Below are 57671 nucleotides of genomic sequence, written 5' to 3' on the forward strand. Positions count from 1 at the left end.
TTGAACACGACGTTGGAGAAGAACGACGTGACGGCGCGGCAGACGCTTCAGCGGGCGAAGGCCGCGGTCGACAACATCGGCTGAGCAAGCGGCTGGTGTGGGTCGGTCGGTGGGTAGTACGGGGGTTGGTTGATGACGGCGTGGGACATCAAGCCGCAGGGTGTGCAGGGCCAGTTGAAGACGGTCGGTACGAATGCCGGCGAGCTGGAGACGGCGTTGAACGCGCTGCTGACGGCGATGTCGGAGGCGGCCCAGGCCGCGGGGACGGCGGTGCCGGGTTCGCAGGCGGAGACGAAGCTGGCCGGTCCGGTGCCGGTGGGGCAGCCGCAGCTGAGCCAGAAGGCGATGGGTCCGGTGGCGGCCGCCTTGGGTGAGTACCTGACGGCGCGGAAGCCGGAGTTCAAGTCGATGGCGGAGCGGATCGAGGCGTGCATCCTCGGTGCGGTGAAGGCGACCAACGAGTACCTGGAAGGCGACCTGGACCAGGCCAAGGCCGCCCAGGACGCCGCCAAGGCCGTCAACCTCGACGTACTGCGTGAGAAGCCGGGAGGCAGCAAGTGAGCGGGAACGCGCCGGTCGACCCGGCCGAGATACCGGTCTTCACGGGCAACCTCGCGACGCTCGACGAGAAGGTCAAGCTGATCTCCTCGGGCGGTGCGGCGGTCGCGACGAAGACCTCGGACGTCCACACGAGCTTCGGCGGCATCCAGGCCTTCTACCAGGCCCCGGAAGCCGACCAGCTGTTCGCGACCACGAAGCCCGTCTCCGACCTCGGGCTGAAGCTCAGCTCCGACATGTGCACGATCGCCGGCGCGCTGGGCACGTACTCGCGCGATGCCGCTCCGGTCATCAAGAAGCTGGAAAGCCTGAAGGCGGAGGCACAGGCCTTCCGCGAAAAGACGGACAAGGACGAGAAGTGGCGTGAGGACGGCGACCTGATCGACGAGAACCTCGATCGCCGCAACAAGATCGCCGAGGTGTGGGCCGAGTTCCAGGAAGTGGAACGGGCCGCCCACGCGAAGATCGTCGCCCTCGTCGGGGGCAAGCCGCTGAAGGTCAACGACGGCTCCAACGCCAAGGACATGTACGGCTACGACGCCGAGGCGATGAAGCAGTCCAAGTCCCTGCCCTGGGGCGACGCGGTCGAGGAGTCCATCCCCGCCTGGCAGGTGTGGGAGCACGCCTGGGAGTTCGGCAAGGGCATCGTCGTCGACGGTGTCTGGGGCACCCTCAAGGGCCTCGGCGGCCTGGTCGGACTCCAGGGCTGGGACGTCTTCAAACAGTCCTGGACCGGCCTGGCCAAACTGGGCACCGGCCTCGCGATCATGTCCATACCCGGCGCCGGCCCCCTCTTCCTCGCCGCCCCCGACGACAAGCTCCCCTCCTGGCTCCGCGACTCGCGCACCGCCATGAAGGAGACCGGCAAGGCGCTGCTGGCCTGGGACCAGTGGGGCTCCAACCCGTCCCGTGCCGCCGGCGCGGTCACCTTCAACGTCCTCACCACGGTCTTCACCGGTGGCGCGGGCGGCGCGGTCGCGGGCGCGGGCAAGGCCGGCGCGGTCGCCAAGACCCTGTCCTTCGCGGGCAAGGCCGGCCGGGCGATCGACCCGATGACGTACATGTTCAAGGGAGCCGGAGCGGGCTTCTCCAAGATCGGCGATGTGATGGCCGGTCTCAAGGGCATGGGCAAACTCGAGGTCCCGAACATCAACCTGGACGGCGCGGTAGCCCTCCCCGACGGCGCGGTCAAGCTGCCGGACGGCGCGATCCACCTCCCCTCCGGCGCGACGATCCCCGAAGGCGCGGCCAGGCTCCCGGACGGCAACATCAAACTCCCCGAGGGCACCGCCACCCTCCCGCCCGGCACGGTCAAGCTGCCCTTCGACGGGCCGGCGAAGTACCTCGACGGCGACGGCAACTACTACAAGGCAGACGGCAGCCTCTACCAGCACATCGACGAAGCCCCGATCGAAAAGACCCCGGACACGGACCCCACAAAGCCGGACACGAACGCCCCCCTGCACGCCACCCCGGCCAAGATCGAGCCCCCGATCAAGGTCGAGGCCCCGGACCGCGTGCTGGCGAGCGTCGGCGGCCGCGGCGACGACGGCTTCCACCTAGGCAGCAACATCTCCGAACCGGTCCACGCGCTGGACAACGGCGCGCACGGCCCGCGCGGCTTCGACAACACCCCCGGCGGGCACGCCCCGGACAACATGCCGCGCAACGACCTGAACCAGCCCTCGCGCGGCGGCGACACCCCGTCCCCGACCGGCCACCCGGACACCCCGTCCACGGCCGGCACCCACACGGACGGCCCGGGCTCCGGAGCCACCCACCCGGACGGCCCCGGCGGAAGCGGCACCCACAACCCGCTGGGCGGCCACGGCCACGGCGGCTTCGACGACATCCCGGGTATCGGTGACGACGCGGCCCGGGCGGGCGGCGGTCACGACGGCCAGCCGACGCCCCCCGCTTCCGGTCAGCAGCTGACACCCGAGCAGGTCAAGGCCAAGCAGGACGAGTTCATACAGAAGGCGAACGATTCCGACAAGTCCTGGTTCAACCAGTACTACCGGTCGGACGGGCACCGTCACAGCATCCACACCAAGATCGACGACGTCGAGCTGCCCATCCTGGCGAAGGACAGCGACGGGGCCTGGATCTCCAAGAACAGTCTTCCGCCCGCCGGCTCCGAGACCAGGTTTGGCAAGGAGGAACTGGGCCGCGACAAGAACCTTCCCGCGATCGATCACCTCGACGACGTCGCCAAGGACCGCAAGGCCTCGGTGGAACTCGCCAACGCCGAGCGTGCGCACAAGGCCGGGCCCACCGCCGACACGCTGGAGAAGCTGACGAAGGCGCAGAAGGCGTTCGACGATCGCATGACCCCGCGGTGGGGCGAGAACACCTCCAACAACACCTCGTTCTCGGAACGCCTGGGCGAGGACGCGGCGCGACTGCACGTGGTTCCGGAGAGATTCCCCGGCTCGGTGGAGCAGCCGCTGCCGAAGACACCCAACGGCGCCAACATGTTCGACCAGCTGTACCGCCGTCCTGACGGCAAGCTGATGGTCATCGAGGCCAAGGCGCCCTCTTCCGGCCTCCTCTGGCGCAAGGGCGTCGGTCCTGGGGCGGAAGGCTTCATGGTGAAACAGGGCACCGAACCGTACCTGCGGACCATCATCGCCGAGATGTACCGTCGGCCGAAGCTGAAAGTGACCGATGCATCCGGCAAGGTGTGGACGAACCAGGAGCTTGCCACGGAACTCAAGGCGGCCCTGGACAGTCGCAACCTTGAGTACGCGATGGTGAAGGCCACGGACGGCGGCTCTAAGTACGCTGGGGCCGTCCTCGAATTCTTCAAGATCTGACAAAGGAGACAGTGTCCGTGATCGTGCCGCGCCAGGACTATGAGAAGGACGAGTGGGCGGCGGTGGTTCCCTCCATGGAGGGGTCGCTGTCCTATTCGCTGGAGGGGATCGAGACCTCGCACAACTCCAGGTCGGACGTGGTCATGGAGTCGCTGAACGTCGCCCTCGTCCGCTGTGTCGCGGACCCCACGGCCGGCATGCTGGAAACCTGGGAGTCCTGGCTGCTAGCCATGCAGGTGCACTCGGCCGTCTTCGCCGCCGCAGATCCCGACCAGGAAACGGTCACCTGCAAGATCCGCCAGGAGGAGCGCCACCTCGCCACCACCGGACGGCAGACCTACCTCAACGCGAACACCTGGCTCGACGCCTTCTACCTCGCGGTCATCTGCCGTGAAGCAGCCCGCCTCGACATGCTGGCCCGGATCCCGGTGTCCCTGCTGCGCGACTTCGGCGGCGCCCTGGACGAGTACACCTACGCCTGGGTGGAGACCCTCCAGAGCTTCTGGCTCCGCCGCGACGACCTGCGCACACACCTGGTGCGCGCCGTGGACCTGAGCGCTCCCGAGCACGCCCGCGTCCTCGACGCGGAGACGATGACCAAACTCAAATACCCGCCGATCATGATGCTCTACCGCTACCTCCGCAACGACCCCGCAGGCTTCAACGAGGCCCTGGCCGACGCCATCCGCTGGCACAAGGAGTACTGGACCGCCGACGAGGACCGCACCGAGAACACCCTCGGGATCGTGGCCCTCGCCCCGCTGGCGATCGCCTGCCTGGCGAAGGCCAACGGCATCCCGGTCGAGGTCGAATCCGACTACCTCCCCGAAGCCCTCCTCGACTTCCTCTGGCGCGGCGAATTCGACGCGTAACCCCGCAAGCCGCCAGCTGCACACATCGGATGCCACAACCCACGTAAAGGCACGCAATGACCACCGCCGTCCCACGCCACGCGTTCCACCCGGACAACGCGGCCGTGACCACGGCACCGGTCGTCGCGGCCGCGCAGGAAACCGTCGAGGGGATGGAGACCTCCGAGGACGCCCACTCCGACGCACTGACCTACACACTCTCCGCCGCGAAGTGGCGCCGTCTCCAGGACCCCACGTCGGACAAGCTCGAGACCTGGGAGTCATGGGTCCTGGCGATACAGGTGGGCTCCGCCCTCTTCGCCGCGGGTACCGCACAGGAGGACCCGGTCCCGCTGCGGGTCGGGACCCTGGACGAGGTGCGCAGGCTCCCCACCACCGGTCCGCAGGACTACCTGCACGCCGGGAACTGCTCACCGCCTTCTACCTGGCGCTGATCTGCCGCGAGAACGACCGGCTGAAGCAGCTCGCCCAGGTGCCGGTGGAGTTCCTGCGGGCGTCCGGCGCGGACTTCGATGAGTACGTCTACGCCTGGATCGAGACGCTCCAGAACTTCTGGTTCGGCCGCCAGGAAACCTGGAACACCCTTCTCACCGCGGTCCAGGGCACCGCCCCCGAGCAGACCCGGATCGCCGACACCGACCTGATGCTGAAGATCCTCTACCCGCCGCTCAAGCTGTTCCAGCTCTACCTGCGCCGCGAGGACCAGGCCTTCACCGATTCCCTCGTCCAGGCCCTGACCTGGCACCAGGAGTACTGGACCGCCAACGAGGCCCGCTCCCTGAGCAGCGACGGCCTCGTCGCCCTGGCCCCCCTCGCCCTCGCATGCCTGGCGTACGACGCGGACATGACGATCGGAGTCGAGTCCGACTACTTGCCCAAGCACCTGATCAAGCGCTCATGGGTCGGCGAGTTCACCACGTGACGCGCTCGATCTGATCGACGCACCAAGATCGTCGCCCTGGTCGGTGGCAAGCGGCTCACAAAGGACGATGGCTCTCACGACGCGGGCACCTACGGCTACGACGCCGAGGCCATGAAGCAGGTCAGGTACCTGCCGTAGGGCGACGCGGTCGACGAGTCGATCCCCGCCTGGCAGATCTGGGAGCATGCCCGGGAATTCACCAAGGGCTTCTTCGTCGACAGGTTCTGGGGCACCCGCAAGGGCCTGGGCGGCCGCGTCGGACTCCACGGCTGGGACACCTTCATGCAGTCGACCCCATGGCCTACGCCTTCACAACCAAGGTAACGGTCGGTCAGCAAGCCAATCTGTTGATCACTCTTCGCGGTGGTCTGCCTTTCGGGCCAGAACCCCAGGACCGACAAGGTAGTTCCGTTCTGCGCAGCCACTCCACCAGAACGGAACACAGATGAACCGACCCTCCCCATCCCGCACCCTCGCCGGCATCGCAGCAACGGCTGCGCTGGTCGCCTTACCCCCGGCCGAGGCGCACGCCGGCGCCATCGGCTCGACGCCCGTGGCCACCTTCGACTACCAAGTCGGAGGCGTCACGATGAAGGTCCCCACGGGCTGCATGTTCACCCACATCATCCGCGGCGACGGCAAGAACATCACCTACCAGAACGCCGGCGTCGACTGCGGCTTCGTCGGAGCCCTCAACGCCGGCTTCTGCAACTGGCGCATCGACTTCACCTACGCGGACACCGACAACAAGACCTACCGCACCTCCCGCGGCAAGACCCACACCGAGTGCAAGATCAACCCGATGCGCGACAACGCACCCCAGAAGCTCCCCCGCTACGGCAAGGCATGCGCCCACCTCAACATCAACGGCGTGCGCCGGGTCAGCCAGTGCCACCACATCACGAAGTGAGCCGCACATGAGCCCCCAGCCCACCCCCGAAGACCCGCCCCGGGAAGACCCCGCCCGGGAAGCCGAACACCGCCGCGCCGGCATCGTCGCGTTCCTCGTCGGTGTCGCCGCGGCCTTCGGATTCTTCGCGTTCTTTCCCGGCCTGCCCCACGTCATCGACTGGGGCGCCATCATCGCCGCCGCCGCCGTCGGCGGACTCGTCCGCTGGGCCTGGCTCGCGCACCTCGCCAAGCGGGAGCCCCGTTCCCGGGAATAGCAAAAGCCCCAGGTCACGGCGAGTGAGTCCTGGGGCTTCTACAGAGCCGCCTTCGGGATTCGAACCCGAGACCTACGCATTACGAGGCCCCACAAGATCATCCCGACTGGTGCCGGGCCGTGCCACTGAATCCTGTTTCCCCAGGTCAGTAAGGTGCGGCCCGGCAGCCACGTGCCGCCGAATCCACCCCGTGCCACCCCGTCCGCTCACGCAGCGCTCACGCACGCCGGCCCCTTCACTGCCGCCAGGGGACGGACTCCGGCCGCTCGCTGCGCTCCCGCCAGGAGAGTCGAGGTTCGGGCTTCTTGGTTCACATGCGTGGGTCTCGCTCCCCGACAGGGCCAAGATTCACCAGAACGGCTCCTGCGGCCCGAACGTCAGGCGCTGGCACCTCGGCACCACGAACCATGGCCCGCACACGTCTCGGAAGCCTACTCATCGGGCGCTCCGCCATTTCTCTCAGCTGTCGGTTCAAAGCACGTTCCGCCGGGCTGGGCCTTGCAGCATCAGGCGTGCTCATCTCACCGTCGTCTCGCCTAAGATCGTCCTTACTGATGCGCTGACGGCGACCCTCTGGGCCCGGCTCCGTCGGCAAAGCCGACCAGGTCGGAAGTCTGGCTACTGATGTAGAGGTGCCCGCGCGCCCCGGATCCTCCTCAAGCTCCGCAAGAGCTGCCCGATGCAGGAGCTGCACCCGCATGAAGGAAGTGTCCAGGCTCGGCACCTCCGACGCGCTGCCGTCGCACAGAATGCGGTTCCAAGGGCGACTGCGATCCTTCACATAACGCGAACTCGCACGCGCGCCGAGCAAGGTCCGCTTGACAACCAGGGCTGACGCTATGGTGCAGCCCAACTGCCCCTCAACGAAGGGGCCATGTTCACAGCCGACCCACGGCTTTCCATGTCGGAGCTGCAGCCAGTTGAGGTGGTTGTAGAAGACATAGGCGGGAAGGCAGCCTGCCGCCACAGCATCCTCAATCAGAAGATCATTCTGGTACTTTTCGCCATCTGGTCGGTACCTCAGGTCGTAGCCACCGTTCCGGTTGGCACGCTTCGCTTGGATACGCATGCCGAATCCCGTCTCGCCAGAGTGAAACCACCACTCCCAGTCCGCACCGTTCAGGCGTTCCTCGTCACTCGTGAACGGCCGGATCGCTACCCGGTCCCCGTGAGTCTGGTCGATGGCCCGCAGGTTCTCCTCGGTATGCGTTACCTCGCTCGACGGCCAGCCTTTCCGGTGTTCGGCAGCCAATGCCTGAAACGTCAATTCGGCGCGGCGACTGAGGGTTCTACACAGTGAACCGACCATAGAGGTGCGTATGCCGCATCCACGACAAAAAGCGTCATTCGCTTCGATCTGCTGACCACAAGTGCAGAGCGTCAACTCACCTTCACCTTTCAACAAGCCCTATGGGAACGCGACGATGCGTCCTGCGATCGCGCCGCCGACGGCGTTCTCCCGCGGTCTCCCAGAAGCCTCTGAGCCCGGACTTCTCCGACAATCGCCGTGGAATCCAGCCTCCTGATCGACAGGTCCACCTACGTCCTCCGGGACGCCTTCAGGGCTGTTCCCCTTCGCCTATTCGCGTGCTCCAGCCATTGCCTCGTCTGTGCAGCCTCAGCCTGGAGCCGCTTCTTCTCTTTGCCGTTTGCCGCCTGGGAGAGCCCCGCCGGCACTTGGACCAATAGCCTTGTGGCCCGCTGCCGGTGACCCTCCTTGCGAGCTGCTCGGAGGGAGATCACAAGGTGCTCGACGAGGAGCTGCGCCGACCGTGATTTGCTCGGCTTCTTCGGCGCGATGCCCGGAAGTGACTCCCGATGGACCGGCCCTGCAGCCACGTGGACGATGGTGCGCAGCGGCTCAAGCACGGCAGCCGACAGTACGGTTCCATCCAAGGGCAGACGCTCTGGGGGCTTCCGCGGAGGGGTTCCGTGGACTGCGTAGGCACGGTCGACCTCTCGCTGGGCCCAGCGCTTGAGTACCCACTCAGATGCCGGTTTGCCCAGTCCGATGGCCTTAGCAATCTCACCTAGGTGCGGCAGCGGCCCGCCGTCGTGCGCGCGCACCAACGCTGACAGAACGGGACGGTTCTCCCGAAGTGCGGACTCTTCCACGCTGATCAGAAGAGCCACACAGTCGCGAACCGTTAGGAGCGACGTGTCCAGGGCCGCTGCGCGGCACAACGTCTGCCAGGTAGGACGCGTACGCAGACGTGCACATGTCTCCAGTGCTTCTCGCAGTGCTTCCACGGTCTGCTCGCGGGAGCGCGGCGCCTGCGGCGACGTCTCGGCGGCAGTGGCTTCCTGCTGTCGGCGGTATACGTGGGGCCTCGGCTGCGGTCTCACACCTGGAATTCGGAGCCCGTCCGCCGACATTTGGCAGGATTCGAGGTGCACCCAATCGATGCTGCGACCGGGCATCTCCGCCCCGATCCTCAGGCGCCTGGCCGCACCGTCGGTGTAACAGTGGAACCTGAGCAGGTGGCCGAGCTCGCCGTACAGCTCCTCCACAATCCCTGGGTGTGCCGCGCGCAGCCCAAAGATCCAGTCCATTCCCACGCCAGCATCCTGCTGCTCCGCCTGCGCCTGCTTCCACGCGCTGTACTCGAGGCGACTGAACTGGAAACGCAGTCGGCGACCGGCACCCCGTACGGTGAACTCGACCGCGTCTCCCGGGCCGGTTCCTAGGTTCCGCAGCCGGGTCTGGGCGCGTACCGCGCCACGTTGCGCCCAGCGTGTCAGGTCCTGCTTGACGAACAGATGGTCAGCGCTGCTCACGCCGTTCGCGGTCCGATGACACGATGTATTCCGCCCGTGGGCAAAGTGACAGACCTTGTCGCGGTACAACCGGTCGGAGAGCCGGTTGCCGCATCCCCCGAGGTCTATGCCACACCAGTAGGTGTACTTCGGATGCCGACGCCGCCAAGTCAGCAAATCGTCCGCGTCAAGGGGCAACATCACCGGGACATCCGAACCCGGGCTGCCGATCACCGCCGTTTGAACTAGCCGTACGTCGCCGCTCACCAGGACTCCCCCGCCGCGCTGCCGCCTCGTCAAGCAGGCCGATAGCCGTGTTCGCTCTCAGGACCAACCTTCGCTGCCACGGTCAGCTGCCTGCAAGAGACGAGGGCGCTGAATATCTGCATCACAATGCATCCGGAGGCCCCACAAGATCATCCCAGCTACTGCCGGGCGCTACCACACAATCCTGTTCCCCTGGTCGGCAAGGTGCTGTCCGACGCTCGCCTACCGCCCGATCCACCACGCGTCATCCCGTCCGCTCACGCAGACCGTGTACCTGTACAACACCAATGGCACACTCCACATCAGCATCGTCGCGTACGCAGGCAGCGATAGGAGCGAGGAAAACAACACGCTCGGGCAAGGCGCCGGTGCCATCCTGTACTGGTGGACACACCCCTGCCCGAACAACTGGGCACAGTCGAACGAGAGTCCTGTTCCGCAGCGCCAGCGGTGATCCGAAAGTTGAATCTCTCCGCGCCTCCTGCACACATCACGGGGCAGCAGGACGTGGCCTTTGTTCCGGTGACCCGCGCGCAATGGAAGTCAGTGTTGAGGGACGCCGACCTACCCGGGCTTCAGCGGGAGACCGACGAGACGGTCGCGCAGATCCTGCGACTGCGGACCGCTTCCGGCCGGATCGTAGGGAAGGAGCTTCCGGAGCTGTTGCGGCGTCTCCGCGCTTCGGTGGTCGCCCTTGGCACTGTCGCGGAAGAGGTCTCCCGCTTCAGCCCGTCCCGCACAACTACGGCGGAGCAGCGGTTAGCGACTGACCTGGCGAATGCGAATCGGGGCGAGGCGCGAGCGCTGTTCGCCTGCCTGGAACAGGGATGGGCAGGTTTCGCTTGGTCTGAGGTACGGAGGCATGCTCTCGCGGCCCAAGTAACTGGACGAACTCTGGAGGCTTCCTCCAAGGCTGATCACGCCAGCCTTCCCGACGAGGACGTCTATCAGCGAACGCTCGGGATGCCGGCCGAGCAACTGCGTCCCGGATCGGGTGTGGCGTCACGGGCCCGCTTGCTGGCCGCTTGGGCGAAGGCGCCAAGGGCACTCGATCGTCGGCTGCGACGGAGCATGAGGCACCTGGTCGATGACTCGCTACCGCTGACGGTGAAACTGCTCCATCACCTTGCCGCCCTCGCGCTGTCCGATCGCCCCTTGCTGGCGCATCGCGCCGCATTCATGGCGCGTGATCTAGTGACGTCCCATCTGAAGGCCGAACCGGAACTGACGTGTTCGGTGATTGCACGACACGTCGATCGTGAGCCGGAGATGCTGTCCTCCCATCGCGGGCAGGTCGCCTACCGCGACGCCTACAACCGCGAGGAACACCAAGAGGAAAAGGCGCGTGCGGCCATGGACCTGCACAGGGCCGTGCTGGAAGGTGACGTTAAGCGCACGGCAGCTGTGGTCATGGAACTGCTGGGCAGGGCGATTCCGCAAGGCGCCTCGCTCTCGACCGTACGGGACCTGCTGGCAGTTGAAGACGGTGAACCGCTGTGCAAGTTTCTGGCTTCGACGATCCGTACTGAGTGGCGCAACGCGAACGCACACGAGGACTTCCGCTGGGACCCCGTCAACAGCACGCTCCTCCTGGGCGGACAACCCACGGATCTGGATCAGGTACTGGACGCAGCGATCCGCGCTCGTGCCATCTGCCACGGGTTCGAGCACGGAGTTGCCTTGGCTTACGCGCAGAACGCAGCGCTGATCACCTGGGGCTCCGGACATCCGAACTACGTCAGCCGAGACCTCTCCGTACTTCAGGCAGCCGGAGAAGCCAGATACCCGGTGCTGGACATCCGACGCTACGGCAGCCTCGTACGGTTGGACGTGCCTGACATCTCCATTGAGACTCTGAGCGAGGCGTGCCGGGCGCTCCTCAGGGCCGCCTTGGCGGACCCCAGCGTCGAGCGCTGGGAACTACGTCAGACCTCTCCCGGCCGGCCTCCTCTGTGCGTGGACCGTAGGGGAACACATGCCGGACTCCAAGTTGCGGCACCCCTCTGGGAGCTCGCCGACCCCTTCCCTTTCGCCGTTCTCCCTCTACTGGCGAATGCCATGACCAATGCCGGAGAACCCGCCGAGGCGGCAGCTTCAACGGTTCTCTGTTTGGCCGCTGCCCATGTGGTCGGAGAACGAGACCGCTTGTTGCCTGCCCTTGCACAAGGCGATTCAGCCGCCAAGGAGGAGTTGATCAGCACCACGAAGCTGATCAGCGACGGCGCCAAGGCGGCAGCTCAGCTGCTTGAGGGCCCAGCCCGACGCAAGTTGCTTGCCTTCGCAGCAATCCTTGCTGGCGACTGCTACCGGCTGCGGAGCGCTCGCGCCTTCGAGCTCGTCCACGAGTTTGTGCCGGCGGATCGGGTCCTACGGAGGCATGCGCCAGCTCGCCTGCCGTGGGTCACAGCACTCGGCGACTCTGCCGTCTGAGGTCCCCGACGCAGCTCAGATCAAGCTTCAGATGCCAGTACGTGCGGTGGGCCAGCAGACGCGGTGGTTACGGCGCCTATGAAGGGAGGCGCAGCCCTGTGATCGAACGTGTCTTCTGGTGCAGGGTTTCGTTGAGGCAGGTGACGTTCGCGGATGCGCCGCCGCGAAACAAGACAGTCGTGGGGAGAGGCCTAGAGGGGTCCTTTAACATGGGGTGTCTCATGAGGAGAGCGCTACTTTAAGCGACCACCTTCGCACGATGAGTGGGCGTTGGCGTTCGCCGGGCAGGCCACCTGCGTGGCAGTCGGGGCTTTACGGGGGGCGCGGACCAACCGGAAGCCTTGCCTCCGCAGCCTCGTGCGTGATCTCCTGGAGCTCGTTCAGGTCGGCAAGTACGGAGGATTGGGTCGTGGCGAAGGAGAAGGGGGCGAAGAATACGTACGGCGTGCCCCTGGAGCGGAGCGACTACCTCAAGCTGGACAAGCACAAGTACCACTGTGAGCCGGAAAAGTTCGAGGAATGGGTCCGGTCTGGTTACGGGAAAGGCAAGCGTCTCGCCGTTGACCTTTTCTCGGGCGCCGGCGGTCTGAGCCTCGGCCTTGAACGAGCCGGATGGACCACCGCTGCGGCCGTGGATTTCGACGAGCGGGCACGCGAGACTCATGCGGCGAATTTCCCCGGGATGAGCCTTTGTGTCGACCTCGGGGACGACGGACAGCGAGGCGCGTTCGTCCAGCGAATTCTTGACTCCGGAGCCGAGATCGACATCGTGGCAGGAGGCCCTCCCTGTCAGCCCTTTAGTCGTGCCGGGCGTAGCAAGATTCGACACTTGGTCGACAACCACAACCGCGACCCGCACGATCTCCGCAAGGAACTGTGGCGCGCCTATGTCGACGTGGTGGAGCAGCTCCTTCCTCGTACCGTCCTCATGGAGAACGTCCCCGATATGGGCCTCGGCGACGATTTCAGTGTGATCCGCATCATCGAGGCAAAGCTGGAGAGCCTTGGGTATGCGACCCAGGTTCGTCTCGTCGATGCGTGGAACTATCGCGTGCCGCAGCACAGGAAGCGCCTGATCCTGCTCGCGCGGAGAGACGGTGGCGGCTTCACGTGGGATAAGCCGAAGAAGCAGACCACCCTTCGGGATGCCATTGGTGACCTTCCTGCGATCAACCCGAAGCCTTTGGACCCGGTGGGCTCCCGACTTCTCGACTACGACGAGAAGCAGGAGCCGAAACCTTCGCCATTCGCCAAGGAGATGCGCAAGAAGGCGGATAAGGGTGTAATCCATGACCACATGACGCGGCGGGTTCGCGCCGACGACTTCAAGATCTTCACCATCATGGATTCCAAGACCCTCTACTCCGAGCTGGAGGAGAAGCTGGGAGACGACGAGAAGGAATTCCAGAGGTACGACGCGGAGCAGTTCACGGACAAGTACAAGAAGCTCGACTGGAACGAGTTGAGCCGTACAATCACTGCGCACATTGCCAAGGATGGTTACTGGTACATCCATCCTGAAGAGCCGCGAACGCTGACCGTACGTGAAGCTGCGAGGATCCAGACCTTCCCGGACCGCTTTCGGTTCGCAGGCACGCGAAGCGACGCCTTCCGGCAGATTGGCAACGCGGTTCCCCCGCTGTTGGGTGAAGCTGCAGCCCGGGTTCTCCTGCCGCAAGATGCACCCGTCGGACACGAGGCCACGGACAAGTGGCCGAAGGTACGTGAGGAGCTGACTCGCTGGGCCAAGGAGCAGCGCGCTGGTAAGCAGTGGTACCAGTTCCCCAACGGCCGGAAGATGAAGCCGCTCGGGGCTCTCGTCATGGCGGTGCTCTCGGGAGGCAAGCTGCATCCGAGTCAGCTCGCCAACGTGATGAACGGTGTTGCTGGACACAAGGAACTGACACGGGACGTTTACCTTGCCCTCGTGAACGCGGCACCGACAGCAGCAGCCCGCCAGCGTTTGGAAGACCGACTCGGTCCGGTTGTCGACAAGCCCGAGGTCTGGGTAGACGCGGATTCGATCCTTGATCACAGCAAGATGATGGGGCTCAAGCCAGCTGAGCTCGCGATGTTCAGGCTGCTGGCCGGCGACGACATCATGCTGGTCAACCAGGGTGCGTTGCGGGTGGCTGCGAGGTTGCAGCAGAACCAATCACACCTGACCAACCGACTGACCGAGGGGCGGCTTAACCTCATAAAGCTTCTCGGTGCCGGCCGTGATGCACCCGTGCGCATGGCCGCCATCAGGTTCGTCGGCGAGAACCTGTGCCGGGACAAGCAGCCCGTTTGTGGAAGCTGCCCGCTGAGTGACTACTGCCCAACCCGTCCACAGGAGAACGAGGGAGCCGCAGCCACCTTCGATACGGTGCTAACCGCAGACTGACAGGTCCTTCCCCCGTCAGAACAGGGCGCTGAGGCGTGTGGCGTCGGCGATGTGCGGGTGGCTCGCTCGGCGTCAGCCTTGACTTCCAGACGACTGCTGGGCGAGGAAACCCTGCAGCGGCAGCCCCAACTGTTCCGGGACTGCCGCCGCTCACGCCGTCTCGTGGTCAAGGTCGGCTGGAACAGGGTGGAACCCCTGCCGCAGGGCATCTTCGTAGACCTCTATCGCCTGCCTGGCCTGGGCCCCGACGACCCGTCGCCCCTGGGATAGACGCTGCGCGACGCGGTCAGCAAGCTGCCTGTCCACGGAGCGCAGGACCCGGCCCTCGCGGGCCCAATCCGCGAGAGCCTGCCACTCCTCGCTGGGGATGTCGTCGACGGCGGCTTCTGCCTCGTCCGACTCGGTGCTCTCGGGCGAGGCGATCTCGAAGGGATCAGCCGTGAGCTCAGTGGCAAGCGTGGCGGGGAGCGTCCACGGGATGCGCGACACCTCGTCCCAGCAGTCGGGCTTCTTCGCCCATTCCGACACGTGCCGGTCGCCGGAGATCACCGTTTCCATGATCAAGGGACAGAGTTCATCGAGGGCGCTGTTCAGGGCGTCTGTAGTGCCCTGTTCGTTCCAGATCCTGTCGAGGTCGATCCGCTTCTTGGCCTCAAGCGAGAGCCGGGCGACCGTGTAGGTCGTGATCAGCCGTTTGTGGCTACCAGCCGAGTGTGCACGGGCGATCCGGTCGGCAGCCTGGAAAAGGAGGGAGGTGGCGATGGCGCGCTTGCAATACTGCACGTCCACAACGGGATCGGACTTCTCGATCCGCTCCATGAAGTGGGCGAAGTTCTTCTGGGCGCCGCGACTCACCCAGTGCGGGAGCTGTTCCCAGGAGTGCACGAAGGTGGCCAGGTCGGACTTGCTGAATCTCTGTCGCGTCGGCGTGATCAGCTTGAACTTGCGCTGGGCGGCGCGCGTCTCGTACTCGGCGGACTTGTCGGTGTACTGGCCCCGTGCCCGCTCGTAGAACCATCGCGTCTCCTGGCCGCTGCCGTCGGTTGCGGGGGCCCACAGGCTGCGGGAGACACGTTCGAAGGCGACGTGGAACTCGTGGTTCGAGCTGAAGTCGACCAACGTCACCTTGTTCTGGGTGTTGGAGTACTGGGAGATCCTCGGAACGATCTCGGAAAGGTGGGCGGGATCGACGATCGTGAGCTTCATCTGCACGTGGACCCCATCCAAGTCCCGCTTGTCACGGGTCAGGACGTGATGCAGCGAGGCGGTGGTCTGGCCGCCATTGACGATTTGGAGGCCGGTCATGCTCCTGATGGCGATGGGACGGCCGGCCTCGTCGGTCTCGAAGTCCACGTCCGAGGCGGTGGCGGTCACACCGTTGTTGTAGGCGAGGAACTGGCCAGGGGCTTTCAGCAGGGTGTCGCGGATGCCCTTGTTTACAGTGCCGCGGGTCTGCAGGAAGGACCGGACGTTGAGTTCGAGCAGACGGGTCCTGTGCTCCTTGTACAGCTCGGCCAGCTGCCGACCGGGAATCACGGCCAAGACGACCGAGTAGTTCGGCTCGTCGCTGTGAGCTGCCAGGCAGGGAAGGGGACGCTCGAAAGCCACCTTGATGGGCTCGCCGATGCTCCCGGATGTCTCGTGCCTGTGGAGCCGCGCGAGATCCCAGAGCTCGTAGGTGACAGGGATCCCCTCGAACTCCGAGGGCTCCGGGGCGCTCGTCGTACTGACCCGGTTACTGAGGAGGAAGAGGCGGATCTTCGGAACGCTCGACAACGCCTTCTCCACACCGATGCACATGTCGTGCACGTCGGTGTTGTCCTCCTGGTTGGGGCGGATTGACCCGTGCTTTCCCAGGAACGCGAACAGCCTGCGGAAGAGTCTGTCGGACTCGGCCTTGGTCAGCTTGCTGCTCGACGGCGTCAGGTTGAAGTCCGTCGTGTAGAGGTCGAGGCTGGAGCCGTCCTCAGGCATGCCGTAGCCGTAGATCTCCAGTCCCCGAGAGGAGTGGTAGGCGAGTGCTGCGTCGGTGACGACACCGGCTTCCTCAAGGATCTCGAGTACGTGCTGGGTGAACGTGTTCGGAATCGAGCCGCCCTCGGCGTCCGCCAGCGCCTGGATGTCGGTGACCAGCGCGCGGGAGTACTCGTGGACGTCGTGCTCAGCCATGGGTTCCTCGGATCAGGTCGACCAGTGTCTCGGCGGTCACGCTGTGGGTGGCCAGGGCCGACACGTCAATGGTGTAAGTGCAGTTGCCGATCCCGGGCGGCAGCGCGGCCTCGACGATCCGGGGGAAACCCTCCCCGACCGTCCAGAACTCGCTGCGACGCAGGGTGTAGCGATCGTGGTCGTAGAGGTCCCGTTGGTTCGGCAGATAGCCAGCCTGTACCAGCAGGCTCTCGAAGCGCTGTGAGGCGGACGGTGAGGTCAGACGGGCCCGTATCTCGTCCACCAGGCCGTTCAGGCTCGTGCCGAGCCCCCGCTGCCGGTCGTCGAGGACGACATGGGCCAGTGCGAGGGGCGTCGAGTCGGCCGTGTCCAGCTGCCGCTCGCTCGCGATCTGCACCGTCCGGGGAGAGCGGACCGTCGTCGACTTCACCTCGACCGCAGCGCCAGGCAGCTGGAAGTCCTGGTTCGTCTGCCGAGGTCCAGTCCAAGAGCTGATAGCTGTGTGCTGGTCAACAGCCGGCAGCACGTACTCGAGGAGAAAGTGGAGTTCGCCGAAGAGGCCGCACCGAGCCTGTCGGGACAGGCCCTCGCGCGACACAGAGCGCAGCAGCTGCTGCCACCCGACGTAGCGACGAACCGCAGCCTCCGCCGCCGTCTCGGTGGTCGGTGAGTCTCGCACCACCTCTGCGATGTCGGAGACGAGCGGGGTGAACACCTCCGTGAGTTCGTCGTCGGTGAGCATGACCTGGAGCTCGTACTGGTTGCCGGACACCGACGACAGGTTCAGCTGGAGGCCACGCGTGGCCGACAGCTGTTGGATCTCCTGACGTACGGTGTCAGCGGTCCTGGCGTCAGTGCCGAGCAGCAGCATCCGCCGGAGGGCGGGGTGCGTCACCGACACCTGGATGTCGTGTGGGGAGTCGGGGTAGAGGCGCCGAGTGGACCTACCCGGGGTCTGCTGGTGAGCTTCCAGCTCCTGCCACACACTCTCGTCGATCACTCTTCGTCCTCGAAGTCGTCGAACTCCATGTCCTGCTTGAACCAGATGTCGTTCACCACGTACTCAGTCTTCAACTGGTGGCGAGAGAACGGGAAGCTGATTGCGAACCCGACCAGCGGAGCGACCGGCTCGGGGTTTCCCGACGACTTGGCCACCTCGGCAGGGCTGAGGGGATAGAGCAGAAGCAACGGCTGGTCAGGGCGGCGCTGGTGACGCAAAGGCCGACCGCGGGGGGTGTCCGGATCGAGCGGTTCCCCCTTCCTGTTGAGCTTCCCCTTCGCGGCTTCCTGCGTGGCTTCCAGGGCACGCTTGAGCTGTTCCGGGGTCAGGTCGCGGAGCTCGTCGGCAGGGCTGAGCACACGCTTGATCGTGTAGCGGCCGGAAACGACGTCCGAGGACCTGGAGTGGCTGCGCGTGATGAGGCCGACGGAATGGCCTGCGATCTCGGCCGGAGCTCCCTCGGGCAGCCGGCTCGCCAGACGGATCGTCCAGTTGCCCAGCTCACCCTGTTTGGCGCACTGGCGTACGTACTCCGCGATGAATGCCGGCCGCACCCGCTGGGCCTGTCGGTCGGTGAGGTAGGAGTCGAGGAAACCTTCGGTGACGTCGGAGGATGCGACGCCGCTCCAGACAATGGTCCCGCTCCGCTCGTCCACGTCCCTGGCGGAGTGCGCATCGAGGCGTGCGACAAACGACTCCAGCAGCTCGTGGTTGCTACGGACCACCTTCTCCGAGAGGTCGAAGATGGTCGTCTCGGGAAGCTCACCGGAGTAACTGAGGCGGACACGTGTGCCCTGCCTCATCTTGTTGGACGCCGTGATGCCGAGGCCTAGCGACGAGGTTCTGACCTTGAGACCGTACTCGCGGGGGGTGAGTCCAACCGCGGACATCTCCTCGACGTCTCGCCGGAGTTCGTCTGTGGCGGCAGTGATCTCCGCGTACTGGCGCTGCAGCGTACGTGTCGTGTACAGCCGACACAGGTCTTCGTAGCGAGGGCGGTAGCCGAACCAACGTCCCATCTGCAACAAGGTGTCGTACGTCTTGGAGGCACGCAGGTAGTAGCTGACCGACAGCCCTTCGAGGGTCAGACCGCGGGAGAGCTTCTCGCCGCCTACGGCGATGACTGACAAGCCGGTCTCCCGGCGCTCGTAGTACTGGAGAGCGTCCTTCGCCGCACCGTTGACGGCCATGACGGTGATCTTCGCGAGGGCGGCGTGGAGATGAGCTTCGACTTCCTCCCAGTCGAGCCTGTCACCGGTCATGTCCTCGGTGCAGGGGACGAAGTCCTCCTCCCAGAGCTGCCGCAGCTCTTCCTCGAGTTCTTCACGTTGGCTGCTGAACCGGTCCTGGAGAACGTCGAAGAGCAGGCGTACATGGGCGTCGATCTGGTCGCGGACCTGCTGTTGCACAGCGGTGAAGCGAGTCACGTGCACCAACATGGAGTTGTGCACTGCGACCTGCCCGCGCGCTCGGCGTGCCGCACAGGTCAGGACGAAGGACCGGATGGCGCGCTGGAGCGACTCCGGAAGGAAGTCGGGAACCTGGAGGTGGGACTTGTGCTTGTCCGGCACCCAGAGGTCCGTGTCCTTGATGTGCCTTATTAGCGGCAGGGGCTCGATGTCCTCCTCGTCGCCGTCGGTCTGCAGACCGAAGAGACGCTCGGGACCGAGGTAGTTTGACGGCGCCCGCAGGGTACGGATGAAACTCTCCGGGAAGAGGTCGGGGCCCAGTTCGGCATCGTCTGTGTCGGGGTTGATGTAGATATTCGCGAAGGGAGTCGCGGTGTAGCCGACGTAGGACGCCTTTGTGAAGCTGTTGACCAGCCGCCTGATGGCCTTGTTGATCGCCGACGGGTTGGTGTCCGGGTCCTTGGAAGTGTTCACCCCGGCGTTGTCGGCTTCGTCGTCGATCACGAACAAGGGAAGGTCGGGAACGACCATCCGGCCGGTCTTCGGGTCCTCCACGCCGTGGTTGTCGATGACCCAGTCGCGCAGGTTGTCGATGATCCGACGGTTCTTTTTGACCACGAGGACCACTGGGACACTGCCCACCGGCACGTTCGCGGAGACCGCCGTCTTCCGGGCGAAGTCCCCCTTCTCGTGACTGGTGGTGAGCGACGCGGCCTTCAGCCGCTTGCCGTGATGCGACATAGCGCCAACACCGATATGACGATGCGCGTCGTCGTCCGAGCGGAACTGGTACTGGGTGTCGAACCCGAGAAGTCCCTCGTCGATACGGAGCTGGGTCTGGCTGCGCAGGTCGTTGTGGATCCCTGCGAACACCACGATGAGCCGGTAGCCAGCGTCGGCTGCCTTCGCGGCGAGCCCGATGAACTGCCCCGTCTTACCGGACTGTACCTGTCCGATCACGAGCCCGGTCCTGCGCCAGATGCCTTCTCGCTGAGGGTCTTCCAGCTCACCGAGAACGTCGTCGGTGCTCTGGTCAAGGCGGCGCACGACCTGCGTCGGGAGCTTGGACACACTCAGGAGGTAGCGCCGGTAGCGGTCCCAGAAGTCCCACTCCCGGTCTGCCTTCGCGTCCGCGAGCCAGGCCACGTGGCCCTCGTCGTTCGTCATGGCGGAGGAATCAGCCTGGAACACGGAAGCTCGGGCCTCGAGCACCTTTCGCACCTGGTCCCGCTCCACGGTGATCCCCTGGGCAGCAAGGATGCTGACCGCGGTGTTCACGGCGAAGTCCACCTCGGCCGGCGTTGCCTGGCGGTCACCCGGCAGGAGCAGCAACGCGGTCTGTTCGGCCTTCTCGAGACTGTCTTCGGGGGTGGTGCTCACAGCGACCTCCAGCGGCCGGGTCGGTTGGGAGTGGGGCTACCAGGTGGGTCAGGAGTTCCAGAAGCCTTGTTGCTCGTCGAAGGGAGGCATGGAGCCGAGTACTCCCCGGGCGTCCTCAGGGGAGCGGCCCTGCTCCAAGAGCGCCTCGTACACCCGGCGAGCGATGTCGACGGTCTCGGGAGCGGCTGGCCCTGGACCGCCGAAGGGTTCGGGGTCGTCGACCGTGTCGGTCTCGTGGAGCATGCGGAGCGCCGTGACCGGGACCGTCTCCTCAAGGAGGCGGAGCATCGAGCGGACGACTTCCGGATTGCCCCCTTGGTCATCCATCGCTGCCTTCACCAAGGGGTGTTTTCTGTTGATACGCAGAGTGATCCGGCCGTCGTGACGCTTCACATTCCAGGCAAACCTCAGGGGGTCACCGTGCGCCCGCGACACCACCTGACCACGCTGTCGTGCGGAACGGGAGGCCGCCTCGCGGGTGTACCTGGCGATCCTCTCCAGGTGACGGCGCAAGGAGACGGGGGGAACCACGCTCGCTTTGCGTACGTCCACGCCCCAGTCCGCGTCGGCCTCCGCAGGGATGTCCACGGCGATCCGCGCGAGGTTGTACTTCTCTTCGCGCTTCAGGCCGCGGATCCCCAGCCAGTCACCGGCCAGAATCAGGCGGTCACGGCGGTAGACGTAGAACCCCTGTTGCCCCAGCCATCCCCTCTGCCCCGCAGCCGACTCGTATTCGGCCTCCGAGAGACGCTGTGCCGTGGGGAGGATGAAGGGCTCCACGCGCACCGACTGCGATCCCAACGGCAAAGGCTCCCAGGGGATCCGCTGTACCGACGGGTGCGTGGACAGAAACGGGTCCCACGGGGAGAGGTCGGAGCCGCGCACCCGGATCCGGCACCGGACCGGACGCTTCAGGAAACGCGCGAAGACCATCGAGAGGTGGGCTTCGGTACGCTCCACCTCCGCATAGAACTGGGCCTGCGTCTTTTCGTCGTCGCCGGCCACGGCGGTGTTGTGGTAGCCGGAGAGCTGCTCCCACAGGACGACAGTCCCGTGCTGCATGCTTCCCGCGATTCGACGCAGGAGGGCCCTGGTTGTGTCGCCGGGGTCACGGAGTAGCCGCCACTCCTTGTAGTGCTCCACGACACCGAGGTCCCACGTCCGAACGTGCCAGATCCCGTCCTTGGCTGTGGCTACGGTGAGCTTGCGGCACTGGGAGAACGAGGCGGACTTCAACCCCACACCGAAACGACCGAGATCCATGGCACTCCGCTCGGCGGATGGGCCGCGGGCCGCCACCGTCATGGCGGTCACCAGCTCGGGCTCCGTCATCCCCTTGCCGTCGTCCGTCACTGAGATCCAGGAGCCCTGTCCGTCCCACGTGAAGTCGACGTCGATGTTCTTGGCCTCTGCGGAGACGCTGTTGTCCACAAGATCTGCGACGGCGGCGGGAAGCGAGTAGCCGAGCGAACTGAGCGACGCCACCATGCCGGCAGGGTCAGGCGCGGCAACGTCGAAGTCCATCTTCACGCTCCGTACCCGGTGCACCCGGTCAGTCCTGTGTGGTCGGTTCGTCTGTGTGCTCCGCGAAGCGACACATGACAGGACTGCTCGGGTTTGTGCGGTGAGTGCGCTGCACTCATCCCACGTCAGCCGAAATCCCCCGTTCGGAGCATGCTACCGAAAGGGGCTGGTCGGGCGTGAGTGATCTTTAAGAAGAGTTGTCCACTGGAGGCCTGCTCAGTCCAGGTCCCGTTCGTAATAGCGTCGTTGGTGACACGGGCTGTCATGGGTGATGGTCGCGCTGAGGGGACTGGCCTGGCCCCCTGTTGGGCATGGAGCAGGCCATGGGTGAACGACAGGGCCTTGGCCAAGCTGGGTGGCCGAGCCGGAGCTCAGAGATGCGCTTCCCCGGCGGTGGGCACATTCTCAGGGAGTGGCAGCGCGTGCCGCCGGGCTCGGTCCGGCGCTGGCAGGGAACGCCGAGCTGCTGCGGCGGGCTGCATGAAGTGGTCTACGCGCCCCGGCTGGCGGAGACGGGTTTCCTGCACGCGTGTGGTCAGGCCCCTGTTTCCGGCGCCTGTCCGTGTTCCAAGTAGGCAGTCAGACCGTTCGCTCGGGCCTGGATGCCTGCGGCGATTCGGCGCGCGAGGCGGGGGATGGTGAGGTCTGGCACCTGCTCGGCGACGTGGAAGTCGTAGCCGCGGAGCTCGTCCGCTTGGAGTGCGATCTGTTGGCGGTGGTCTGCGCTTAGGCGGCCGCCGTCGAAGAGGTAGAGGACCTTGTCTCCCTCTCCCGGGTTCGGCGCCCAGTCGACGACGAGGAGGCGGCCGATGTGGGGCTTGATGCCCAGTTCCTCGTGGACTTCGCGCACACAGGCCTGTCGGGGCGACTCACCCTGTTCGACGTATCCGCCGGGGAGGTCTCGGTAGTCCTTGTACGACGGCTCGACGAGGAGGACTCGATCAGCTTCGTCGAAGAAGAGAGCGCCGGCCGCCATGCGGGGGTGGGCCATCTTCGCTTCATGCTCGTTCTCGCTCACGGATTCGACTCTAGCCGCCAGCGACAATGCGGAGCCTGCGCGCCAGGTCGGCAACGGGATGGGAGGGCCGGCCTCGGGTACCGCGTATCCAGCCGATGACCAACTCTCGGCTCATGTAGTGGTGACGGACCTGTTCGGGGGCGGCCTGTTCGGCTTCCAGGAGGACGGCCAGGGCTTCGTCGGTCCGGTTCCAGGCACTCAGCGCCCTGGCAACTTCGAGGCTGTGCCGCACGCGCCGTTCCACTGGCATTCCACTGGTGTCGATGCGTGCGCCGAGGTCCGCGGCGATCTGGATGTCGCCGAGTTCGCCGGCGGTGGCTACGCAGTGGATCGCGACGTTCGTCGGACCGAAGGCTGTCCACATGTGGTTGGCATCGGCGCCGAGTCGCTGCGCGGTCTCGTCGGCCTCTCGGAGGAAGGTCTGCGTAGCTGCCCGGTCCTCTGCTCGTGCGGCGGCCATCGCCCCGGTGAGGAACAGCGTGCCGTACACCGAGAGGTACTCGTCGTTTGCAGTGCCCAGTTCCGGCTGCATGACGGCTGCCGCGTCGTTCACGAGCTGGACCGCTGCCGTGAAGCGTCCGGTGGCCAGGAGGCAGTGCGTGACCGCTCGGAAAAGCGAACCTGTGACCTCGCTTCGTCCGCTGTGCTGCGCGGCTGCCAGACCGCGGTCAGCGGCGATCCATGCCAGTTCGGGCTCTCCGACCTTCCCCAGCACCATGGCTGCTCCGTGGTAGGCGAGGGCGAGCAGAGCATGGGCCTCCTCCCCCTCGTACCCCGAGTAGGCGCGGGATGCGGCGAGCGCGTCGGCTAGGACGAGGGGAAGACGTCGGGTGGCGAAGCCGTAGCGGGATGCCTGGTAGGCGTCGAGGACGTCGCCCACGTTGGCTCGAAGGTCCTGCAGGGCAGGCGGTTCGTCATCGGGTGTAGGGCCCAGCAGGGGCGTGAGCTGCTTGTAGTCCATCAGCGCTTCGCGTAGCGCGGGGACTGTGTGGTGGCCGCTGTCGGCCGACCACTCCATGAGCGTCGGCTCCGCGAGTAGGTCTCCGAGGGAGACGTCGAGGGCGTCGGCGAGTGAAGTGATCACCGAGAGGCGATCGAGCTCGATCCGGTTGTTCTCCGCCTTGCTCAGCCAGTCCGTGGTACGGCCGACGAGGCCGGCCAGGACCTCTTGGGAGAGGCCGCGCCGCCGCCGATACCAGGCAACGCGCTCCCCGATGGTCAGGTTCTCTGTCATCCCTCGCATGTCCTGATCATCACCTCGTGGCCGAAGTGGACCCCGGAAGGATTTTCCGGGGTGTCGCGGGGCGCCCTGGCTACTGTCGCAACAGACCGAGAACGCCGCTGAGAAATGCGAGCAACTCAACCTGCATCAAGCGGCTTTGGCTAATGACGCTCATCCGTCGCACCCGTCTTCTTCAGGCAGAGAGATCGGAGTTTGTCATGCGCAAAACCATCACGACTGAGGGCGGTTTCCTGTCCATCGAGACGGGCACCACCAAGCCCGACGCGACGACCATCGTGGAGCGGAAGGGACTCGGCCACCCCGATACCCTGGCCGACCACCTCGCCGAGCGGCTGTCCCGCGCTTACAGCCACCACACCGTCCAGCGCTTCGGCGCCGTGCTGCACCACAACTTCGACAAGCTCGCGCTCCTCGGCGGGGCCAGCGAGGTCCGCTACGGCGCTGGTGGGATGACGGCCCCGGTCCGTGTCTTGGTCAACGGGCGGGCCGCGCCCATGTGCGGAGGCGAGGCAATCCCCGTTGAGGAGATCGTCGAGGCCGAGGTCAGGGCGTTCTTTGCCGAGCGGCTCCCGGAAGTGTCGGACCACCTCGACATCACGTTCAACATCACCAGCAACTCCAGCCCCGGCGCGGTCCTCACGGGCGACGCGGTGCCGGACCGCACCCGCTGGTTCAACCCACGCTCCATCGACGACCTGCGAGAGCGTCGGGTGCGACTCTCGAACGACACCTCCCTCGGCACCGGCTGGGCCCCGGAGAACGCCTTCGAGTCGTTCGTCCGCGAGCTGGTGAACCACTTCTCCGGCGAGAGCGACTTCACCCTCTCCCACGCCTGGTGCGGCTCCGACGTCAAGCTCATGGGCTACTGGGACGGGGACCAGGCCGACATCGTCCTGTGCGTCCCGCAGAAGTCGCGCCACGTCGGCAGCCGCGCCGAGTACGTCCGCAACGCCGAGACCGTCCTGGCCGAGTGCTACCGCATGGCCGGCCTCCGCCTCCCCGGTGCACCGGCCCGCTTCAGGCTCAACGCCCGCGACGTCCCGGAGAAGGACGAGCTGTACCTGACGTACACCGGCAGCTCGATCGAGTCCGGCGACGAGGGTGTCGTCGGCCGCGGCAACCGGGTCAACGGGCTGATCACACCGCTGCGTCCGATGAACCTGGAGGGCGCCAACGGCAAGAACCCCGTCTACCACGTCGGCAAGCTGTACAACATTGCCGCCCAGCGCCTGGCCGAGCGGCTGCACGAGGCCACCGACGGGCATGCGGAGGTGCACCTGGTCAGCACCACCGGCCAGCGCCTCGACCAGCCGTGGCGGATCCTGATCCGGCTGTCCTCCCCGGACGCCGAGACCGACAAGGTCCAGGCGCTCGTGGCCGAGGCGCTGGAGGGCTTCCCCGCCCTCACCGACGAGCTGGTCTCCGACGGGATCGTGCTGAGCTGATGGCGGCGCAGACGCTCGGATATGTGCCCTCGGGGTGTCGGGAGCGGCTGCTCGCGCACTACGGTCCGTCGGTCCAGGAGTGGCTGGAGGCCGCCCCGGGCCTCTTGGCCGAGGCGGCCAAGCGGTGGGACCTCTCGCTGAGGGGCTACCACGATGCCGGGCACGCCTCTGCGGTCGCGCTCGCCGTGGCACCCGACGGGAGCCGGTTGGTTCTGAAGGCGTGGGTCGATCCCATCCGCTACCGCCACGAGATCACCGCGCTACGGATATGGGCAGGCGGCCCGACCGCGAAGGTAGCCGAGGCGGCGGATGACCTCTCGGTGGCGGCCCTGGAGCTGGTCGGCGGACGGCCCGGGGGCGCCCATCGTCCCGCACGGGCGACGCAATCGGTGGCCGACGCGATCCACAGGCTCCATGCCTTTGGCCGCCGGAGGCCCGGATCGGGCGTGCCCATGCTGACCGACTTCATGCGCGAGGTCGTTCTGCCTCGCATCCACCAACGAGCGCAGGCGCTCGACCTCGGCACCCATGACGGACTCGTACGGGAGGCGTGTCACGGGCTCGCCAGCCTGAGCCAAGCCCCCGACCGGACGACAGTCCTGCACGCGGACCTGTACGCGGAGAACGTCATCTTCGACGCGCGGCGGCAACCACGCCTGATCGATCCACACCCTGTGGAAGGTGACGCAGTCTTCGACTGGGCTTTCTGGAGCGTCTATTACGACCTCGAACGGGGGATGGCCGATCGGCTGGCCACCGCCGCTCGAATCTCCCGTATCCCCATACCGGAGATCCTGCCGTGGTGCAGGGCCCTCGCTGTCGATGGCCTCCTCTACTACAGGGAGATTCGCGACCCCGCGGAACCGAAGATCGCCGCGGTCCTGTCCGATCTGCTGGCTACTGGAGCAGGGGGTGACCGATGACGACGTACGTCCTCCGTCACGGCCAGACGAACTACAGCAAGCGCTACCTGGTCAACGGCGACCCGACCAAGCACATCCACCTCAACGAGGAAGGCCGGCACTCCCTGCGCCGCGCCTGGACCACGCTCCCCCTGCACTCGGTGGCCACGTGGCTGACCAGCGAATTCCCGAGGGCTCGCCAGACGACCTCGCTGCTGATGGGTGTCCCGTCCGCCGGGCTCGTGGTCGACCCCCGGCTGAACGAACTGGACTACGGGGAATTCGAGAGCAGCCCCTTCCTCGAATACGCCGTCTGGCTCGACACGCACGGCTCCGGCGAGCGCCCACCCGGCGCTTCCGAGTCTCAGCGCGAGGGCATCCGCCGGATGCTCGCCGGAGTGCTCGGGGCTCTGGAGCGCCCTGGGCCCCGGGTCCTCGTCGGGCACGGCCTGCTGGTTTCGGTCCTCCTCTGGTACCGCGACCGCGCGGAGGGGGAGGCCATGCCGCTGTTCCTCCCCGAGGCCCCGTACGTCGAGCCGGTCGCCATTACCGATGACGAGCTGCCCATTCTGATCACCGCACTCCTGGGCGATCTTGATTCGGGTGCGCGTAGGGAGATCACCGGCGCCAGTGACGCGGCGATATTGCGGATCAGCGAGGGGGCGACGGTTGCTAACGTCGATGGGGTATCCCCATCCCACTCGCTGGATAAAAAGGATCTTCCTCATGCATGACGCCCGCGCCCTGATTGAAATGGGTGCCGAAGCAGTTCGTCGGCTCGCTCGTCGCGGTTACTCCCTGGACCTGTCCCGGCTGGAAGACCTCCAGTCCCGGCGCAACCAGAGCATCCGCTCAGCCGACGAGCTGCGGGCGGAGGCCAAGCGGGTGGCGAGCGAGGTCCAGCAGATGGCCAAGCAGGGCGGCGACATCTCCAAGCTGAAGGAGCGCGCCCGCGAGCTGAAGGACCAGATCCGGGACATCGACACCGAGCAGGAGCAGGTACAGGAGGAGCTGAGCGAGCTGCTCCTGACCATCCCGAACCTGCCGGACGACGCGGCCCCGGACGGCGATTCCGACGAGTTCGCGGTCGAGGTCCGCCGCGTCGGCACCCCGCCGGCCTTCTCCTTCGAGCCGAAGGACCACGTCGACCTCGGCGAGAGCACCGGCATGCTCGACTTCGCCCGGGCGACGAAGCTGTCGGGCCCCCGGTTCGTCGTCTCCCGCGGGGCGGGCGCTGCCCTGGAGCGCGCCCTGGCGACGCTCTTCCTCGACATCCACACCCGCCGGCACGGATACGTCGAGCACGCGGTCCCGTACCTGGTCAGCCGCAAGACGATGACCGGCACCGGACAGCTGCCGAAGTTCGAGGAGGACCTGTTCAAGACCGGCGTAGCCGACCGTGAACTGTTCCTCATCCCGACGGCCGAGGTACCGCTGACCAACCTCTACGCCGACGAGATCATCCCGCCGGCCGACCTGCCGCTGTCCCTGACCGCGCACACTCCGTGCTTCCGGTCCGAGGCGGGCTCGTACGGTCGTGACACCCGGGGCCTGATCCGCCAGCACCAGTTCGCCAAGGTCGAGATCGTCCAGATGGTCGAGCCAGCGGACGCGGACGCCACGCTGGAGACGATGGTCGGCCACGCCGAGGCGTGCCTGAAGGAGCTCGGCCTCGCCTACCGCGTCGTCAAGCTGGCGGCCGGTGACACGGGCTTCTCCGCCCAGCTCACGTACGACATCGAGGTCTGGATCCCGAGCCAGAACACGTACCGCGAGATCTCCTCGATCTCGAACTTCGGCACCTTCCAGGCCCGCCGCGCGAACATCCGCACCCGAGGCGAGGACGGCAAGCCCAAGCTCGTCGCCACCCTCAACGGCTCCGGCCTGCCCATCGGACGCACCGTGGCCGCGCTCCTCGAACAGTGCCAGCAGCAGGACGGCTCCCTCGTTCTTCCCGAATCTCTCTTCCCGTACCTCGGCTTCCGCCGTATCTCGGCGGACGGAACACCGGAGGCATAAGTGCTCGTCGGCGTCTGCGACTTCCCTGGTAGCTACGCCTTTCCACCCGCCGGGTACGGCGGGATCGAACGATGGCTGTGGGCGGTCGCCGTAGGCGCCCGAGCCGCAGGCGCCGACGTACACCTCCTCGGGCAGGGCTGGCTCACGGACCTGGAGAACGACTGGGTCCGGAAGCCGGTCCGCCTGGAGGACATCACCGCCGGGTCGCTCGCCGAGCGCGAGCTCCGCGACACCGGGTACGACCTCTTGGTCGTGGGGCACGAGTACCCCTCGTTGCCTGCCTGGACCCGCACCTGGAACGCGCTGGACTGCGAAGTCGCCACGTTCCAGCACTCGCCGGTATTCCAGCACACTGTCACCGCCTTCGACGGCAAGCGGTCCCGCCTCTACTGCTACTCGCCCGAGATGATCGAGCGGTATGCCGACCACCAGCCGATCCCCGAGCTGGCCGTGCACCTCGGCCTCAACGAGGAGGAGCCGCCGGCTGTCGCAGGACAGGATCTGGTCTGGCTCGGCCGCATCGACGCCGAGAAGGCACCGCACCTGGCCGTACGCGCCGCTCAGATCCTCGGCCGGAAGATTCGCATCGTCGGCCCGGTCTTCGATCACGACTACGTGCAGAGCCACGGCCGCCTCTTCGGCACGGACCACGTCGACTGGGTGGGCGAACTGGGTGGTCCGGCCAAGACCGCAGCCATCCGCGATGCCTCTGTCTTCGTCTACACGTACGCCCGTACCTACGTGGAGGCTGGCGCCGCCGTCTTCGGCGAGTCCCTCCGCGCCGGTACCCCCATGGCCGCCCTCACCTGGCGCACCGGAACCTGCGCCGAAGCCGCCCTGTGCGACCAGACCGGCGCCATCACCGTGGCCGACCCCGACGGGGACGACGAGGCGGCGGCCCATCGGCTGGCACACGTCATCGAGCAGGCTGAGGACCTCGACCACAGTCAGGTCCAAGAGATCGGCCTGCGCCGCTTCGACCCCGCGCGGCACTTCTCGGCAATGGCAGCCCGATCGTGCTGACTGCAGCCAGCATAGGGGCCGGCGACGCCCTGGCCTTGCGAATACCTACCGTGCTTCGCGCGGCGTTAGGCCCCCACTGGGAGTTCACCGTCGACGGCCCCCGCATCGAGATCCAGCACCCACACCGAGGTACCCCTTACCGCCCGCCGCGTCGGCCGCCCTCGTGGAAGGAACTCCTCCACAGTTTGGAGACCGCCTTCGCCAACGTCGGCGCTTCACGCGACGACTGTCTCCCGCTCCGCTGGGGGCGCGACACAGAGCTCACCATCTCGGCAGTCCAGGCACTCGACCCGCTCCTCAAGGATGGCAAGCCTCAAACGTACCGCCGCGGGTTCCTCCCCCAGCCCGTCGTTCGCTTCACTGGCGAACGCGACGCGTCGGGTGATCTGTGCGACGGCTTCCTGACCTCCTTCGTCAACGTCTCCCACATCCAGCCCGTAGAGCGTCTTGACGAGTACGGGGCCATTCTCGACGGCTGGTTTTCCGTACTCTCCCAACTCGGGTTCCACGCGCGCCACGTGAGCGTCCACGGGACTCTCACCCCGTGGCGCCGACGCGAGGTCGCAGGCATCACGCTGCACTTCCGCCACCTCGGCCTCAGCATTGGCGACATCGTCCTCCTGTGGAACGTCGGTGATCCGACCCGCATGGCAGTAGACCTCGGCACCGGTCTGGAACGCCTCGCCTGGGCGCGCACCCAGCAACACTGGCACGACCTGATTTACGGGCGCTTCGCTGACGCGGCACCTCCATGGATGCTGGATGCCATCCGCACTGCCACGCTCCTCCTTGGCCACGGAATCAATCCCGCGCCTCGCGGGGCTGGGGGCGTCACACGACGGGTCATTGGCACGATTGACCCTGATGTTGCACAACTCGGCGTCAGCGCCATCGTCCGCGAAGCGTTCGCCTACTGGTCTCTCTTCAGCGTCCTGCGTGTTCCGTGGCCGACTATCGCGCGCCTCATCGAGGAAGAGCTGCGCCGGTAGACCGCGGCGCCGATGCCCGTGCCAGAAGCGCAAACACGACAACATGACCGGCGGCCGGGATGACATCCCGGCCGCTGGTCGTGGCCCGTGCACGTGGCCTTGCCCCTCCCCTGCGCTCAGTTCTCGTGCGGGAGGAAGCCGTCGGCGCCCGCAGAAACGATGGCGCCCAGCCGGTCGTATTCGATGAGGTCCTCGTCGGTCATGAAGGCGGCAAGCTCAGCGTCGTGGGCGGTTCGGCGGGGCTGCGGGCGCGGTGGGCGGCTGCGTGCTTTGTCCCGGCTGGCCGGTCCACGATGCCGTTGTGCGTCGGCGGGCTGCTTCGGCACGGGGGTTGGGGCTGGGGTTGCGGCCGGTGTGCTGGAGGCGGGTGATCAGGACACGGGCTGGTTGGCGGGCTGTGCTCAGTTCGCGCTGGGCTGCGGCCTCCTTCAGGAGCTGGTGGGGTTGGTGGCCTCGGGCCTCCGCGTCGGCCAGGAGCGCGGCGAGGGCGGGCCAGCTGGGGTCGGTGAGGATCCGGTCGGCCTGGTCGGGGACGGAGGCGCGTACGTCATGGGCGAGCGTGCGCTGGGCTCCCTCCTTCGGTTGACGCTGCTCGAGTACGACGAGCGTGGGGGTGAGGGCCTGGTCGGCAGCTGCCTGTAGGTGGTGGAGGGCTTGGCGGGCGGCGTCGGCTTGGTGGGCGTGGCCCTTGGCATCGTGCCAGCGGTTGGCGATGATTCCGGCCCACAGGAGGGCTGCGATGAGGGCGGCGAGGGCGCTGCCGTCGGGGCCGGTGGCGGTGTGGACGATGTCGCGAGCCGCCATGCGGATGGCGTGGGCAGCGCGGTCTTCCGCCCGGATCTGCGAGCGCTGGGCGCGTGCGAACGACTTTGATGCGGCCTGGAGTTCGGCGCGGAGGTGGGTCGGGGCTTTCTGGGCAGTGGCTTCGAGGAGTTCACCGAAGGCGGTGATGTGTGCCTGGGCGTGGGTGTCGTCGGTGAGGTCAGTGCGGAAGGTGTCGAGGGCTTCGGTGGCCTGGTGCCAGTTGGTGGCGGGCCGGTTGCGGCGGGCGGTGGGGTGTTCCTCGGGCTGGCCGGCTTCGAGGCGGCCCCGGAGTTTGGGGAGGGTGAGGTCGGGGGCGATCTTTCCGCCGGGGTGGAAGATCTGTTCGCCGTCCTTGTTGAGGTCGCCGGGGCGGCCGGCGGCGTAGCCGAGGAGGTCTCCGGACGGTCCGCGGCGGGCCTTGACCGCGATGCCGTCGGCTTCGAGGTAGGCGAGGAGCTCCGCGGCGGTGCTGGCGTGGGGGATGGCGGCGCGGATGCGGTTCTGGAGCCATTCGCGGCTGGTCTGCTCCCAGCCAAGGCGTTGGGCCTTGTGCATCTCGGCCTGGGTGGGGGCGCGGGTTCCGGTGCGGTCGCCCTTCTTCAGGCAGCGCAGGCCGTAGTCCTTCTCGATCTGGCGGCATGCGTCGCCGACGCGGATGCCGCTGTCGTGGAGCTTGGGGCGGCGGCCGTCCTCGCGGACGGTGGTGGCGAGGATGTGGATGTGGTCGTCGGCATGCCGTACGGCGATCCAGCGGCAGGCCAGGTCGTCGCCTTCGGGGGCGATGCCGGCTGCGGCGACGATGCGTTGGGCGATCTCGCCCCATTCGGCGTCGGAGAGGTGGCGGTCTTCGGGGGCTGCGCGGACGGGGCAGTGCCAGACGTGGTCGGTGATCTTCTTGCCGAACTCGCTGTTGCGGAGGCGTACGGGTTCGTCGAGGTAGCGGGCGAGCTGGGTGAGGGTGGCGTTCTCGTCGCGGCCGGGGTCGGGCATGGCGAGCATGGCGAAGCCGGCCACGATGTGCGGGTCGGTGTGCTCGTCGTGTCGGCCAGGGCCGTAGAGGTAGGCGAGTAGTCCGCGGGTGTTGGCGCCGGAGGGCTTGATGGCAGCTATCACGGCTGTCGGACCTCCTGCGGGTTGGCGGGCTCGCGCAGGGTCTCGGCGATCAGGGTGAGCAAGTCGTGGAGCTCGTCGAGGCGCTGGCGTATGTCTGGCGGGGTGAGATCACTGTTCAGGGCGCGGGCGATCTGGTTGATGTTGACGCCGATGCGGTTGCACTGGCGCAAGACCTGGGCGCGGAAGACGTGCGTGCGGCGGCGGTCCTCGGACAGGGGCAGGTTGGCGGTGAACCTGCCGTTGATGAAGGCGAGGACGATGTCGGCGGCGAAGCCGGATTCGCCCTTGTAGCCGTGCTCGGCGGCGGCCTCTTGGAGGCGGGGGCGTTCGTCGTCGGTGAAGCGCAGCGGGCCGACGCGGTCGCCGCGCTTGTTGCCGGTGAAGCGGCGGATCGTGGGCTGGGCGCTCTTGACCGTCGGCTCGCCGCTGGCGGCGGGCTCGGCGTTGCGTTCGGCGTGGAGGATGTCGCGCTGGGCGGCGTGGAGCGTGTCCTGGTCGTGGCCGCCCTCGGACCCGACCTCACGGTCCGGCGCCCCCTGGCGCTGGGCCGTCTCCGCCACCCCCGGGGCGGAGATCCCCGAAGGCCGACCTTGAGTCGGACTCGGGGTACTACTGGCTCCGCCAGGGGCGGTCATCCCGAACGCGGTCCGCCAACGGGCGTTCTGCTTCGAGACCAGCGAGGACGTGGAGTCGGGGTCGTTCGGGTCGAGTGTCACGGCGTGCTTCTCCGATGCGGGGGTGGGCTGACAGTGCGGGACAAACGGGGTCGGAGGGCGGGCGCCCATGGTGTTGGCACGAGTTGCGGCGCGCGGCAGCCAGAGCTGACCGGATGGCCGACTGTCCCCGAAATGCGGCGGATGGCTGCCACGGCGCAGGGAACGTGGAGCACAGCTCGCGGGCTGGGGACCGGGCCGGTGGCGAGGGGACGGGGATCGCGTGGTGATCGACGGGGACCGCGGCCGTCAGGCAGCAGCCACGGTCCCGTCCGGCCTTACCGGCGTTGACCTGCGGTGAATATCGGTCAGTGTCCGGGCGTGGTTCCGGTCAGGGCTTGCTGCTTGCGGAGATCCGCAAGCTCCCTCTTGACCTTCCCCAGGCGCTCGTTACTGATCGAGTGGCCCTCGCCCTCGATGGCCGCCCGCATCTGCTTCAGCGTCGGCTCCCCTTCCAGCCTCTCCACAATCGCGAGGAAGTCGTCCAGGTCACCGGTTGTCGGTCGCCCGACCTTCCGGGACGGGGCCGCGGGTGCGACAGCCTCGCGGGGGTCATCGTCCGGCTCCGCGGCAGTCTCGGCTGCGATGGCCCCGGGTCCCTCTGGCTCGTCGCCCATGGGTTCGGGTCGACCGTCGAAGGCGCTCCCCTCGGCCTCCGGGAGTAGGACGGAGACCGCCGTTGGACGATTGCGGTCATCCGTGCTGCGTGGGGTGGCGGGTGAGGCGACGTGCTCGTGAATCTGGCGCATGAGGACGCCGAAGGCCAGGAGAGCAGCGGCTGGGGGTACAGCCGCGACCACGTAGTCCAGCAGCGGCACCGTGGTGGTGCCCCGGGTGCCGCTGACACCCGCGACGTTGAGGGCGATGGAGCCGAGGGAACCGGTGGTGGTGAGGGCGATCGCCCACCAGTCGGTGACGCGGCGCAATCCTGCGCGGAGCATCAGGAGCTCGCCGGCGACGATGAACGCGTCCAGGGTCGCGGGCCAGGCCCACTGGCGGACGGGGGAGGCGGCCAGACCGTGGCGTCCGGCGACCTCGGCGAGGTGCGCGTACGAGAGCCAGAACGCTCCGGCGGTAAGGGCCACGATGACGGCCCCGGCCGCTGCGAGCGTGTACCGCTCAGCGGTTTGCGCGACCGTTACTTCGTTCCCGCCTCCGGACGGTGCTCCGTCACGTCTGGGCTCGTGCTTCGTGGTGGTGGGTGCGGCAAGGGTGGTCATGGGTGTGGGGATGCTCCTACGTGGCTTCGGGGGTGTGTGAGGTGTCTTAGGCGTCTTGGCCGTTGAAATCGCAGGTCAGGGCCGGTACGGGGGCGTGCCGGCCTTCCGTCTTGGCGGGGCCCTGCGGGCGTCTTGGGCGTCATGCGAGGGCGGGGTCTCCCCGCCGATTTCGGGTGCGGGCGCTATCGCCTAGCGGACGGCAACTTGTCGTCTGCCGTCTCGGGCGGCAGCCCTGTGACCTGGGGTGATACGGGCCAAGACGTTGGGGACGGGGCAAGACGGATGCGGGTACCGTCCTGGGTGGGTTCCGTCTTGGGCCCGGTTGCCGTCTTGGCCGCATGCCTGTTGACCTGCGGTGTCACGGCAGGGACGGCAAGGACGGCAACCGTGGCGGCTCGGGTGTCAGCTCTCGCTGGGCGGACCGGTGGGGCCGACGGGGTGGACAGTGGGGCAGTAGCGCCGCCAGGGATCGAGGAACTTGTGGCGCATGTAGCCCTTGCGCTGGGTTCCGTCGGCGAGCCGGACGTTGCCGGAGCGGATGCCGAACTCGCGCAGCATCGCGCCGAGGTCACGAGGCTTCAGCCCACCTCGCCCCCACTCCGCCCACGGGCCCTCCGGGTCCTGGCACAGGTAGTGCAGGAGTTCCTCGGTGGTGAGGCTGTCGACCTCGCGCTGGGCTGCGAAGACGCGGCGGATGTCGGCGAGGATCCGTGCTCCGCCGGGGTGATCCTCCTCGGCCTCGGTTTCGGCGGCGACCATCCGCGCGCACGCGGTGCGTGCGAGGGCGGGCCACTGGCCACCAGCGAGGTCGGCCACGGCGATCAGCGGCTGCCAGGTGTCGGCGGCCCGGTCTCGGACCGGCATGAGCGGCACCAGATCCATTGCCTCCGTGTGCCGAGGGAGAAGCCACACCTTGAGGCGGTCACGCAGATCGTGGAGCTTGGCGACGTCCCGCGGGACGCGGAACTCCTCGGCGCTCTCGTCGCCCCCGCGACGGCGCATGCGCAGGACGATGGACCGGTCCATGACCGTGTCGGGCAGGTTCCCGATGCCGGCGAGGGCGGCCATCGCGAAGGTGGGGAACTGGACCACTTCGTGGTTGGGCCCGGACACCCGCAGGGTGGGACGGTTGCGCTGGTGGCCCGCGTTGAGGAGGCCGCGCATCTCCTCGTTCTTCTCCGCCACTTTCACGGAGCCGAAGATCGTGTCGACCTCGTCCACTAGCAGCGTAGGCGGGACGTCGGTGATCGACCGGAAGATCGCGGCGGCGGAGGCATTCACCGTGATCAGCGGATTGTGGACGACTTCGGTGATGACGTCCAGCAGCCGCGACTTGCCGCACCGCCTGGCCGGGCCCAGCACCGCCAAGCGCGGGGCGTGCTGCCATGCGGTCTGCAGGTGAGTGGCGGCCACCCACAGCGTCACCGCCGAGAGTGCTTCATCGCTCGGCAGCATGACATAGCGGCTGATCTCTGCGCGCAGGTCGCACAGGACCTGCGCGCCCTCAGTAAGAGGGCCGACAAGAGGGGCGTCCTCCTTGGCGGGCCGGACCTCCTCCACAGGGCTCTCGGGTGCTTCGGCACCCACAGGCTGTGAATCCTGTAGGTGGGCGCCCGGCTGGCCGGGGATCGCGGTCGGCGGCCAAGTGGCCGTACCGGATACGGATTCGGTGTCAGGTATCGCAGCTTCCAAGGGGCAGCTCCTTCTCCGGTGGCCGCGGCCGTGCAGGCCTCCGGGGTTGACCGTGTGGTCGCGGATGGGGATGTTGCGGGTGCCTCCAGCGTCGGCTTGCCAGGGGCTCGCTCGTCTCTCGTGGGCACTTGGCCACGCAGGGCGACGACGAACAGTACGTACGACCCCGGGCACAGTCCAGCGTTTCTGTGTCAGCTCAGCGCAGAAGGGTCTGCTACCTTCTCTCGCCCTCAAGCGGCCAGACCCAGCAGATCCAACAGGTCGGCGGTCACCACGCGGTACGCCTTGCCCAGCCGCAGGACCTTGCACGGGTACTCGCCCCGCTTGGCCAGCTCGTATCCCTTGCTCCGCCCGAGACCCAGCGCGCGGTTGCTGGTGTCCAGGTCAATGGCAGCTGGCAGGGCCAGGACCTCCTCGCGACTCATCCCCTTCGACCCGGTTCCACTCGGGTTCTCGCGCACGCAGCGCTCCTCTCGTCACAGCCGTCGGCGAACGCGGTCCTCACGTCCGACTCCGGGCCTACGAGAAACAAGTCTGGGCGAGCTAATGTGTCTCCATGACACAACGTGGATTCGATGATGAAGACGAGGACGACCTCCCAGAGTGGGTGGACCAAGTCATGGCGACCGTGGCCAGGGAGGTGCGACGACGCAGGAAGGAGTTGGGCATGAGCGCGCAGGAGCTGGCCGATGCCTGTGAGGAGATCGGGCATCGGATCCCGCGCAATGTGATCGCCAACATGGAATCCGGCCGCCGAGCCAGCCTCCCGCTGGTCGACGTCATGGTGCTCGCGAAGGCGCTCCACACGAGTCCGATCTGCCTCATCTACCCCGTCGGCTACATCGAAAGGGTCCAAAAGCTCCCCCTGCGGGACAGCGTGCAGACCTGGGACGCCATGCGATGGTTCACCGGCGACGAACCCGATTCGCTCACCCTGGATCTCATGCTGCGCATGTTCCAGGAGCACGAGAGCGAGCAGCGGGCCCTCAGCGCCGCCGAATCCAGCGAGCAACACGAAGCCTGGAAGGCCAAATCGGCCAGCAACGCCACTCAACGCGAGGAAGCCCTCAGCGCCCAAGCCTTCTACGCCGAAAGAGCCGCTCTCGCCAAGCAACGGCTGCGCCGCGTGCGCGCCTCCATCCGCGAGGAGGGCGGCACGCCCCCGCTTCTGATGCCCCGCTTCACGAGCCCGTTCGACGACGACTACCAGGAGGAAGACATTTGAAGGGTTCTACCTACCGCCGCTGCTCCTGCCGCGACCCCAAGACCGGCAAGGAACTCGGTACTTCCTGCCCCAAGCGCAACAGCAGGAACCACTGCACCTACTCCATACGCCAGGAGCTGCCACCCCGCGAGGACGGCAGCAGACGGTCGTTCGCCCGTGGCGGGTACACCAACGCCAAGGCGGCGCAGGCTGACCTCGACCACGTGCGCGCCCTCCTGGGGCTCGTGGAGGTCGACGACCCCGAAGGCATTCAGCTGGTCGCCGAGATGCTGGCCGAGGTCAGCCGCGAGAAGCTGCCCCTGCCCGCCGTGGAGGAGACCCGGCGGCGGCTCAAGGCCGGCCAGGACCTCGTCGGAAGCCTGACCGTGGCCGAGTGGCTCGACCGGTGGCTGGCGGGCAAGCGGATCCGGAAGTCGGGCATCAGCCGCTACGAGACCGACATCCGCGTGCACCTCAAGCCGCACATCGGGCACCGTCGCCTCGACCGGCTCCGGGTCAGCCACCTGAGCGAGATGTTCACGGCCATCGCCGACGGCAACGCCGAGATCCTGGAGCAGAACGCCCAGCGGCGTGCTGCCGTAGAGGAGTTGGCGACGATCCCGTGGAAGGGGGCCGAGAACCGTGCTCGCCGGAAGGCCCTGAAGGCGGCGCTCGACGCGATGCCGGCCTTCCGCCGTGTGACCGGCCCCGCCACGCGCCAGCACGTGAAGGCCACGCTCCGCGCGTCCCTGAACGACGCGATCGGGCAGCAGATCATCACGTTCAACCCGGCGGCCCACGTCGAGATCGATCCGGTGCGCAAGCCGAAGGCGCTCGTGTGGACGGACGAGCGGGTCGCCAAGTGGGAGCAGACCGGCGAGAAGCCCTCCCCCGTGATGGTCTGGACGCCGGAACAGACAGGTGCCTTCCTCGACTTCGTCGCCGACGACCGGCTGTACGTGATGTGGCACCTGATCGCGTTCCGCGGTCTGCGGCGTGGCGAGGCGTGCGGGCAGCCTTGGTCGGAGACCAACCTCGACCGGCACTCCCTCACCGTGACTGGGCAGCTCGTCCAGGACGGCTGGGAGGTCGAGGCGTCGGAGCCGAAGACAGACAGCGGCTTCCGCGTCGTCGCTCTCGACGATGACACCGTCGGCGTCCTGGAGCGGCACCGCAAGCAGCAGGAGGCCGACCGTGCGGAGTGGGGGCCGGCCTGGGTGAACACCGGGCTCGTCTTCACCCAGGAGGACGGCTCCTGGCTGCACCCAGGGAAGGTGACCGATCTCTTCGAGCGGCTGGTGGCCGCCTCCGGGCTTCCGCCGATCCGGCTTCACGATCTGCGGCACGGAGCGGCCACGCTCATGCTGGCCGCCGACATCGACATCAAGATCGTGTCCGACACCCTCGGCCACAGCGACACCCGGATCACTCGCGACATCTACCAGAGCGTGCTCCCCCACGTCGGCAAGAGCGCCGCCGAGGCCACAGCCAAGCTGGTCCCGCTCCAACGCAAGGCGGAGCAGGAGGAGCGGGCCCGTAAGGCCGCCAAGAAGGCCAAGCGGGCCGAGAAGGCGAAGGCCAAGGGGAAGCAGAAGAGCAAGGCCAAGAAGGCCGCTAGGAAGGGCTGACGGCCCCTCCGCTCACGCATCGCTCACGCATGGGGTTTCGGGCCCCGGCCGCCACATGCGCCGACCGATCCCGGAAATAGCAAAAGCCCCAGGTCACGGCGAGTGAGTCCTGGGGCTTCTACAGAGCCGCCTTCGGGATTCGAACCCGAGACCTACGCATTACGAGTGCGTTGCTCTGGCCAACTGAGCTAAGGCGGCACCGCTGGTCAGACAAGTATTCCCTCGAAGAGGTGCTCTCATCAGCAGCGGCGCCAAGTCTACAGGGTCTCGGCGGGTGCCCTGAACCAGGTTTCGCAGGGGTGGGACGTAGGTCACATATCGGGGTGAATGCCTCGGCTTCGGCCAGCCGCTCAGCGGCTCAGCGCCTCAGCACTTCTTGCCCTTCTGCGGGACCTTGCCCTCCAGCAGGTAGTGGTTGATCGCGGTGTCGACGCAGTCGCTGCCGCGGCCGTACGCCGTGTGGCCGTCGCCGTCGTACGTGAGGAGGGTGCCGGAGTCGAGCTGGTCCGCCAGGGCCTCGGCCCACTTGTACGGGGTCGCCGGGTCGCGGGTGGTGCCGACGACCAGGATCGGCGGGGCGCCCTTCGCGGCCAGCGGCTTGGCCGTGCCTGTGGCCTTCACCGGCCAGTACGTGCAGTTCAGCGAGGCCCAGGCCAGGCCCGTGCCGAAGACCGGGGAGGCCTTCTCGAAGGAGGGCAGGGCGGAGAGCACCGCGTCCGGGCCGGTGAAGGCCGGGGGCTGGTCCAGGCAGTTGACGGCGGCGTTCGCGGACATCAGGTTGGCGTATTCGCCGTCCGGCGAGCGCTCGTAGTAGCTGTCGGCCAGGCTCAGCAGGCCCGCCCCGTCGCCGTCCATGGCCGAGGTGAGCGCCTCGCGCAGCTGCGGCCAGGCGCTCTCGTCGTACAGGGCCGCGATCACCCCGGTGGTCGCGAGGGCCTCGCCCAGCGGCCGGGCATCGTCGCCCGAGGGCACGGACTGGGCGTCGAGCTTGCGGAAGAACTCCTTCAGGCGCGCCGCCACCGCATCGGGACCGCCCGTGCCGAGCGGGCACCCGGCCTGCTTGGCGCAGTCCTTCGCGAAGGCGGTGAAAGCCGTCTCGAAGCCCGCCGTCTGGTCCCGGTTCAGGTCGAGCGCCGGACGGGAGGGATCCATCGCCCCGTCCAGCACCAGCCGCCCGACCCGGCCCGGGAAGAGGTCCGCGTACGTGGCCCCCAGGAGGGTGCCGTACGAGGCCCCGACGTACGTCAGCTTCTCGTCGCCGAGCACCGCGCGCAGCATGTCCATGTCGCGGGCCGCGTCGACCGTGGAAACGTGCGGCAGGACCCGCTGGGAGTGCGCCTGGCAGCCGGCCGCGAACTCCTTGAAGGCCGCCACCAGCAGCGCCCGCTCGGCCGCGTCGTCCGGGGTCTGGTCCACCTGTGTGTACTTGTCCATCGCCGGGCCGGTCAGGCATTCGACGGGGCTGCTGCGGTCCACCCCGCGCGGGTCGAAGGAGACCATGTCGTACTGGCCGCGGACGGCGGCGGGATAGCCGATGCCCGCGTACGCCTGGAGGTACCCGATGCCGGATCCGCCCGGGCCGCCCGGGTTGACCACCAGGGAGCCGAGCCGCTTGCCCGGGCCGGTGGCCTGGCGGCGGGACACGGCGATGTCGACGTCCTGGCCGGAGCCGGCGTTCGCGTAGTCCAGCGGGGCCTTCATGGTGGCGCACTCGAACCCGGGGACACCGCAGTCGCGCCAGCTCAGCTTCTGCTCGTAGTACGGGCGCAGCGCCGCCGGATCGGGGGACGGCTGCGCCGAACCGGAGGACGCGGCCGCCCGGGGCCCTGCCGACCCGCCGGAGGAGCATCCGACGAGCAGCAGCCCGGCGGCTGCGATCACGGTCCCGGTGGTACGCAGCAGGCGACTGGTGTCCATCCTCGGAGCCTACGTCCTGCCGGGCGGGAGCAGCCCGCGGCCGAGTTCCTGACGGCCCCGCCCGTGCCGCGGCCCCCGCCGGGCGGGGCACGGACCGGGAACGGAACGGGACCGTCCTGGCCCGGGCGGCTGGTCCGCCCGTACGGGTGAGCCGGTCAACCCCGCGTGGACGCCGACGAGCCGGTCAGCCCGCGCGCAGGGACATCGTCATCGCCTCGACCGCGAGCAGGGGCGCCACATTGCGGTCCAGGGCCTCCCGGCAGGCGATGATCGCCTCGATCCGGCGCAGGGTCCGCTCGGGACCCGAGGCGCGCGCGATCCGGTCGAGGTCCGGGCGTATCTCCTCGTTGGCGATGGCCACGGTCGAACCGAGCTGCAGGGCCAGCACGTCCCGGTAGAAGCCGGTGAGGTCGGTCAGCGCCAGGTCCAGGCTGTCACGCTGGGTGCGGGTGCGGCGGCGCTTCTGGCGGTCCTCCAGCTCCTTCATCACACCCGCCGTACCGCGCGGCATCCGGCTGCCGGCGCCCGCCTGGGCGCCGAGCGCTGCCCTCAGCTCCTCGGTCTCCTTGGTGTCTACCTCCTCCGCGACCTGCTTCGCATCCTCGGCGGCGGCGTCGACCAGCTCCTGCGCGGCCTTCAGGCAGCCGCCGACGTCGTCGACGCGGAGCGGGAGCTTCAGCACGGAGGCCCGGCGGGAGCGGGCGGACTCGTCGGTCGCGAGCCGGCGGGCCCGGCCGATGTGGCCCTGGGTGGCGCGGGCGGCGGCCGCGGCCACGGCGGGCTCGATGCCGTCGCGCCGGACCAGCACCTCGGCCACGGCGTCGACCGGCGGGGTGCGCAGCGTCAGGTGCCGGCAGCGCGAGCGGATCGTGGGCAGCACGTCCTCCAGCGAGGGTGCGCACAGCAGCCACACCGTCCGCGGAGCGGGCTCCTCCACGGCCTTGAGGATCACATTGCCCGCGCCCTCGGTGAGCCGGTCGGCGTCCTCCAGGACGATGACCTGCCAGCGGCCCACGGCCGGGGAGAGCTGTGCCCGGCGCACGAGCTCGCGGGTCTCCTTCACACCGATCGACAGCAGGTCGGTGCGGACGATCTCCACATCGGCGTGCGTGCCGATCACGGTGGTGTGGCAGCCGTCGCAGAACCCGCAGCCCGGCTCACCCCCGAGAGTGCGGTCGGGGCTGGTGCACTGCAGGGCCGCGGCGAAGGCCCGGGCGGCGGTGGACCGCCCCGAGCCGGGCGGCCCGGTGAAGAGCCAGGCGTGGGTCATCTTGGAGGCGGCGGGCGGCGCCGTCCCGTCCGTGGTGGCCGTGACCAGGGCGTCGGCATCTCGGGCGGCGGCGGCCAGCTGCCTCTGCACCCGCTCCTGTCCCACCAGGTCGTCCCACACGGGCATCCCGCCCACCACCTTTCACTTCACTCTGCGTGCACCCATTGTGGCGCGCGGCACTGACAATCCGGTCCCGCCCAGGTCAGCGGCGCCGACGCGGGCCCCGCTCGTCGTCGTCGCCGTGCTCGTCGTCCCGGCGGCGGCCCAGCAGTTCGTCCGCCAGCGTCGGCAGATCGTCCAGCGGGGTCTCCTCGGCCCAGTCCGACCGCGGCCGGCGCGGGCGGCCGTCCTCGCCGAGGACCGGGAGCTCGCGCGTCCGGTCCTCGCCCGCCGCCGCGGCGCCTCCGGAGTCCCGGAAGATGCCCGGCGGAACCCGGTCGGCCGGGTTCTCCTCGGAGCGCCGGGCCGTGGGCCGCGAGGCCTGCGGACGTACGGGAGGCAGAACGGCCGTCTCGTCCGTCGGCCGCACGGGAGGCAGGACGGCCGTCTCGTCCGTCGGCCGTACGGGGGGCAGTACGGCGGTCTCGTCCGTCGGCCGCACGGGGGGCAGTACGGCCGTCTCGTCCGTCGGCCGTACCGGCGGCTTCGTCGTGTCGACCTTCGGGACGGGGACCGTCTGCGTGATGTCGTCGGGCTGGACGACCCGCCGGAGCGCCGGCGTCTCGAGCGTCACCGCGTCGTCCGGATGCGGACCATCCGCGTCCGGAGCCGAAGCCGGTTCCTGGGCCTGGGCCTGGGCCTGAGTCTGGGCCTCGGGAGCCGGAGCCGGCGTGGCCGGAGCAGCCGGTGCAGGGGCAGCCGGAGCGGCAGCCGACGCAGCAGCCGAAGCCGCCGCTGCCGCCGACGCCTGGGCCGCCGCCTCGGCAGCCGCCGCAGCAGCCAGCCGACGCGCTTCCTCGGCCTTCAGCAGGGCCTCCTCGGCCCGCCGCTGCTTCTCCAGCCGCCGTTCCTCGGCCTCGGCCCGCAGCCGGGCCTCCTCCTCCGCCTGCCGGCGCAGCCGCTCCTGCTCGGCCGCCCGGGCCTTCTCCTCGGCCTCGGCCCGCAGCCGCTCGGCCTCGGCCCGCGCCCGCGCCTCTTCCTCGGCGCGGATCCGCTCCTCCTCGGCCTTGCGCGCGGCCTCCGCCTCGGCCTTGATCCGGGCCGCCTCGGCCTCGCGGGCGAGGCGGGCCTCCTCCTCGGCCTTGAGCCGGGCTTCCTCCGCCTTGCGCGCGGCCTCTTCCTCCGCCTTGCGCCGGGCCTCTTCCTCGGCGAGCCGCCGGGCCTCGGCCTGGGCCACCAGCTCGGCCTCCGAGAGCGGGAGCATCCGGTCCAGCCGGTGCCGTACGACGGTGGTCACCGAGTCCGGGTCCTGGCCCGCGTCGACCACGAGGTAGCGCCCGGGGTCGGACGCGGCCAGGGTCAGGAACCCGGACCGCACCCGCTGGTGGAACTCCGCCGGCTCCGACTCCAGCCGGTCCGGAGCCTCCGTGAACCGCTCGCGCGCCGCCTCCGGCGACACGTCGAGCAGCACGGTCAGGTTCGGAACGAGCCCGTCGGTTGCCCAGCGCGAGATCCGCGCGATCTCCGTCGGGGAGAGGTCGCGGCCCGCGCCCTGGTAGGCCACGGAGGAGTCGATGTAGCGGTCGGAGATGACCACCGCGCCGCGCTCCAGGGCCGGGCGCACCACCGTGTCCACGTGCTCCGCGCGGTCGGCGGCGTACAGCAGCGCCTCGGCACGGTTCGAGAGCCCGGCCGAGGAGATGTCGAGCAGGATCGAACGGAGCCGCTTGCCCACCGGAGTGGCCCCCGGCTCCCGCGTCACGACGACCTCGTGGCCCTTGCCCCGTATCCAGTCGGCCAGCGCCTCCACCTGCGTGGACTTGCCGGCCCCGTCACCGCCCTCCAGGGCGATGAAGAACCCGGTGCCGGACGGGGCCTGCACCGGCTCCCCGCCGCGCAGCGCCTCGCGCAGGTCGCGCCGCAGGGGTACGCCGCTGCGGTCGTCGGCCTTGGCCAGGACCACGGCCGCGACCGGCAGCAGCAGCGCGCCGACGAGCATCAGGGTGAAGGCGGCGCCGCCGTGTGCGACGACGACCTCGCCCCCGCCCAGCCGGTGCGGCCCGATCACCGCGGCGAGCACCGGCGCCACGACGGCCCCGAGCGCCACGGCCACCCGTACGACCGCGTGCAGGTGCTCGGTGACCCGGGCCCGGCGGAACTCCTCGGTCTCCTGGTCCAGCAGCGTGTGCCCGGTGTTGGCGGCGACACCCGCGGCGGCGCCGGCGAGCAGCGACAGGAACAGCCCGGTCGCGGTATCCGCGACCAGCCCGGCCAGCAGCAGCGACAGCCCGGCCACCGCTATGGCCAGGGCCAGCAGCCGGCGCCGGGAGAGGGCGGGCAGCACCTTGCCGGCCTGGGTGGCGCGGATGCCCGCGGCGGTGCCGCCGACCAGCGCGAGGACGAACAGTGCGAAGGCGGCCGGACCGCCGCCGAGGTCGAAGGCGTGCAGTACGGCCACGGCCACGGCGCAGGACACCGCTCCGGCGACCGACGCGCAGGCCAGGACCAGCAGCGGGATGACGCCGGTACGGCCCTTGTCGGGCCGGTCCCCCGCCTTGGGGGCGCGCAGGCCCTCCAGCGGCGAGCGCGGCCGCGGGGTCTTCCCGCCGGGCAGCACCAGCGGCAGCAGCAGCGAGACGGAGGCCGCGAAGAGGCCGGAGGCCACGTACGAGCCGAGCGCGGCCTGGTTCGCGGCGAACCAGTCGACGCCGAGCCCGAGGGCCTTGCCGACCAGGGTGGCGGTGAGCAGCGCGGCCGCGGCGACCGGGAGCGCCGCGAAGGCCGTGCGCAGGCTCAGCCGGCGCAGTGCGTCCAGGTGGTCCGGAAGCGGTCGTACGGTCGCCCCCTCGGGCGGCGGCGCGGGCAGCAGGGCCGGAGCGGCGCTCTCCTTGGCCAGGGTCCACAGCCGCTCGGCGGCGCCGGCGACGAAGACGGTGGCCAGCAGCGCGGTGAGCGCGTGGGCCGGGATCCAGTCGAGCCACAGCGGGGCGACGACGAACAGCCCGAGCCGGACCCCGTCGGCGCCGATCATCGTCCAGCGGCGGTCCAGCTTGCCGCCCGGGGCGAGCAGACCGGAGAGCGGTCCCAGCAGGACAGCTCCGAAGAACAGGGTGGCCAGGATCCGGACCCCGAAGACGACGGCCACGGCGAGGGCCGCGCCCCGGTAGCCGCCGCCGAAGGCTCCTTCGGTGGCGGCCGCCTGAAGGGCCAGCAGCACCAGCACCAGCAGCGCGAGGGCATCTCCGATGCCGCTCACCAACTGGGCGCTCCACAGCCGGCGCAGCCTTGGGGTGCGCAGCAGTGCGCGCACCGCACGCTCGCGGGAATCCGCGGCTAGGGCTTCGTCGTAGGTGGGGTTCTCGGGGGCGGTCACGACCGTTGGCTGCTCGGCTCGCGTCATCCGCCCAGCCTATCCGCTGCGCTTGGCGGGTGCGGAAGCCTGTGGACAAGGTCCGGTGTGACCCCGGCCCCACCTCTCCGGGGCCCCGCCCCGGGACCCGCCCCGGGACCCGGCGCGGCCGACACATGCGGCGCCGTTGCGGGGGCTCTGCCCCCGAGCCCCCGCGCCTCAAACGCCGGCGGGGCTGGAATTGCCGCAGCGCGGCAACCCAGCCCCCCAGCGGTTACTCGTCAGCCGGGGCGGCCGCCGCCTTCTTCGCGACCGTCTTCTTGGCCGTGGTCTTCTTCGCCGCGGTCGTCGTCTTCTTGGCCGCCGTCGTCTTCTTCGCGGCAGCGGTCTTCGTCGCCGTCGCCTTCTTCGCCGGAGCCTTCTTGGCCGGGGCCTTCTTGGCCGGGGCCTTCTTCGCCGTCTTCTTGGCCGGGCCCTTCGCCCGCTTCTCCGCGAGCAGCTCGTAGCCCCGCTCCGGCGTGATCGTCTCGACGTCGTCGTCCCGCCGCAGCGTCGCGTTCGTCTCGCCGTCCGTCACGTACGGCCCGAAGCGGCCGTCCTTGACCACCACCGGCTTCTCGCTGACCGGGTCCGTGCCCAGCTCCTTCAGCGGCGGCTTGGCCGCGGCCCGGCCGCGCTGCTTGGGCTGCGCGTAGATGGCCAGCGCCTCGTCCAGCGTGATCGAGAAGAGCTGGTCCTCGGTCTCCAGCGACCGCGAGTCCGTGCCCTTCTTCAGGTACGGGCCGTAGCGGCCGTTCTGGGCCGTGATCTCCACGTTCTCCGCGTCCACGCCGACCACGCGCGGCAGCGACATCAGCTTCAGCGCGTCGTCGAGGGTGACCGTGTCCAGGCTCATCGACTTGAAGAGCGAGGCCGTCCGCGGCTTGACCGCGTTTTTGCCCGTCTTCGGCGTGCCCTCGGGGAGGATCTCCGTCACGTACGGCCCGTAACGGCCGTCCTTGGCGACGATCTCGTTGCCGCTGACCGGGTCCTTGCCGAGCTCGAACTCGCCGCTCGGCTTGGCGAACAGCTCCTCCGCGTACTCGACCGTCAGCTCGTCCGGAGCCATGTCGTCCGGTACGTCGGCCCGCTGGTGGCCCTCCGCGTCCTTCTCGCCCCGCTCCACGTACGGCCCGTAGCGGCCGACGCGCAGCACGATGCCCTCGCCGACCGGGAAGGAGGAGATCTCCCGGGCGTCGATGGCGCCCAGGTCCGTGACCAGCTCCTTCAGACCGCCGAGGTGGTCCCCGTCGGCGGGCACGACCTCGGTCGCGTCCTCCGAGCCGAAGTAGAAGCGCTTCAGCCACGGCACGGACTGGGCCTCGCCCCGCGCGATGCGGTCGAGGTCGTCCTCCATCTTCGCGGTGAAGTCGTAGTCGACCAGCCGGCCGAAGTGCGTCTCCAGCAGGTTCACCACGGCGAACGACAGGAAGGACGGCACGAGCGCCGTGCCCTTCTTGAAGACGTAGCCGCGGTCGAGGATCGTGCCGATGATCGACGCGTACGTCGACGGGCGGCCGATCTCGCGCTCTTCCAGCTCCTTGACCAGCGAGGCCTCGGTGTAGCGGGCCGGCGGCTTGGTCGAGTGGCCGTCCGCCGTGATCTCCTCGGCGGCGAGCGCGTCGCCCTCCGCGACCTGCGGCAGGCGCTTCTCGCGGTCGTCGAGCTCGGCGTTCGGGTCGTCCGCGCCCTCGACGTAGGCCTTCATGAAGCCGTGGAAGGTGATCGTCTTGCCGGAGGCGGTGAACTCGGCGTCGCGCCCGTCGGCCGCCCGGCCGCCGATCTTCACGGTGACGCTGTTGCCGACCGCGTCCTTCATCTGGGAGGCGACGGTCCGCTTCCAGATGAGCTCGTAGAGGCGGAACTGGTCGCCGGTCAGACCGGTCTCCGCCGGGGTGCGGAAACGATCACCCGAAGGACGAATCGCCTCGTGCGCCTCCTGGGCGTTCTTGACCTTGCCCGCGTAGACGCGCGGCTTCTCCGGCAGGTAGTCGGCCCCGTAGAGCTGCGTGACCTGCGCGCGCGCCGCCGACACCGCGGTGTCCGACAGCGTGGTGGAGTCGGTACGCATATAGGTGATGAAGCCGTTCTCGTACAGCTTCTGGGCCACCTGCATGGTCGCCTTCGCACCGAAGCCCAGCTTGCGCGAGGCCTCCTGCTGGAGCGTCGTCGTACGGAACGGGGCGTACGGGGAGCGGCGGTACGGCTTGGACTCGACCGAGCGCACGGCGAACGCGGTGTCCGCCAGCGCGGCTGCGAGCGCCCGGGCGTTCGCCTCGTCGAGGTGCAGCACCTCGCTCTTGAGCTGCCCGTTCGAGCCGAAGTCGCGGCCCTGGGCCACGCGCTTGCCGTCCACCGTGTTCAGGCGGGCGACCAGCGTCGAGGGGTCGGAGGCGTCACCGGTGCGCCCGGTGGCGAAGGTTCCGGTCAGGTCCCAGTACTCGGCGGAGCGGAAGGCGATGCGCTCGCGCTCCCGCTCGACGACGAGGCGGGTGGCCACCGACTGGACACGGCCGGCCGACAGCCGCGGCATGACCTTCTTCCACAGGACCGGCGAGACCTCGTAGCCGTAGAGGCGGTCGAGGATGCGGCGGGTCTCCTGGGCGTCGACCATGCGCTGGTTCAGCTCGCGCGGGTTGGCGACGGCGTCGCGGATCGCGTCCTTGGTGATCTCGTGGAAGACCATCCGGTGGACGGGGACCTTGGGCTTGAGGACTTCCTGCAGGTGCCACGCGATGGCTTCGCCCTCGCGGTCCTCATCGGTGGCGAGGAAGAGTTCGTCGGACTCGGCCAGCAGCTCCTTGAGCTTCCTGACCTGGGCCTTCTTGTCGGCGTTGACGACGTAGATCGGCGCGAAGTCGTGCTCGACGTCGACGCCGAGGCGGCGGACCTCGCCGGTGTACTTGTCGGGAACCTCGGCCGCGCCGTTCGGGAGGTCGCGGATGTGCCCGACGCTCGCCTCGACGACGTATCCGGGGCCGAGGTAGCCCTTGATCGTCTTCGCCTTGGCAGGGGACTCGACGATGACGAGTCGGCGGCCGCCCTTTGCGGTCTCGCTAGTCGGGGACAACTTGGCTCTTCTCTCCGGTCGGCACTCGGTCGCAGTACGGCGACGCTGCGGAGTGTGACGGTACAACCCGCCCCCGTGTCAAACGGCACAAGCCCGCAACGGCCACTCGAACGGTAACCCGACAAGTGCCGGTTCTGCCGCCCGGATGCCGCGCCGGGCCCCTGCCGGTCACCGGGCCGAGTGTCCGGGGGGCCGTCTGGCCCCGCCCTCGGACCCCTCCCCGGACCTCCCCCGCACCGGCTTCCGCACCGCCCTCCGCACCGCCCCGAACAGCCGGAACCAAGCGGCCGGGGCCCCCGCCTCAGGGCCTCGCGAGGCACCACGCGCCGAGGGCCAGCGACACCCCGCCGGCGAGCAGCGCCAGCGGGACGGCCACAGTGGGGCGCACTCCTTCGGCCACCGGCGCGCCGCTCAGGGCGCGCGCCCCCGTCCAGGCCAGCAGAGCCGCCCCGAACAGCAGGAACACGGCGCCCGAGAAGATCGCCGGACCGTTCTCCATGCCGCTCTCCCTACCCCTGGGCCGCTCCCGGGATCCCCCCGGATCCCGCTGCGCGAGAGCCTTCCAGCCGTCCGGATACGGCGGGCGAACCCCGGGTTACATCCCGGTTCCGGCTACCGCCCGGGACCCGTGACGGGCTCCAGGAAGCCCTGCTCGACCAGCATCCGGATCGCCTCCGGGGTCCGGTCCCGCAGCACGACCGGATCCTCCTGGACCAGGTGCGCGATCGCGTCCAGGATCCGGCCCGCGCTCAGTGAGCCGTCACACACTCCGGCGAAACCCGCTCCGACCGTGTCGACCTTGGTCGCGCGCCGCATTCCGCGGTTCTGCCGGAGCACGACGTGCTCGGGATCCTCCGAGCCCGGCGCGCCGACCTGCTCCTGCACGACCTCGACCGCCAGCTGGAAATAGCCCTCCAGCAGGGCCGCGTCGTCGTGGTCGCGCAGGTAGTCCTGGCGTGCGAAATGAGCCAGCACGGTCTCGCCGAGCGGCTGCTCCACCGAGTGCGGCCACTCCTCCACCACGATCGAGGGCTCGGCCGCGTCCGTCCGGCGCAAGGTGATCCAGCCGAAGCCGACGGACTTCGTCTTGCGGGCCTCGAACTCGTCCAGCCAGTCCTCGTACCGCCGCGCGTACTCGGCGGGGTCGGCCCGGTGGTCGCCCGCGTCCCGCAGCCACAGTTCGGCGTACTGCGTCACGTCCTGCACGTCACGCTGCACGATCCAGGCGTCGCAGCCGCGCGGCACCCAGGAGCGGACCCGGTCGTGCCAGTCCTCGCCCTCCACGTGCTGCCAGTTGCCCAGGAACTGCGCGTACCCGCCGGGGTTCAGGTGCGCTCCGGCCTCCTGGACCAGCGTCCGGCACAGGTCGTCGCCGCCCATGCCGCCGTCCCGGTACGTGAGGCGGGCGCCGGGGGAGATCACGAACGGCGGGTTGGACACGATCAGGTCGTACGTCGCGTCCCCGACGGGCTCGAAGAGCGACCCGGTGAGCAGCTCCGCCTCCGGGGCGCCGGACAGTGCCAGCGTCAACCGGGTGAACTCCAGCGCCCGGGGGTTGACGTCGGTGGCCGTGACCCGGGTGGCGTGCTGGGCCGCGTGCAGCGCCTGGATGCCCGATCCGGTGCCCAGGTCCAGGGCCGAGCCCACCGGGACGCGGACGGTGATCCCGGCCAGCGTGGTGGAGGCGCCGCCGACCCCGAGGACCACGCCCTCCTCGCGGCTGCCGATCCCGCCGGCCCCGCCGACGGCGCAGCCGAGGTCGGAGACGATGAACCAGTCCTCGCCGTCGGGCCCGCCGTACGGGCGCACGTCGACGGTGGCGTGCACCTCGTCGCCCTCGGCCCGCAGCCAGCCGTCGGCGAGCGCCGCCTCGACGGGCAGCGCGCCCCGGGCGTGCACGTACGGGACGGGCTGCTGGAGCAGGAACAGCCGGACCAGGCTGGCGAGCGCCCCGTCACCGCCGCCGCGCGTGGCGCGCAGGGCGGGGACCGTCTCGCTGCGGGCGAGCGCGGCATAGGCGGGGGCGCCGAGCAGGTCGAGCAGCCCGTCGGCGGTGAAGCCGGCGGCCAGCAGAGCGGTGCGCAGTTCGGCGGCGTGGTCGGGCGAGGGAAGGCTGGTGGTACTCACCCCACCATTGTGGCCGCTGGGACCGGTCGATCGGTGCGCCCGCGCGGGCGCCGCGGGCCGTTCCGGGCCGTCTGGGGCCGTTGCGGGCCGTTGCGGGGCTGGTGCGGGCCGTCCCGGGCCCGGACGTGCGACGGGGCGGCCGCGTCCCTTCCGGAACGCGGCCGCCCCGGCCACCGTCAGCTCAGCGCCCCACCGGGCTACTTGGGCGACGGCGAGGGCGCCGTGACCTGGCAGCCCTTCTGGCTGTTCATCGCCCTGTCCAGGCCGCCCGCGTTGAGCTGGGCGAGGGCGTCCTTGCCGCCCTTCGTGGCCTCCTGGAGGCCGCCCGCCAGCTCCTTGAGCCCCTCGGCGAACTTCGTCTGGTCCTTGGCGTCCAGCGCGTCCATCTTGGTCTTCAGGTCGGCGTAGCCCTTGGAGGTCTCCTCGAAGCCCTTGACCGCCGCGTCCAGCGTCGCCTGGCCGTTCTTGACCGGCGGAACTCCCGCCTCCTGCAGCGCGGTCCCCATCGTCTTGTACGACTCGGACATCGTCGCGAACGCCGCCGAGTCGGTCTTCTGGACCTCCTCGGGCTTGCTGCTCTCGGTCGCCACGCGCTTGATCTCGGCGTTGGCCGCCTCGACCTTCTTGAGTTCGGGCTGCCACTGGTCGCAGACCTTCTTGGCCCAGGCGTCGGCCTTCTTGTCGCTGTCGTCCCCACCGCACCCGGACAGGACGAGCATCAGTACCGCACCGCCCGACACTGCGGCCGCAAGCTTCTTGTTCACCGGATTGGTCCCTTCGAAGGCTCTCGGCCCGGAAGATACACGGCCGTCATCCGGCGACGCACAAAGGCGGACAGACGGCGCGTCAGTCCGCGCCGCCTGTCCGCCGTTCGGGCGTACGGGGCTTGTGGCCGGCCCTGCCCGGCCCGGGCCCCCTGTGCCGCCGTGCCTCGGGTCAGGAGACCGTCGCGGGGTCGGCCGACTGGCCCACCCGCTCGGCGGCTCCGGACTCGGGCTCGTCGCCGACGGCGATGCCGCGGCGCTTGGAGACGTACACCGCGCCGATGATGACGCCGATCGCGAGCACCGCGACGACCGCCCGTACCGTGGCGCTGGTGTCCGGTCCGTAGCTGAACTGCACGACCGCGGGGGCGATCAGCAGCGCCACCAGGTTCATGACCTTCAGCAGCGGGTTGATGGCCGGACCGGCGGTGTCCTTGAACGGGTCGCCGACCGTGTCGCCGATGACCACCGCCGCGTGGGCCTCGCTGCCCTTGCCGCCGTGGTGGCCGTCCTCGACGAGCTTCTTCGCGTTGTCCCACGCGCCGCCGGAGTTGGCGAGGAAGACCGCCATGAGCGTGCCCGTGCCGATGGCACCGGCGAGGAAGGAGCCGAGGGCGCCGACGCCGAGGGTGAAGCCCACGGCGATCGGGGTGAGGACGGCGAGCAGGCCGGGCGTGGCGAGCTCGCGCAGCGCGTCCTTGGTGCAGATGTCCACGACGCGCCCGTACTCGGGCTTCTCGGAGTAGTCCATGATCCCGGGGTGCTCGCGGAACTGGCGGCGCACCTCGTAGACCACGGCGCCCGCGGAGCGGGAGACCGCGTTGATGGCCAGGCCCGAGAACAGGAACACGACCGCCGCGCCCAGGATCAGCCCGACCAGGTTGTTGGGCTGCGCGATGTCCAGGCTGAGGTTCATCTCCCCGGCCTTGGCACCGACTTGCTTGACCGCGGTCGCGATGGCGTCGTTGTACGAGCCGAACAGCGCGGCCGCGGCGAGCACGGCCGTGGCGATGGCGATGCCCTTGGTGATGGCCTTGGTGGTGTTGCCCACGGCGTCCAGGTCGGTCAGGACCTGCGCCCCGGCGCCCTCGACGTCCCCGGACATCTCGGCGATGCCCTGGGCGTTGTCGGAGACCGGCCCGAAGGTGTCCATGGCGACGATGACGCCGACGGTGGTGAGCAGGCCGGTGCCGGCCAGGGCCACCGCGAAGAGCGCGAGCATGATCGACGTACCGCCGAGCAGGAACGCCCCGTAGACCCCGAGGCCGATCAGCAGCGCCGTGTAGACCGCGGACTCCAGACCGACCGAGATGCCGGCGAGGACGACGGTGGCCGCACCGGTGAGGGAGGACTTGCCGATGTCCCGGACGGGACGGCGGCTGGTCTCGGTGAAGTAGCCGGTCAGCTGCTGGATCAGGGCCGCGAGCACGATGCCGATCGCGACGGCGACGACCGCCAGGACGCGCGGGTCTCCGGAGTGGTTCAGGATCGCGGCGTTCTCGACCCCGACGAGCTCCTTGTAGGTGGCCGGCAGGTAGGCGTAGACGGCGATCGCGACCAGCACCAGGGAGATCACGGCGGAGATGAAGAAGCCGCGGTTGATGGCGGCCATTCCGCTGCGGTCGCTGCGGCGCGGGGAGACCGCGAAGATGCCGATCATCGCGGTGATCACGCCGATCGCGGGGACGATCAGCGGGAAGGCCAGGCCCAGGTCGCCGAAGGCGGCCTTGCCGAGGATGAGCGCGGCCACCAGGGTGACGGCGTACGACTCGAAGAGGTCGGCGGCCATTCCGGCGCAGTCGCCGACGTTGTCGCCCACGTTGTCGGCGATGGTCGCGGCATTGCGCGGGTCGTCCTCCGGAATGCCCTGCTCGACCTTGCCGACCAGGTCGGCGCCGACGTCGGCGGCCTTGGTGAAGATGCCGCCGCCGACACGCATGAACATCGCGATCAGCGCGGCGCCGAGGCCGAAGCCCTCCAGGACCTTGGGGGCGTCGGCCGCGTAGACCAGGACGACGCAGGAGGCGCCGAGCAGGCCGAGGCCGACGGTGAACATGCCGACGACGCCGCCCGTGCGGAAGGCGATCTTCATCGCCTTGTGGGAGACCTCGGTCAGGTCCTTGGCAGGCTCGCCCTCGGCGGGGGTGGCCTCGCGTGCGGCGGCGGCGACGCGGACGTTGGCGCGGACCGCGAGCCGCATGCCGATGTAGCCGGTGGCCGCCGAGAAGAGGGCGCCCACGAGGAAGAAGGCGGAACGTCCCGCCCGCTGCGACCAGGTGTCGGCGGGGAGCAGGAAGAGCAGGAAGAACACCACGACGGCGAAGACGCCGAGGGTGCGCAGCTGACGGCCCAGGTAGGCGTTGGCACCTTCCTGCACCGCCGCGGCGATCTTCTTCATGCTGTCGGTTCCCTCGTCGGCGGCGAGGACCTGGCGGACCAGGATCTGCGCGACGACGAGAGCGGCCAGTGCCACGGCCGCGATGACGATCACGATGAGCCGGTTGTCATCGGTGAGTACTGCGGCTGCCAGATCAGAGGTGCGATCCGGCGCGAGAGGGGTGAAGAGCCCCGTCATTCGTCCTCCTTGACGTGATGAGCTCAAGATGTGGACGGATTGTAGGGAGCGCACCCTGATCAAAACAGTGCGCAGGAAACGGAATTGGCGTGCTCTTGCTCCTCAGCAATAGATCGCGTCACTCCATTACCCTCGAAAGTGGTAATGGGGCAAAGGCATTGACGCCCGCTCATTGATCTAGGGAAATGAAAAAGGCCCTGCTCAGCAGGGCCTTGATAAAGATCGGAAGATACGAAGGAATCCGCGCGCAGTGGATCTACGGCAGATCGGCGGCCCCCGAGACGGGCCAGCTCATCCGGATGGTCCCGCCCGATTCCCCACTGGTCACCTCGACGTCGTCGACGAGCCCGCTGATCACCGCGAGGCCCATCTCGTCCTCGCCGTCGGCATCGGGGTCCAGGACGGCGTCGATGCCGGACACGGCATCGCCCGGGCCGCCGGCCGGTCCGGGAACCTCGTCGCCGACCTCGATGGAGAACACCTTCTCCTCTTCGGTCAGGACGACCCGGACAGGCGCGGTCAGCCCGTTGCTGCGGTGCAGTCCGACGGCGCGCGAGCAGGCCTCGCCCACGGCGAGGCGGACCTCGTCGAGGACGGCTTCCTCCACTCCGGCCCGGCGCGCCACGGCGGCCGCGACGAGGCGGGCCGTCCGGACGTGTTCGGGCTGGGCGCTGAAGCGCAGTTCAACGGTGGCCATGCGCGTCCCCCTCGGACTACGGGCGTGCCTTGACAGGGGCCCGGGCCATCAGTGGCCCGGTACCCCCGCTCTCCTATCGGCTCCCTGCCTTCGGGAGCCGTCAGTCGGTGGCGTTGACGGCGTCGTCCACGGAGGTGTGGATCGGGAACACCTTGGTCAGACCGGTGATGCGGAAGATCTTCAGGATGCGCTCCTGGTTGCACACCAGACGCAGCGAACCCTCGTGCGCGCGGACGCGCTTGAGGCCTCCCACGAGCACACCAAGTCCGGTGGAGTCGAGGAAGTCCACTCGCTCCATGTCGACAACCAGGTGGTAGCTGCCGTCGTTCACCAACTCGACCAACTGCTCGCGCAGCTTGGGCGCGGTATACACATCAATCTCGCCACCGACCTCTACGACCGTACGGTCGCCGACAGTGCGAGTCGACAGGGACAGGTCCACGGATCCTCCAGCACCTTGCTATCGAGCGGCGCCCCCCAGGGGCCTCCCCACCCGAAGGTAGGCGAGGGATTGGCTGCCGCGATGGCATTCAATCACTTACCGGCAGGCGCGCACGACGCCTTGGGACCATTGTCCCGCACGCCAGTGACACACTCGGTTCCAATGGCCAATACTCACCGCCCCGGTCGGCCCACGGCACCCGCGGACCCACGACCCACTCCCGGCACGGTCCTGGACCGCCTGTCACGGGGGCCTTCCCGGGCTGCGCGCATCACCCATACGGAGCACTTGCCCCCTCGGGAGGGCCGTCATGCAGTCTGGCCCGACCGCATCCGAACGGATGTAGTAGCCGCGATTCAGGCGGCCGGGATCGCCCATCCGTGGGAACACCAGGCCGCGGCGGCCGAGCACGCCCTGGACGGCGACTCCGTCGTGGTCGCCACCGGCACCGCCTCGGGCAAGTCCCTGGCCTACCTGGCGCCCGTGCTCTCCGCCCTCGCGGACGGCGCCGAGGCACCGAACGGCAGGGGTGCGACCGCCCTCTACCTGGCCCCGACCAAGGCTCTGGCGGCCGACCAGCGGCGCGCCGTGCGGGAGCTGGCCGCCCCGCTCGGCAACGCGGTCCGCCCCGCCGTCTACGACGGCGACACGCCGGTGGAAGAACGCGAATGGGTGCGCCAGTACGCCAACTACGTCCTCACCAACCCCGACATGCTGCACCGCGGCATCCTCCCGGCCCACCCCCGCTGGTCCTCCTTCCTCAAAGCCCTGCGCTACGTCGTGATCGACGAGTGCCACTCCTACCGCGGGGTATTCGGCTCCCATGTGGCCCAGGTACTGCGCCGGCTGCGGCGGCTGTGCGCCCGCTACGGCTCCGATCCGGTGTTCCTGCTGGCCTCGGCCACCGCCAGCGACCCGGCGGCGGCGGCCTCCCGGCTGACCGGAACCCGAGTGATCGAGATCACCGAAGACGCCTCGCCGCGCGGCGAGGTCGTCTTCGCCCTGTGGGAGCCTCCGCTCCTCACCGAGCTGCGCGGCGAGAAGGGCGCTCCCGTACGCCGTACGGCCACGGCGGAGACCGCGGACCTGCTGACCGACCTGGTCGTCCAGGGGGTCCGTACGGTGGCCTTCGTGCGCTCCCGGCGCGGCGCCGAGCTGATCTCGGTGATCGCCCAGGAACGCCTCTCCGAGGTGGACCGGTCACTGGCCCGGCGGGTCGCCGCCTACCGGGGCGGCTACCTGCCCGAGGAGCGCCGGGCCCTGGAGCGGGCCCTGCACTCCGGGGAGCTGCTGGGACTGGCCGCCACGACCGCCCTGGAGCTGGGCGTGGACGTCTCGGGCCTGGACGCGGTCCTGATCACCGGCTACCCGGGCACCAGGGCGTCGCTGTGGCAGCAGGCGGGCCGGGCCGGGCGCTCGGGCCAGGGCGCCCTGGCCGTGCTGATCGCCCGCGACGACCCACTGGACACCTACCTCGTCCACCACCCCGAGGCGCTGTTCCGGCAGCCCGTGGAAGCGACCGTGCTGGACCCCGACAACCCGTACGTCCTCGCCCCCCACCTGTGCGCGGCCGCGGCGGAGCTCCCGCTGACCGACGCCGACCTGGACCTCTTCGGCCCGGCGACCAAGGACCTCCTCCCCCAGCTCGAAGCCGCGAAGCTGCTGCGCCGGCGGGCCACGGCCTGGCACTGGACCCGCCGGGAGCGGGCCTCGGACCTGACCGACATCCGGGGCGGCGGCGGCCGCCCGGTGCAGATCGTCGAGGCCTCGACCGGCCGGCTGCTGGGCACGGTCGACGAATCGGCCGCCCACACCGCCGTCCACGAGGGGGCCGTCCACCTGCACCAGGGCCGCACCTATCTCGTGAAGCACCTGGACCTGGAGGACGCGGCGGCCCTCGTCGAGGAGGCGAACCCGCCCTTCTCCACCACCGCCCGCGACACCACCTCCATCTCCGTCCTGGAGACCGAGACCGAGGTCCCCTGGGGCCCGGCCCGGCTCTGCTACGGCTCCGTCGAGGTCACCAACCAGGTCGTCTCCTATCTGCGGCGCAAACTGATCACCGGCGAGGTGCTGGGCGAGGCCAAACTCGACCTGCCGCCCCGCACCCTGCGCACCCGGGCCGTGTGGTGGACGGTCACCGAGGACCAGCTCGACGAGGCCCGGATCAACCCGGAGATCCTCGGCGGCGCCCTGCACGCCGCCGAGCACGCCTCCATCGGCCTGCTCCCGCTGTTCGCCACCTGCGACCGCTGGGACATCGGCGGCGTCTCCGTGCCGCTGCATCCCGACACCCTCCTCCCCACGGTCTTCGTCTACGACGGCCACCCCGGCGGCGCCGGGTTCGCGGAACGGGCCTTCCACACGGCCCGCGCCTGGCTGACGGCGACCCGCGACGCCATCGCGGCCTGTGAATGCGAGGCCGGCTGCCCGTCCTGCATCCAGTCGCCCAAGTGCGGCAACGGCAACGACCCCCTCCACAAGCGGGGCGCCATCCGCCTGCTCACCCGCCTCCTGGCGCAGGCTCCTCCCGAGGCGGACCCGCCCGGGCCCGGATCTCCGGGGTGAAGGCCCCGGCCGCCGGGCGCGCCGTGACCTCCGCGACCTCGCCCCGCAGCCCGCAGGCTGCCAGGGCCGCGCCCTGCGCCCGGGC

Annotated in this window: 42 protein-coding genes and 1 tRNA gene (1 of these 43 running past the window's edge); 19 read left to right on the forward strand and 24 right to left on the reverse strand. The window is 68.8% G+C overall.

Features of this window, described 5'->3' with window-relative positions:
- Positions 1 to 132 precede the first annotated feature (132 nt).
- From ACFWP3_RS13475 to ACFWP3_RS13505, 7 genes are all read left to right on the forward strand, one after another.
- Positions 133 to 561, forward strand: a complete 429-nt coding sequence (locus ACFWP3_RS13475; RefSeq protein WP_384219833.1) for a DUF6507 family protein — start codon at positions 133 to 135, stop codon at positions 559 to 561.
- Positions 558 to 3374, forward strand: a complete 2817-nt coding sequence (locus ACFWP3_RS13480) for a hypothetical protein (protein WP_384219835.1) — start codon at positions 558 to 560, stop codon at positions 3372 to 3374. Before ACFWP3_RS13475 ends, ACFWP3_RS13480 begins: the two co-directional genes overlap by 4 nt.
- Before the next feature lie 17 nt (positions 3375 to 3391).
- Entirely contained in the window at positions 3392 to 4246 is an 855-nt protein-coding gene (locus ACFWP3_RS13485) for an immunity 49 family protein (protein WP_384219837.1), read from the forward strand.
- Positions 4247 to 4302: 56 nt separating this feature from the next.
- The gene (locus tag ACFWP3_RS13490) at positions 4303 to 4680 is read left to right on the forward strand and encodes a hypothetical protein (RefSeq protein WP_384219839.1); all 378 of its coding nucleotides are present in this window, start codon (positions 4303 to 4305) and stop codon (positions 4678 to 4680) included.
- Positions 4681 to 4700: 20 nt separating this feature from the next.
- Positions 4701 to 5168, forward strand: a complete 468-nt coding sequence (locus tag ACFWP3_RS13495; RefSeq protein WP_384219989.1) for an immunity 49 family protein — start codon at positions 4701 to 4703, stop codon at positions 5166 to 5168.
- A gap of 445 nt (positions 5169 to 5613) precedes the next feature.
- Complete coding sequence (locus tag ACFWP3_RS13500; RefSeq protein ID WP_384219841.1) at positions 5614 to 6078, forward strand: hypothetical protein; 465 nt, start codon at positions 5614 to 5616, stop codon at positions 6076 to 6078.
- A gap of 7 nt (positions 6079 to 6085) precedes the next feature.
- Positions 6086 to 6334: a hypothetical protein gene (locus tag ACFWP3_RS13505; RefSeq protein ID WP_384219843.1), complete on the forward strand. Its 249-nt coding sequence runs from the start codon at positions 6086 to 6088 to the stop codon at positions 6332 to 6334.
- A gap of 310 nt (positions 6335 to 6644) precedes the next feature.
- Here the strand turns inward: ACFWP3_RS13505 and ACFWP3_RS13510 are convergent, their stop codons facing one another.
- Positions 6645 to 7718: a DUF6615 family protein gene (locus ACFWP3_RS13510; RefSeq protein ID WP_384219845.1), complete on the reverse strand. Its 1074-nt coding sequence runs from the start codon at positions 7716 to 7718 to the stop codon at positions 6645 to 6647.
- Positions 7719 to 8815: 1097 nt separating this feature from the next.
- Here ACFWP3_RS13510 and ACFWP3_RS13515 point away from each other — a divergent pair.
- The 3 genes from ACFWP3_RS13515 (at position 8816) to ACFWP3_RS13525 (ending at position 14174) form a co-directional block, all read left to right on the forward strand.
- On the forward strand, positions 8816 to 9022 hold the full coding sequence (locus tag ACFWP3_RS13515; protein WP_384219847.1) for a hypothetical protein: 207 nt from the start codon (positions 8816 to 8818) through the stop codon (positions 9020 to 9022).
- A gap of 720 nt (positions 9023 to 9742) precedes the next feature.
- Positions 9743 to 11788: a hypothetical protein gene (locus ACFWP3_RS13520; protein WP_384219849.1), complete on the forward strand. Its 2046-nt coding sequence runs from the start codon at positions 9743 to 9745 to the stop codon at positions 11786 to 11788.
- A gap of 409 nt (positions 11789 to 12197) precedes the next feature.
- Positions 12198 to 14174 (forward strand): DNA cytosine methyltransferase, encoded by a 1977-nt coding sequence (locus ACFWP3_RS13525; RefSeq protein ID WP_384219851.1) that lies wholly within the window; start codon positions 12198 to 12200, stop codon positions 14172 to 14174.
- A gap of 150 nt (positions 14175 to 14324) precedes the next feature.
- Here the strand turns inward: ACFWP3_RS13525 and ACFWP3_RS13530 are convergent, their stop codons facing one another.
- The 6 genes from ACFWP3_RS13530 to ACFWP3_RS13555 all read right to left on the reverse strand — a co-directional run bounded on the left by ACFWP3_RS13530 (position 14325) and on the right by ACFWP3_RS13555 (position 23908).
- Positions 14325 to 16343: an AIPR family protein gene (locus ACFWP3_RS13530; RefSeq protein WP_384219853.1), complete on the reverse strand. Its 2019-nt coding sequence runs from the start codon at positions 16341 to 16343 to the stop codon at positions 14325 to 14327.
- Positions 16336 to 17343, reverse strand: a complete 1008-nt coding sequence (locus ACFWP3_RS13535; RefSeq protein ID WP_384219855.1) for a PD-(D/E)XK motif protein — start codon at positions 17341 to 17343, stop codon at positions 16336 to 16338. The genes ACFWP3_RS13530 and ACFWP3_RS13535 overlap by 8 nt, the downstream gene beginning before the upstream one ends.
- Positions 17340 to 20132 carry a Z1 domain-containing protein gene (locus ACFWP3_RS13540; RefSeq protein WP_384219858.1) on the reverse strand — a complete coding sequence of 931 codons (2793 nt, stop codon included), beginning with the start codon at positions 20130 to 20132 and terminating at the stop codon, positions 17340 to 17342. Before ACFWP3_RS13540 ends, ACFWP3_RS13535 begins: the two co-directional genes overlap by 4 nt.
- 48 nt (positions 20133 to 20180) lie before the next feature.
- Positions 20181 to 21656, reverse strand: coding sequence for an ATP-binding protein (locus ACFWP3_RS13545; RefSeq protein ID WP_384219860.1), 1476 nt, complete (start codon positions 21654 to 21656; stop codon positions 20181 to 20183).
- Between the two features lie 535 nt (positions 21657 to 22191).
- Positions 22192 to 22674, reverse strand: a complete 483-nt coding sequence (locus ACFWP3_RS13550) for an NUDIX domain-containing protein (RefSeq protein ID WP_384219862.1) — start codon at positions 22672 to 22674, stop codon at positions 22192 to 22194.
- Between the two features lie 10 nt (positions 22675 to 22684).
- The gene (locus ACFWP3_RS13555) at positions 22685 to 23908 is read right to left on the reverse strand and encodes a helix-turn-helix domain-containing protein (protein ID WP_384219991.1); all 1224 of its coding nucleotides are present in this window, start codon (positions 23906 to 23908) and stop codon (positions 22685 to 22687) included.
- A 206-nt stretch (positions 23909 to 24114) separates the two neighbouring features.
- Here ACFWP3_RS13555 and ACFWP3_RS13560 point away from each other — a divergent pair, with 206 nt between their 5' ends.
- The 6 genes from ACFWP3_RS13560 to ACFWP3_RS13585 all read left to right on the forward strand — a co-directional run bounded on the left by ACFWP3_RS13560 (position 24115) and on the right by ACFWP3_RS13585 (position 30295).
- Complete coding sequence (locus ACFWP3_RS13560) at positions 24115 to 25362, forward strand: methionine adenosyltransferase (protein ID WP_384219864.1); 1248 nt, start codon at positions 24115 to 24117, stop codon at positions 25360 to 25362.
- Positions 25362 to 26285 (forward strand): aminoglycoside phosphotransferase family protein, encoded by a 924-nt coding sequence (locus ACFWP3_RS13565; RefSeq protein WP_384219866.1) that lies wholly within the window; start codon positions 25362 to 25364, stop codon positions 26283 to 26285. The genes ACFWP3_RS13560 and ACFWP3_RS13565 overlap by 1 nt, the downstream gene beginning before the upstream one ends.
- On the forward strand, positions 26282 to 26998 hold the full coding sequence (locus ACFWP3_RS13570; RefSeq protein ID WP_384219868.1) for a histidine phosphatase family protein: 717 nt from the start codon (positions 26282 to 26284) through the stop codon (positions 26996 to 26998). The genes ACFWP3_RS13565 and ACFWP3_RS13570 overlap by 4 nt, the downstream gene beginning before the upstream one ends.
- Complete coding sequence (serS, locus tag ACFWP3_RS13575) at positions 26991 to 28283, forward strand: serine--tRNA ligase (protein WP_384219870.1); 1293 nt, start codon at positions 26991 to 26993, stop codon at positions 28281 to 28283. The genes ACFWP3_RS13570 and serS overlap by 8 nt, the downstream gene beginning before the upstream one ends.
- Positions 28284 to 29306, forward strand: coding sequence for a glycosyltransferase (locus ACFWP3_RS13580; protein WP_384219872.1), 1023 nt, complete (start codon positions 28284 to 28286; stop codon positions 29304 to 29306).
- A 185-nt stretch (positions 29307 to 29491) separates the two neighbouring features.
- Positions 29492 to 30295, forward strand: coding sequence for a hypothetical protein (locus ACFWP3_RS13585; protein WP_384219874.1), 804 nt, complete (start codon positions 29492 to 29494; stop codon positions 30293 to 30295).
- Positions 30296 to 30511: 216 nt separating this feature from the next.
- On the opposite strand, the gene ACFWP3_RS13590 is transcribed toward ACFWP3_RS13585, so the two are convergent.
- From ACFWP3_RS13590 to ACFWP3_RS13610, 5 genes are all read right to left on the reverse strand, one after another.
- A complete protein-coding gene (locus ACFWP3_RS13590; RefSeq protein WP_384219876.1) occupies positions 30512 to 32212 on the reverse strand; it encodes a relaxase/mobilization nuclease domain-containing protein in 1701 nt (566 codons plus the stop codon).
- Positions 32209 to 32928 carry a MobC family plasmid mobilization relaxosome protein gene (locus ACFWP3_RS13595; protein WP_384219878.1) on the reverse strand — a complete coding sequence of 240 codons (720 nt, stop codon included), beginning with the start codon at positions 32926 to 32928 and terminating at the stop codon, positions 32209 to 32211. The genes ACFWP3_RS13590 and ACFWP3_RS13595 overlap by 4 nt, the downstream gene beginning before the upstream one ends.
- 305 nt (positions 32929 to 33233) lie before the next feature.
- Positions 33234 to 34145 carry a DUF2637 domain-containing protein gene (locus tag ACFWP3_RS13600; protein WP_384219881.1) on the reverse strand — a complete coding sequence of 304 codons (912 nt, stop codon included), beginning with the start codon at positions 34143 to 34145 and terminating at the stop codon, positions 33234 to 33236.
- A gap of 402 nt (positions 34146 to 34547) precedes the next feature.
- On the reverse strand, positions 34548 to 35837 hold the full coding sequence (locus ACFWP3_RS13605) for a DUF3631 domain-containing protein (RefSeq protein WP_384219883.1): 1290 nt from the start codon (positions 35835 to 35837) through the stop codon (positions 34548 to 34550).
- Positions 35838 to 36067: 230 nt separating this feature from the next.
- Positions 36068 to 36262 carry a hypothetical protein gene (locus ACFWP3_RS13610; RefSeq protein ID WP_384219887.1) on the reverse strand — a complete coding sequence of 65 codons (195 nt, stop codon included), beginning with the start codon at positions 36260 to 36262 and terminating at the stop codon, positions 36068 to 36070.
- 131 nt (positions 36263 to 36393) lie between these two features.
- Between ACFWP3_RS13610 and ACFWP3_RS13615 the strand changes: the two genes are divergently transcribed.
- Entirely contained in the window at positions 36394 to 37062 is a 669-nt protein-coding gene (locus ACFWP3_RS13615; RefSeq protein WP_384219889.1) for a helix-turn-helix domain-containing protein, read from the forward strand.
- Positions 37059 to 38669 carry a tyrosine-type recombinase/integrase gene (locus tag ACFWP3_RS13620; protein WP_384219891.1) on the forward strand — a complete coding sequence of 537 codons (1611 nt, stop codon included), beginning with the start codon at positions 37059 to 37061 and terminating at the stop codon, positions 38667 to 38669. Before ACFWP3_RS13615 ends, ACFWP3_RS13620 begins: the two co-directional genes overlap by 4 nt.
- A gap of 124 nt (positions 38670 to 38793) precedes the next feature.
- On the opposite strand, the gene ACFWP3_RS13625 is transcribed toward ACFWP3_RS13620, so the two are convergent.
- The 11 genes from ACFWP3_RS13625 to bldG form a co-directional block, all read right to left on the reverse strand.
- A tRNA-Thr gene (locus ACFWP3_RS13625) sits at positions 38794 to 38867 on the reverse strand.
- A 168-nt stretch (positions 38868 to 39035) separates the two neighbouring features.
- Positions 39036 to 40586 (reverse strand): alpha/beta hydrolase, encoded by a 1551-nt coding sequence (locus ACFWP3_RS13630; RefSeq protein WP_384219893.1) that lies wholly within the window; start codon positions 40584 to 40586, stop codon positions 39036 to 39038.
- Between the two features lie 184 nt (positions 40587 to 40770).
- Positions 40771 to 41982, reverse strand: coding sequence for a DNA polymerase III subunit delta' (locus tag ACFWP3_RS13635; protein WP_384219895.1), 1212 nt, complete (start codon positions 41980 to 41982; stop codon positions 40771 to 40773).
- A gap of 76 nt (positions 41983 to 42058) precedes the next feature.
- Entirely contained in the window at positions 42059 to 45355 is a 3297-nt protein-coding gene (gene tmk, locus ACFWP3_RS13640; RefSeq protein WP_384219897.1) for a dTMP kinase, read from the reverse strand.
- Positions 45356 to 45578: 223 nt separating this feature from the next.
- On the reverse strand, positions 45579 to 48413 hold the full coding sequence (gene topA, locus ACFWP3_RS13645) for a type I DNA topoisomerase (protein WP_384219899.1): 2835 nt from the start codon (positions 48411 to 48413) through the stop codon (positions 45579 to 45581).
- A 301-nt stretch (positions 48414 to 48714) separates the two neighbouring features.
- Positions 48715 to 48912, reverse strand: coding sequence for a hypothetical protein (locus ACFWP3_RS13650; protein WP_384219901.1), 198 nt, complete (start codon positions 48910 to 48912; stop codon positions 48715 to 48717).
- A 113-nt stretch (positions 48913 to 49025) separates the two neighbouring features.
- On the reverse strand, positions 49026 to 50540 hold the full coding sequence (locus ACFWP3_RS13655; protein WP_384219903.1) for a methyltransferase: 1515 nt from the start codon (positions 50538 to 50540) through the stop codon (positions 49026 to 49028).
- Positions 50541 to 50737: 197 nt separating this feature from the next.
- A complete protein-coding gene (locus tag ACFWP3_RS13660; RefSeq protein ID WP_384219905.1) occupies positions 50738 to 51304 on the reverse strand; it encodes a small secreted protein in 567 nt (188 codons plus the stop codon).
- 172 nt (positions 51305 to 51476) lie between these two features.
- Complete coding sequence (locus tag ACFWP3_RS13665) at positions 51477 to 53879, reverse strand: sodium-translocating pyrophosphatase (RefSeq protein ID WP_384219908.1); 2403 nt, start codon at positions 53877 to 53879, stop codon at positions 51477 to 51479.
- 256 nt (positions 53880 to 54135) lie between these two features.
- On the reverse strand, positions 54136 to 54576 hold the full coding sequence (locus ACFWP3_RS13670) for an ATP-binding protein (RefSeq protein WP_384219910.1): 441 nt from the start codon (positions 54574 to 54576) through the stop codon (positions 54136 to 54138).
- 100 nt (positions 54577 to 54676) lie between these two features.
- Positions 54677 to 55018: an anti-sigma factor antagonist BldG gene (gene bldG / locus ACFWP3_RS13675; protein WP_042812494.1), complete on the reverse strand. Its 342-nt coding sequence runs from the start codon at positions 55016 to 55018 to the stop codon at positions 54677 to 54679.
- A gap of 81 nt (positions 55019 to 55099) precedes the next feature.
- On the opposite strand from bldG, the gene ACFWP3_RS13680 reads away from it, so the two are divergent.
- Positions 55100 to 57586, forward strand: a complete 2487-nt coding sequence (locus ACFWP3_RS13680; RefSeq protein WP_384219912.1) for a DEAD/DEAH box helicase — start codon at positions 55100 to 55102, stop codon at positions 57584 to 57586.
- Here ACFWP3_RS13680 and ACFWP3_RS13685 read toward each other — a convergent pair.
- Positions 57522 to 57671, reverse strand: partial view of an Rv3654c family TadE-like protein gene (locus tag ACFWP3_RS13685; protein WP_384219914.1) — the end only. 204 nt of this gene lie beyond the right edge of the window; the window shows 150 of its 354 coding nt (coding positions 205-354); the start codon falls outside the window, past its right edge; the stop codon is at positions 57522 to 57524. The genes ACFWP3_RS13680 and ACFWP3_RS13685 overlap by 65 nt on opposite strands.

The sequence above is a fragment of the Streptomyces sp. NPDC058525 genome (assembly GCF_042719495.1).
Lineage (GTDB): Bacteria > Actinomycetota > Actinomycetes > Streptomycetales > Streptomycetaceae > Streptomyces.

What these genes read in the sequence shown, in the direction of transcription:
- ACFWP3_RS13570 (WP_384219868.1), top strand. Translation starts at nt 26,282, where the DNA reads ATGACGACGTACGTCCTCCGTCACGGCCAGACGAACTACAGCAAGCGC.
- ACFWP3_RS13500 (WP_384219841.1), top strand. Translation starts at nt 5,614, where the DNA reads ATGAACCGACCCTCCCCATCCCGCACCCTCGCCGGCATCGCAGCAACG.
- ACFWP3_RS13615 (WP_384219889.1), top strand. Translation starts at nt 36,394, where the DNA reads ATGACACAACGTGGATTCGATGATGAAGACGAGGACGACCTCCCAGAG.
- ACFWP3_RS13670 (WP_384219910.1), bottom strand. Translation starts at nt 54,576, where the DNA reads ATGGCCACCGTTGAACTGCGCTTCAGCGCCCAGCCCGAACACGTCCGG.
- ACFWP3_RS13545 (WP_384219860.1), bottom strand. Translation starts at nt 21,656, where the DNA reads ATGGACTTCGACGTTGCCGCGCCTGACCCTGCCGGCATGGTGGCGTCG.
- ACFWP3_RS13665 (WP_384219908.1), bottom strand. Translation starts at nt 53,879, where the DNA reads ATGACGGGGCTCTTCACCCCTCTCGCGCCGGATCGCACCTCTGATCTG.
- ACFWP3_RS13680 (WP_384219912.1), top strand. Translation starts at nt 55,100, where the DNA reads ATGGCATTCAATCACTTACCGGCAGGCGCGCACGACGCCTTGGGACCA.
- ACFWP3_RS13490 (WP_384219839.1), top strand. Translation starts at nt 4,303, where the DNA reads ATGACCACCGCCGTCCCACGCCACGCGTTCCACCCGGACAACGCGGCC.
- ACFWP3_RS13635 (WP_384219895.1), bottom strand. Translation starts at nt 41,982, where the DNA reads ATGCCCGTGTGGGACGACCTGGTGGGACAGGAGCGGGTGCAGAGGCAG.
- ACFWP3_RS13505 (WP_384219843.1), top strand. Translation starts at nt 6,086, where the DNA reads ATGAGCCCCCAGCCCACCCCCGAAGACCCGCCCCGGGAAGACCCCGCC.
- ACFWP3_RS13475 (WP_384219833.1), top strand. Translation starts at nt 133, where the DNA reads ATGACGGCGTGGGACATCAAGCCGCAGGGTGTGCAGGGCCAGTTGAAG.
- ACFWP3_RS13530 (WP_384219853.1), bottom strand. Translation starts at nt 16,343, where the DNA reads ATGGCTGAGCACGACGTCCACGAGTACTCCCGCGCGCTGGTCACCGAC.
- ACFWP3_RS13600 (WP_384219881.1), bottom strand. Translation starts at nt 34,145, where the DNA reads ATGACCACCCTTGCCGCACCCACCACCACGAAGCACGAGCCCAGACGT.
- ACFWP3_RS13555 (WP_384219991.1), bottom strand. Translation starts at nt 23,908, where the DNA reads ATGACAGAGAACCTGACCATCGGGGAGCGCGTTGCCTGGTATCGGCGG.
- ACFWP3_RS13560 (WP_384219864.1), top strand. Translation starts at nt 24,115, where the DNA reads ATGCGCAAAACCATCACGACTGAGGGCGGTTTCCTGTCCATCGAGACG.
- serS (WP_384219870.1), top strand. Translation starts at nt 26,991, where the DNA reads ATGCATGACGCCCGCGCCCTGATTGAAATGGGTGCCGAAGCAGTTCGT.
- ACFWP3_RS13650 (WP_384219901.1), bottom strand. Translation starts at nt 48,912, where the DNA reads ATGGAGAACGGTCCGGCGATCTTCTCGGGCGCCGTGTTCCTGCTGTTC.
- ACFWP3_RS13630 (WP_384219893.1), bottom strand. Translation starts at nt 40,586, where the DNA reads ATGGACACCAGTCGCCTGCTGCGTACCACCGGGACCGTGATCGCAGCC.
- ACFWP3_RS13610 (WP_384219887.1), bottom strand. Translation starts at nt 36,262, where the DNA reads ATGAGTCGCGAGGAGGTCCTGGCCCTGCCAGCTGCCATTGACCTGGAC.
- tmk (WP_384219897.1), bottom strand. Translation starts at nt 45,355, where the DNA reads ATGACGCGAGCCGAGCAGCCAACGGTCGTGACCGCCCCCGAGAACCCC.
- ACFWP3_RS13565 (WP_384219866.1), top strand. Translation starts at nt 25,362, where the DNA reads ATGGCGGCGCAGACGCTCGGATATGTGCCCTCGGGGTGTCGGGAGCGG.